The organism is Clostridia bacterium (genome assembly GCA_026414765.1).
GTDB lineage: Bacteria > Bacillota > Clostridia > Acetivibrionales > DSM-27016 > SKW86.
The window spans coordinates 1-43,917 of record JAOAIJ010000020.1 but is presented as its reverse complement, the minus strand read 5'-3'; the positions used below and the strand labels follow the sequence as shown (position 1 = coordinate 43,917).

39 protein-coding genes, 1 tRNA gene and 1 pseudogene are annotated in these 43,917 nt (G+C 37.0%); 11 read left to right on the top strand and 30 right to left on the bottom strand.

The window, feature by feature from the left end; translation table 11 throughout:
- The 8 genes from N3I35_07695 to N3I35_07660 all read right to left on the bottom strand — a co-directional run.
- Positions 1–413: GatB/YqeY domain-containing protein (locus N3I35_07695; protein ID MCX8129963.1), on the bottom strand; the 413-nt coding region annotated here is incomplete at its 3' end.
- 14 nt (positions 414–427) lie between these two features.
- Complete coding sequence (gene rpsU, locus N3I35_07690; protein ID MCX8129962.1) at positions 428–604, bottom strand: 30S ribosomal protein S21; 177 nt, start codon at positions 602–604, stop codon at positions 428–430.
- A gap of 448 nt (positions 605–1,052) precedes the next feature.
- On the bottom strand, positions 1,053–2,504 hold the full coding sequence (locus N3I35_07685; GenBank protein MCX8129961.1) for an alpha-amylase family glycosyl hydrolase: 1,452 nt from the start codon (positions 2,502–2,504) through the stop codon (positions 1,053–1,055).
- A gap of 1,014 nt (positions 2,505–3,518) precedes the next feature.
- Positions 3,519–4,001, bottom strand: coding sequence for a dihydrofolate reductase (locus tag N3I35_07680; protein ID MCX8129960.1), 483 nt, complete (start codon positions 3,999–4,001; stop codon positions 3,519–3,521).
- Positions 3,998–4,792 carry a thymidylate synthase gene (locus N3I35_07675; GenBank protein ID MCX8129959.1) on the bottom strand — a complete coding sequence of 265 codons (795 nt, stop codon included), beginning with the start codon at positions 4,790–4,792 and terminating at the stop codon, positions 3,998–4,000. The genes N3I35_07680 and N3I35_07675 overlap by 4 nt, the downstream gene beginning before the upstream one ends.
- A 207-nt stretch (positions 4,793–4,999) precedes the next feature.
- A complete protein-coding gene (locus N3I35_07670) occupies positions 5,000–6,133 on the bottom strand; it encodes an NAD(P)/FAD-dependent oxidoreductase (protein ID MCX8129958.1) in 1,134 nt (377 codons plus the stop codon).
- 288 nt (positions 6,134–6,421) lie between these two features.
- Entirely contained in the window at positions 6,422–6,616 is a 195-nt protein-coding gene (locus N3I35_07665; protein MCX8129957.1) for a hypothetical protein, read from the bottom strand.
- Positions 6,617–6,748: 132 nt separating this feature from the next.
- A complete protein-coding gene (locus N3I35_07660) occupies positions 6,749–7,573 on the bottom strand; it encodes an aminotransferase class IV (GenBank protein ID MCX8129956.1) in 825 nt (274 codons plus the stop codon).
- Positions 7,574–7,897: 324 nt separating this feature from the next.
- Between N3I35_07660 and N3I35_07655 the strand changes: the two genes are divergently transcribed.
- Positions 7,898–8,254, top strand: a complete 357-nt coding sequence (locus N3I35_07655; protein MCX8129955.1) for a hypothetical protein — start codon at positions 7,898–7,900, stop codon at positions 8,252–8,254.
- A 148-nt stretch (positions 8,255–8,402) separates the two neighbouring features.
- The gene (locus N3I35_07650; GenBank protein MCX8129954.1) at positions 8,403–8,549 is read left to right on the top strand and encodes a hypothetical protein; all 147 of its coding nucleotides are present in this window, start codon (positions 8,403–8,405) and stop codon (positions 8,547–8,549) included.
- Between the two features lie 27 nt (positions 8,550–8,576).
- On the opposite strand, the gene N3I35_07645 is transcribed toward N3I35_07650, so the two are convergent.
- Complete coding sequence (locus N3I35_07645) at positions 8,577–9,494, bottom strand: MBL fold metallo-hydrolase (GenBank protein MCX8129953.1); 918 nt, start codon at positions 9,492–9,494, stop codon at positions 8,577–8,579.
- A gap of 458 nt (positions 9,495–9,952) precedes the next feature.
- Between N3I35_07645 and N3I35_07640 the strand changes: the two genes are divergently transcribed.
- From N3I35_07640 to N3I35_07630, 3 genes are all read left to right on the top strand, one after another.
- A complete protein-coding gene (locus N3I35_07640) occupies positions 9,953–10,141 on the top strand; it encodes a hypothetical protein (GenBank protein MCX8129952.1) in 189 nt (62 codons plus the stop codon).
- Positions 10,142–10,721: 580 nt separating this feature from the next.
- Positions 10,722–12,371, top strand: a complete 1,650-nt coding sequence (locus tag N3I35_07635; GenBank protein MCX8129951.1) for a methyl-accepting chemotaxis protein — start codon at positions 10,722–10,724, stop codon at positions 12,369–12,371.
- A 269-nt stretch (positions 12,372–12,640) separates the two neighbouring features.
- Positions 12,641–13,687, top strand: coding sequence for an IS481 family transposase (locus N3I35_07630; protein ID MCX8129950.1), 1,047 nt, complete (start codon positions 12,641–12,643; stop codon positions 13,685–13,687).
- Between the two features lie 180 nt (positions 13,688–13,867).
- Here N3I35_07630 and N3I35_07625 read toward each other — a convergent pair.
- The 12 genes and pseudogenes from N3I35_07625 to N3I35_07570 form a co-directional block, all read right to left on the bottom strand.
- Positions 13,868–13,999 (bottom strand): annotated as a pseudogene (locus tag N3I35_07625) (transposase).
- A 159-nt stretch (positions 14,000–14,158) separates the two neighbouring features.
- A complete protein-coding gene (locus N3I35_07620) occupies positions 14,159–14,302 on the bottom strand; it encodes a hypothetical protein (GenBank protein ID MCX8129949.1) in 144 nt (47 codons plus the stop codon).
- 89 nt (positions 14,303–14,391) lie between these two features.
- A tRNA-Thr gene (locus tag N3I35_07615) sits at positions 14,392–14,466 on the bottom strand.
- 89 nt (positions 14,467–14,555) lie between these two features.
- Positions 14,556–15,620, bottom strand: coding sequence for an HD-GYP domain-containing protein (locus N3I35_07610; GenBank protein MCX8129948.1), 1,065 nt, complete (start codon positions 15,618–15,620; stop codon positions 14,556–14,558).
- A 174-nt stretch (positions 15,621–15,794) separates the two neighbouring features.
- Complete coding sequence (locus tag N3I35_07605) at positions 15,795–17,102, bottom strand: amidohydrolase (protein MCX8129947.1); 1,308 nt, start codon at positions 17,100–17,102, stop codon at positions 15,795–15,797.
- Between the two features lie 109 nt (positions 17,103–17,211).
- Complete coding sequence (locus N3I35_07600; GenBank protein ID MCX8129946.1) at positions 17,212–18,030, bottom strand: methyltransferase domain-containing protein; 819 nt, start codon at positions 18,028–18,030, stop codon at positions 17,212–17,214.
- Positions 18,031–18,032: 2 nt separating this feature from the next.
- Positions 18,033–19,280: an adenosylhomocysteinase gene (locus N3I35_07595; GenBank protein MCX8129945.1), complete on the bottom strand. Its 1,248-nt coding sequence runs from the start codon at positions 19,278–19,280 to the stop codon at positions 18,033–18,035.
- A gap of 311 nt (positions 19,281–19,591) precedes the next feature.
- On the bottom strand, positions 19,592–19,870 hold the full coding sequence (locus N3I35_07590) for a hypothetical protein (protein ID MCX8129944.1): 279 nt from the start codon (positions 19,868–19,870) through the stop codon (positions 19,592–19,594).
- A 112-nt stretch (positions 19,871–19,982) separates the two neighbouring features.
- Positions 19,983–20,822 carry a purine-nucleoside phosphorylase gene (locus tag N3I35_07585; GenBank protein ID MCX8129943.1) on the bottom strand — a complete coding sequence of 280 codons (840 nt, stop codon included), beginning with the start codon at positions 20,820–20,822 and terminating at the stop codon, positions 19,983–19,985.
- A 192-nt stretch (positions 20,823–21,014) separates the two neighbouring features.
- Positions 21,015–22,403: a SpoVR family protein gene (locus tag N3I35_07580; protein ID MCX8129942.1), complete on the bottom strand. Its 1,389-nt coding sequence runs from the start codon at positions 22,401–22,403 to the stop codon at positions 21,015–21,017.
- An 89-nt stretch (positions 22,404–22,492) separates the two neighbouring features.
- On the bottom strand, positions 22,493–23,746 hold the full coding sequence (gene yhbH / locus N3I35_07575) for a sporulation protein YhbH (GenBank protein ID MCX8129941.1): 1,254 nt from the start codon (positions 23,744–23,746) through the stop codon (positions 22,493–22,495).
- A 68-nt stretch (positions 23,747–23,814) separates the two neighbouring features.
- The gene (locus N3I35_07570) at positions 23,815–25,743 is read right to left on the bottom strand and encodes a PrkA family serine protein kinase (GenBank protein MCX8129940.1); all 1,929 of its coding nucleotides are present in this window, start codon (positions 25,741–25,743) and stop codon (positions 23,815–23,817) included.
- Between the two features lie 338 nt (positions 25,744–26,081).
- Between N3I35_07570 and N3I35_07565 the strand changes: the two genes are divergently transcribed.
- Together N3I35_07565 and N3I35_07560 are read left to right on the top strand one after the other, a co-directional pair.
- A complete protein-coding gene (locus tag N3I35_07565) occupies positions 26,082–27,824 on the top strand; it encodes a hypothetical protein (protein ID MCX8129939.1) in 1,743 nt (580 codons plus the stop codon).
- A gap of 396 nt (positions 27,825–28,220) precedes the next feature.
- On the top strand, positions 28,221–28,748 hold the full coding sequence (locus tag N3I35_07560; protein MCX8129938.1) for a hypothetical protein: 528 nt from the start codon (positions 28,221–28,223) through the stop codon (positions 28,746–28,748).
- A gap of 247 nt (positions 28,749–28,995) precedes the next feature.
- Here the strand turns inward: N3I35_07560 and N3I35_07555 are convergent, their stop codons facing one another.
- A complete protein-coding gene (locus tag N3I35_07555) occupies positions 28,996–29,928 on the bottom strand; it encodes a transposase (protein ID MCX8129937.1) in 933 nt (310 codons plus the stop codon).
- Positions 29,929–30,144: 216 nt separating this feature from the next.
- Between N3I35_07555 and N3I35_07550 the strand changes: the two genes are divergently transcribed.
- Complete coding sequence (locus tag N3I35_07550; GenBank protein ID MCX8129936.1) at positions 30,145–30,612, top strand: flavodoxin domain-containing protein; 468 nt, start codon at positions 30,145–30,147, stop codon at positions 30,610–30,612.
- Positions 30,613–30,684: 72 nt separating this feature from the next.
- Here N3I35_07550 and N3I35_07545 read toward each other — a convergent pair whose 3' ends face one another.
- From N3I35_07545 to N3I35_07530, 4 genes are all read right to left on the bottom strand, one after another.
- Positions 30,685–32,052: a TrpB-like pyridoxal phosphate-dependent enzyme gene (locus tag N3I35_07545; protein ID MCX8129935.1), complete on the bottom strand. Its 1,368-nt coding sequence runs from the start codon at positions 32,050–32,052 to the stop codon at positions 30,685–30,687.
- A gap of 85 nt (positions 32,053–32,137) precedes the next feature.
- Complete coding sequence (gene polX / locus N3I35_07540) at positions 32,138–33,853, bottom strand: DNA polymerase/3'-5' exonuclease PolX (GenBank protein ID MCX8129934.1); 1,716 nt, start codon at positions 33,851–33,853, stop codon at positions 32,138–32,140.
- A gap of 30 nt (positions 33,854–33,883) precedes the next feature.
- The gene (locus tag N3I35_07535) at positions 33,884–35,656 is read right to left on the bottom strand and encodes a B12-binding domain-containing radical SAM protein (GenBank protein MCX8129933.1); all 1,773 of its coding nucleotides are present in this window, start codon (positions 35,654–35,656) and stop codon (positions 33,884–33,886) included.
- A gap of 76 nt (positions 35,657–35,732) precedes the next feature.
- Positions 35,733–36,929, bottom strand: coding sequence for a D-alanyl-D-alanine carboxypeptidase (locus N3I35_07530; protein ID MCX8129932.1), 1,197 nt, complete (start codon positions 36,927–36,929; stop codon positions 35,733–35,735).
- A 204-nt stretch (positions 36,930–37,133) separates the two neighbouring features.
- On the opposite strand from N3I35_07530, the gene N3I35_07525 reads away from it, so the two are divergent.
- A complete protein-coding gene (locus N3I35_07525; protein MCX8129931.1) occupies positions 37,134–38,723 on the top strand; it encodes a FapA family protein in 1,590 nt (529 codons plus the stop codon).
- Positions 38,724–39,065: 342 nt separating this feature from the next.
- A complete protein-coding gene (locus N3I35_07520; protein MCX8129930.1) occupies positions 39,066–40,286 on the top strand; it encodes a glycosyltransferase in 1,221 nt (406 codons plus the stop codon).
- 31 nt (positions 40,287–40,317) lie between these two features.
- Here N3I35_07520 and N3I35_07515 read toward each other — a convergent pair whose 3' ends face one another.
- A complete protein-coding gene (locus N3I35_07515) occupies positions 40,318–41,076 on the bottom strand; it encodes a 4Fe-4S binding protein (protein MCX8129929.1) in 759 nt (252 codons plus the stop codon).
- 330 nt (positions 41,077–41,406) lie between these two features.
- Positions 41,407–42,711 (bottom strand): uracil permease, encoded by a 1,305-nt coding sequence (gene uraA, locus N3I35_07510; GenBank protein MCX8129928.1) that lies wholly within the window; start codon positions 42,709–42,711, stop codon positions 41,407–41,409.
- Between the two features lie 352 nt (positions 42,712–43,063).
- On the opposite strand from uraA, the gene N3I35_07505 reads away from it, so the two are divergent.
- Complete coding sequence (locus N3I35_07505) at positions 43,064–43,246, top strand: alpha/beta-type small acid-soluble spore protein (GenBank protein ID MCX8129927.1); 183 nt, start codon at positions 43,064–43,066, stop codon at positions 43,244–43,246.
- Between the two features lie 44 nt (positions 43,247–43,290).
- Here N3I35_07505 and N3I35_07500 read toward each other — a convergent pair whose 3' ends face one another.
- Complete coding sequence (locus N3I35_07500) at positions 43,291–43,452, bottom strand: hypothetical protein (protein ID MCX8129926.1); 162 nt, start codon at positions 43,450–43,452, stop codon at positions 43,291–43,293.
- A 15-nt stretch (positions 43,453–43,467) separates the two neighbouring features.
- On the bottom strand, positions 43,468–43,740 hold the full coding sequence (locus N3I35_07495) for a spore coat protein (GenBank protein ID MCX8129925.1): 273 nt from the start codon (positions 43,738–43,740) through the stop codon (positions 43,468–43,470).
- Positions 43,741–43,917 lie beyond the last annotated feature (177 nt).

The following is a 43,917-nucleotide window of genomic DNA, read 5'->3' as shown; positions in this document are numbered from 1 at the left end:
ATAACCTTGCCGTCAGCTCTGCCTTTAGTCTGAGGCATTACCGCCTGCATTATCTTTCCTATATCCCTGGCCGAACTTGCTCCGGTATCCGTTATAGCTTGTTTGACTATTGCTTCGATTTCATCTTCGTTTAACTGCTGAGGTAAGTACTTCATCAAAACGTCTATTTCGACTTTTAAGCTCTCGATAAGATCCGCTCTTCCGCTGTTTTCATAGTCAGGCAGCGAATCCCTACGCTTCTTAACTTCTTTAGCTATTACTTCAACTATACCATCATCGTCGAGGGTAATCCTATTATCTTTTTCTACCTGAAGCACGGCCGACCTTGCCATCTGGATAGTATTCTTTTTTATAGCATCCTTATCCTTCATGGCGGCTTTCATATCTTCCAGCAGTCGTTCCTTAAGGGACATCTAATAAGCCTCCCTTATTTATACTTTCTTTTTCTTGCTGCTTCAGACTTCTTCTTCCTTCTTACACTTGGTTTTTCGTAATGCTCTCTCTTACGAACTTCAGCGAGAACGCCGGATTTAGCGCACTGCCTCTTAAATCTCTTGAGAGCACTATCAAGTGATTCATTCTCTTTTACTCTAACTTCAGACACGTGTTTCCCTCCCTCCGATGGTAACAATTGTGCCAAGAATAAACTTCATTTCTTGCTTTGTAAATTAGTGGGAATTAAGCTAATTACAGCACACACTATATTATATATTAATTTTTAAAAATGTGTCAACATTTAATTATTCTATCCCGTCAAATTAACGAACCACTTCCTGCCAAAACCCCTTTTGAGAGCTTGTTAAATTTCGTCTATTTATTATTATATCATAAAAAATGATTTTAAGAAATGTATTATGGTATTGCTGTGAAACAGTACTGAAAACACCTCGGATTGCACATTTTGATAAAAGTGAATTGGCACAGTTTATGCTTTAAGTTCAGCAGCAGCCTTATCAGTTTCCTCTTAATGCATAAAAGAAAAAAGGAAGAAAATGCACCTTCCTTTTCTTCCTTTTAGAACATACCTAACTCACAGACAACAATTTATTCCATCAAGCTGCTGTATTCTTATAGAATACGGTAAATGCATGTCCTCCACTGTAGTATCTTGTAAACGTCTTTGTAAGTCCAAGGCTTGAGCTTGGAGTCCAGCCTTCGTAGTTGCTCGATCCCTGATTACCAATCTTTATAGCAACCTGTTCACCGTTAGCTGTTCCTATATAAGCTGCATATAGTCCATTTTCTGCGCGGACAACCCTGACATTAGACATACGTGTTACATTATTGCTTCTACGGATCTTAATCAAAGTTTCTATAACTGTAGTAAGGTCACTGCCGCGGTCGCGCCAGTCAGCCCAATAAACATTTGGAATACCAGGATGAGTCAGTATAAATGCGTAAGCACATTTAACGGAAATCAAATCACCGTTGCATGGGTTCGGAAGAGGCCAGTGATTTTGTGCCAAGCCTGGTGACCAGCCTGTATCATGGTTGTCAACAAAAGTAACAGCTGCATTTGACCACCATCCGACCAATCCATTTATTGTATTTGTTCCTGTAGTTGCCAGAGCCCCGCCATTGAAAGTCCATCCACCGAATGCACTGTTCAGTGATCTCTTCAGATCGAAGTCAAATACCATAGTCTTATTTCCTGATTGACTTACTACATCAGCCAATGCCTGGCGAGCTGAGGACGGAAGCCCTTCATTCTCAAATTTCCAGAACTCACCTACAGAAATATAGGGAGATGAACTGGTGTTATATTCGCCGAGGTACTGTGGAGCAAACCCTCTGATAAAATCATAACGCCAACCGTCAAAACCGGCGTTTGTAGCATTCTTAAGCCATGTCTGCCATGCTTTTATCTTATCCCTTGTATCTGTAGCCCAATGTGTTAAGTCAGGAGCTGCATTATAATCGTCACAGGAATATGTTCTTCCGCCATATGCCCATGAACCCTCTGTATGGTTGTTGTTAGCACAAGTAGAACATGTGGTTTCAGTACCGTTGTTGACTCTATCATAATCACCATCAATAAGGTTTACACTAGGAGTCATCGTAGGACTGCTGAAATTTATCCATCTGCCATGAGGGCATTGGGACATACCGTTTCTGTGGTTTACTACTATGTCTGCCAGAACCTTCACATTTTTGCTATGGAGGGAAGTTATAGCAGTTTTCAGGTTAGCTTGTGTGCCATAATAATTACTCATATTATACCAGTTTTCAGGCAAATACCCTTGCTTTGCGAAGCTTGGGGCCGTATTCGGTGGTGGCATCCAAACCGCTGTAAAGTAAGACCCTATATTCGTTGCATTGCTGTTAACCGTATTGTACCAAGTCCCCCCCAGATTTGCACTGTTCCAGTGGAATCCCTGCAGCATGACATCTTTTCCAGTGTCATTACCATTATAACTTATATCTGTACCTGATGCAGAAGGTATTACCGCTAAACTCAGCAGTAAAACAATGATGACAAAAAATGTACAAATTCTTTTTTTCATAACAATACTCCTTCTTTCTTTTATTTTTTATTAGCGTCTACTTCACGAGCAATACTACTTCAGCCCACGACAAAAACACCTCCTTTTGCTGCAGATTCTTTATAAGCAAGCTAAAATAGCAGCATTGAGTAATTTGCTCTTCATACACGCTAGTGAAAGTAAATTAATTTGATATAGGTTTTTATATGTAATTCGGGCAAAGCTTAATAAACCATAGCCTATATACGCTGCCTGGTATCAAAAAGGAAAAAATCAGGGAATCAATACTGAGGTTGTGAAAAATAATACAGAAAACACATGCAATCATGCAGTCAGAAACAAATATGTCAAAGCCTGAATATGTTGCATTCAAATCATTCGATATTTCTGTCATACCTATTTCTGCATTCATACGCTTAGCAAAAACTTAATGACTAAACACCGGCTAATCAATAGATATTAGCTATATGCACACTAAAATAAACACCATATTGCTGTATGACCTCATACAAAACTGTAATAATATTCTTTTGGGAATGTTAACGTGTGAATTGAATTATATGTTTCAAAATATTGATAAGAATAGATATGCTTAAGTTGTAAAATCTTTTCGACAACAACTAACAGATATGCTTCTTTGATAATTGTAAAACCAAACATTTGCTAACCCATGTACATTTCGAGTCCGTTTTTCATATTCACTTTTTTTATCATAATACTTAATATACTGTACTAAACCACTCTATAAAGGTAAACAATAAATCATATTTGTTTACCAAAAACTCAGTCGTTTATTGATATTTTCAGTATATAGCAACTTACATTTTCTGTCAATACAATTTATGGAAAATTCCCCACATTTATTTGTTTTTTTAGAAATTATTCGTACTATTGTATCCTATTTTGTCCAGATCAACTGCATTTGGTTTTTTGTTCGAGGCAATCACGCTGTCAAAGCCTGTTGTAAAAGGTCTTTAGCTACCGTACATAACAATTTGTATATTTATGTGCAATATACAAATTGTTATCTTTCACCTATCTGAGCCTATCATATAGCATAAAACAATAGTCGTACGGATTTTTTTCGTCCTTTATACCCTTCTCTTTTGATATCAGTTTCCATCCGGCAGAGTCAATTTCCGGGAAAAATGCGTCCCCTATAAAAGTTTCCTCAATCAGTGTAATATATAGTCTCTGTGCGTAGTTAATGAACTCATTGTATATATTGGCCCCACCTATGACAAAAACATCTTCATCCCCCACACTGTCAACAACTTCTTCAACTGAATTGTATACTGTACAACCTTCAGCAGTGTAAGAATTATTTCTGGAAATAATAATATTTCTTCGACCCGGAAGAGGTTTTCCGATTGATTCAAAAGTTTTGCGCCCCATAATTACGGCATGTCCCATAGTAACTTTTTTAAAATATGCAAGATCAGCCGGTAAGCGCCAGGGAAGTTTGTTTTCCAACCCAATGGTACGGTTTTTATCCATTGCCAGAATCAAAGAAATCATACTGCTACTGCTCCTTTAATATGTGGATGGGGATCATAATCCAAAAGTTTAAAATCTTCAAATTTAAAATCAAATATGGATTTTACATCTGTATTTATCTGCATTTTAGGTAGCAGCCTAGGTTCACGCGATAATTGCAGGTTTACTTGTTCTAAATGATTTGAGTAAATATGTGCATCCCCGAGAGTATGAACAAAATCTCCGAGCTCATATCCACAAACCTGTGCTATCATCATTGTCATCAGCGCATACGAAGCAATATTAAAAGGTACGCCTATAAAAACATCTGCACTCCTTTGATATAGCATGCATGACAACTTGTTATCAGCTACATAGAACTGGTAAAAGCAATGACATGGCGGCAATGCCATCTTATCGAGTTCTCCTACATTCCAGGCACTTACAATATGCCTTCTTGAATCCGGGTTCGTTTTCAGATTTCCAATCAGATCTGCCAGCTGGTCTATAGTTCTTCCGTCACTGGCCGGCCATGATCTCCACTGATGCCCATAGACAGGGCCTAATTCACCATTTTCGTCAGCCCACTCATCCCATATTGATACACCGTTATCCTTCAAATACTTTATGTTTGTATCACCTTTTATAAACCAAAGCAGTTCATGGATAATTGATCTTAAATGCAGCTTTTTAGTAGTAACAAGAGGAAACCCTTCATTCAGGTCGAATCTCATCTGATATCCGAATACACTGATTGTTCCTGTTCCTGTACGGTCATGTTTCTTTGTGCCTTTTTCAAGGATATACCTACATAGATCAAGATACTGCTTCATCTGCATAACCCCCGTTTATCTAAAGTAAAAGTAAAAATCAGATTCTAAATTATAATAACATAAAAACTCAGTTTGTGTAAATCAGACCACCGTACCAGGAAGCGTACTTTTCTTACCATCCGGATAATAAAATATGCATATTGGAATGACCATAAAACTTATTGATCCGGTTAAGCGCAGAAAATCCTCAATCTGAGCAAATAGACTCTAAAATTTATTTTCTATCAGTTTTACTACATATTTTGCGATACTCAAGCTTGATGTCAAACCGGGTGACTCAATTCCTAAAAGGTTAATGACTCCCGGCAAGCCCTTATCGCCTTCATAGTTGATTATGAAATCTTTTACAGGGTCATCAGGGCCTTGCAGCTTTGGTCTCACACCAGCCATATCAGGACCTATGTCCAATTCCTCCAAAAATGGCAGATACTCCTTAGCTGCCTTGTAGAACATTCCTGAATGACCAGAATCAACATCATAATCAATCTGATCCACGTAAAAAGCGTTCGGGCCCAATCTTATGTTGCCATCCATTGATTTAGTCACATGGATTCCCAAACCTTTCAGGTTTTTTAGTGGTGGCGGATACACCAAACGCGATACCATTCCTGACTTTGAAGCCTTTACACTGAAATATTCACCTTTGCATGGGAACAGGCGGTATCCTTCCTTGTCTATGTCTAGTCCCATCAGTCCGGCAATCTTATCAGAACCCAAACCTGCACTATTTATAATGTAACTGCATTTTATAATACCACTGTCTCCATTTAAGGATTTATATGCAACCATATATCCATCACATGTCTGTTCTATACCTGTGACTTCATGGCCGTAAGCTATCATTGCATTTTGCTTTTTTGCATTGGATTCAAAGCGTGCCATCAACTGGTGTGAATCGACAATTCCTGTTGATGGGGATAATATAGCTGCTACGGCCTTAATATTCGGTTCCAATCTGGAAACCTGTTTTTGATCCAGCATTTCCAGATCCATAACACCATTTTCCATACCCTTTTTTATAAAGGCCTCAAGGGCAGAAATCTCGTCTTCACATCTGGCTATTATAATCTTCCCAATTCTTTCATGGGGAATATTCCATGTACGACAAAACTCATACATCAAGCGGTTTCCTTCTATACAAAGCTGAGCTTTCAAAGAGCTTGTCGGATAATAAATACCCGAATGGATTACCTCGCTGTTTCTGCTTGATGTCTCCTGTCCGAATTTCTTGTGCTTTTCAACAAGCAAAATACTGCTTTCACCATACCTTTCCGATAGTTCGGCAGTTATAGCCAACCCCACAACACCGGCACCGATAACCAAAAAATCTACCTGCTCCATACACTTGCTCCTCCCGCAAAGACATGCGAACCTATATTACTTAAATATAAAATATCAGATAATACTCATACTGTAACTAAATACAGAAAAGATTTTCTGACTGAATAAAATCTGTAAAAGGAAAATTTCCCTTCAGTGGCTATGATTGCATAATATATATACAATGTCAATATCCGAATATCCTTTTAAGAAACCAAGGTGTCTAACACTGCTTTTATAGTATAAATATCCAGATGATAAAAAGCACCTCCTTTTGCTAAAGGGAGGTGCCCGAGATCCCGCTTGATACTAAAAATCTTCAGCAGTATCTTCATAACCCAGCAATTGATTATAGAGCTGTTCTATTTCGTCATATAAGCCCATACTGGCATTTCCAGCATCATTCAGAAAATCTTCCAAATCTGCAATATCCTTAATCTCCAAAGGATAATCAGCTTCTGCAAGCATACTGTTTACTCTGCTGAAAACTATTCTCTCATCCATGTAATCCCCTCCTAAAGCATATTGTAAATAATCCGGTTTTATCTATATGTTTTGTGTTTACAAACATTTATATACAAAAAACGGGCTTGTCTGAAGTACTCTTCAGACAAGCCCGTTAGCATATTTAGTGAATTATTCCCTGTTTCTTGAAACATAATCATCAATAAATTTATCAAACTGATCCCTTATATCTATTATCGTAGGATGGCTACCGGAGGAAAACACAAATGAGTCTACAGTAGATACGGGTAAAACCTTTATTGAGGTTCCCGATATGAACAGACCCTCCATCTCGCTCAATGATACAATATCTATAAGTGTCTCAACAACTTCCAGTTCAAGCCTTTTACAAACATCAATAATATATTGTCTGGTAATTCCCTTTAATACATACTCGCCTGGAGATGTAAATACTTTGGTACCCCTTACAAAAAATACATTTGACTTACTACCTTCAGTAACTTTTCCATCCTCATTTACTAAAAGAATTTCAAATGCTCCGGTTTCATTCATTTTTTTACTAACCGCTTCCTTATAAGAAGTATTGATTATTTTAACGTTGGGGTTGTTTCTCTCCAATTTTAGCAAACTGACCCCTATGCCCTTTTCAACTTCTTCCTTTGGAGGATAGTAGCTTTTACTTATATATAGCAGGCAATTCTGCTCACCTTCCGAGTCGTATATATTGATTTTTACATTGCAATCCGGAGAACCATACACTTCAATGAGCTTCTTTATTGATGATTTCAGCTCCTGCTTTGAACACTTCAGGTTCAAGTCCAGAATGTTCATAGAATTTTTCAACCGGTTGTAATGTTCCTCAAAAAATAAAGGAACACCGTCTATTATGCGTATAACCTCATAAAAGGTACTCTTTTCATAGTCAATTGTAAAATCTTCCTTCAGTGTATCTACCGAATTATTCAAAACGTAGTAATTCCCAACAATGTCCTGCATTTTCTCCATACCTCTTTTAATAAATAATATTTTCATAGTTGTCGTTAATAATAAATTGACTCGCTTCGCCATTTATTATTACTATCAGTTTTCTGGCAACCTGTTATAAGTACATGGAATCCTTCAACATATCCGATATAATGCGTCAATCATCAGCATAAACATATTTTACATAGACAAAAGGTACGCTGTCAAATATTGTTTTACGAGACAAGCTAACAAACTCCAATCAATTCGTATGTACTTTGTGCTGATTTAGCGGGAAATATATAAAAGAAATAAATTTCCGCTTTTCTGTCAATAATGTCTCCAGGAGGTGTCACAATGAAAAAGAGTATTATACTTGTTTCAGCTTTTATACTTGTGCTTATTATTTCCGCATGCGGAAGTGTGGTAAAATATACTAAAGAATTCTCATATTTGCCTTCATACCCGGGCATGGTACTTGAGAATTCTTCCCCTGCAAATGAATACGGTTTTTCAACTGCAAGTTATTCAATAGCCGATGCAAAAATTGAAGACATAATAACTGAATACGAAAAACTTCTGCATAAAAACGGATGGAAAACCACAGATGATAAAAAACCGAGCAGTATTACAGTTGAAAAAGAAAAACATCTGGCTGTGATCGTACCTTCACAAAACATGAAGGATACAACTGTCTTCATTATTTCAAAATAGAGGCTGTATATCAGCCTCTCACTCATTATTTACATATTTGATAAAAAGGAATATAATTTTAGCAGAATAAAAGTATTGTGTTAATCAGAAATTCATGTAGCATAACGCTATATAAGCCGAAATAAATTTAGTTTGGGAGAGAAAATATATGCCAATATTATTTCTTATCATTTTTGGAGTATTTGTTTTTTTCGTTGCTTTATACCTTATAGTAAAAGCAGCAATCAATAACTCTGAGCAACTGAAGGAAATAAAAATTATGCTCATGAAGGCTCAAAACGAGGAAAACAAGTAGAACAGGCTCTCCATCAAGCATAAAATCTTACGATGCTTTTTTAAAATACTTATCTGCAATTATTCTATTACCATCTGATATAAGAATAATGTCCCCTTCTATATCTGTTCTCAGCACTTTTGCTCCTATACTCTTTATCCTGTCTATAACTGCATTATTCGGATGTCCGTAAGGATTGAGTTTCCCCACAGATATCACTGCATATCTCGGCCTTACGGCATTTAAAAACTCTATACTTGATGATCCTTCGCTTCCATGATGTCCTACTTTAAGCACATCTGCTTTGAGATTATAGCCCTCAGAAAGCATTTGCTCTTCCGAGGAAAACTGTGCATCACCAGCTAATAAGAAGGAACTTTTCCCATAGACAATTTTAATAACCAGTGAATAGTTATTTATATAGTAATAATTTTTACTACAAGGTGCAAACACTTGGAAGCTGACATTATCCAGCTTAATACAATAACCGGGACTTACAGTGCTGCCAGTTATCTTTTTAGCCCTCAAAGCTTCAATAAAATCCCTGCTGTCATTGTTTTCAAATGGTGCCTCAGGTAGTATTGCCTCCTGTATACTGAATTTTTTTATTACTTCGGACATACCTCCTACATGATCGTCATGGGGATGAGTAGCAATCAATATATCTATTAATTTTATATCTAGTTTTTTCAAATAGGATACCACTTCGTTTTTCCGGTTTTCAGCAGCTGCATCTATAAGCACAACTTTTTTTGACGGTGTCATTACAAGTATGCTGTCTCCCTGTCCTACATCAATAAAATGCACTGATAATTTTCCTTGAGTGCCGAGAATCTCCTTTGACCGCATTGAAAAGGGTTCTTGTTTAGCAGTTCGTTTAAATTCTGAATTCATACGCGGCAGACTGCATGTGAGACTTCCGGCAAAAAAAAACAGCAAGAATAATGTTGAAAATACCTTTTTCATATTATGTCACCCGACTTTAGTATGTACGGGATAGGTTATTTTATGATTGGATTATTTTTTCTCACTAAGCTTTAGTACACATCCTCTCATTTTACAGCTCCTTTTAGTAAAGGCTGTGCATGCCTGCTCTAAAGAGTTACTTCGCCACAGCCGGATTCATCATGTGATGAATTCCTACTCCTGCAGCTGCTAAAATCACTATTAAAGCTACGATAATCAATACTGTCAGTGCCTTTTTACTCATTATGATCACTCCTTTATTATTTATATTATGCATAATAACAAAAATAATAATGGTGATTTATTGAAGGTCGTATTAGGCTATTCAGTGCAACAACTTTATTGCTATCACAATTTGTTCAGCCGCAAAAAGCTTCAAAATTACGTATACGAAGTTTTTATTACCTAAACTGCAATTATAGTGTATACTTTAATTAACTAAAAAAATGGAGGAAATTATGGATCGGAGATCATTAGCTCTAATCTCAAGTATAGCGTTGATAATCGCCGGAATTGTCTTAGGAGTATTCGGTATAGTTCAAATAAATAAAAATCTGATTCTTTCTTTAATAGTTTTGTTTTTTGCCGTATTCTCTACAGTTCTGGGCTTAAACCTTTTAGTATTGAAATACATTATGAAAAAATAGACCGTAATATTGCTAAAAATATTGATAGCCGTGTTTATTGAACAATGAAAGGTCTGTGCGATGTGCATAGGCCTTTCGCATTATCCTGAATATTATGTAAGTTAACTATAATTTATAAATTTTTTGTCGAATAAGAGAGGATATTTACATAAAGTGTCGAATAATGTATTTAGTATTTTAAACTGAATTACTAATTTCAGTAGTATACAGTTAATACACTATAGTAAAGAATAAAGTCTAAGATCATTTTTAAATCAAAGGTCTTTTAAAGTTTGTCCGACATTTGAAAATAATTCTTTTAGATTTTGCCATTAACTCAACGAAGATGTATAATCACTCTGTACTGTATATTCCTAATTAAAGTTATTAGTTATGAAAAGATGCTCTTGCTTGTCTTATCTGTAAAAGCTTCAGAAATACATATCTTGCTGTAATAGTGAGGACTTTCCGCAACAAGTATTAATTAATTCATCACACAAGTGAATCAAAAATATGTTATGTCAAATATCACAAAACAACAAACTGACTATGATACATAGTCTAAATACCTGTCAAAACAACTGTCAAATGGGGGATATCAATGAATTTTAAAACAACGATGAAAAAGGTTTTAAAACAGAAGTTGGTACTGCTTTTGGTTCTACCGGTCATTGCTTTAGGCGTTACACTATTCGGTATATACTACTTTCAGAAAATTGCACACCTCCAAGGCTTGGAAAGAAATCATGTCGAACTGCTCTGGAAAAATAAATATTACATCAACCAGTATGTAGAAACTGGAAACAAAGACAACCTTGATGTATTTTATAAAGGCCGTGATGTCATGCAAACATTGCCGGAAGAAGTCATTTCTATGGTAAACTGGCTTGATAAGGCCTTGCTTCCAAGTGATATGAAGCGTGCAATTGAATTATGTGAACTGGATATTGTTGAGTTGAAAAAAAGCCTCACTCTGACAAAAGATTTAGAGTCCGGTAAAATCGGCAAGGAACAATTTATCCAATCAGAAGCAGAGATCTCTGAAAAAATTAAGTTCTATACTGATGATTTTCATAATCTTTTTATTGGGGTACAGAAAAAAGTTAACTACATTGTTATTTGTCTGATATTAGTGGTAAATATCGTTCTTTTAACAATCAGCTATAGAATCGTCAAAACAATGAAAAGTGATATAAATTCATTAAGTGCCATATGTAAGCAGATTGCAGATTGCAACTTAAGAAATATTGATCAGAAATTCGGCGAGGATGAAATCGGACAATTAGCCAAGAATTTTAATATTATGGTTGATAAGCTTAAGAATACGATTGATAAAATCAGTACTCATTCAGAACAGGTTACTAATTTGGCCGAAGAGTTAAACATGAGTGCTGAGCAAAGTGCTAAAGCATCGGAAGATATTTCATCAACAATTCAAAATATAGCTCATGGCTCAGAGCTACAGTTAAGAAAAGTATCGGACGTTTCCAGTTTTATAAATGAGATGTACAATGGAATGCAAAATATTTCAAATAGCAGTATGGAGGTTGCTGACTCGTCACTTAATGCATCAGCCTTTGCGAATACTGGAAAAAGCAAGGTGCAAGAAAGCATCCTACAGATGAATAAAATTAGTGAAGTTGTTACGGGTTCTGCAGGATTAGTTACAGAGCTTGGAGAAAAAACAAAAGAAATAGGAAATATTCTAGAAATTATTAACAGTATATCAGCGCAAACAAATCTCCTTGCATTAAATGCTGCAATAGAAGCAGCAAGAGCAGGAGAAGCTGGAAAAGGATTCAGTGTTGTTGCGGAAGAGATAAGAAAACTCGCTGAACAATCAGCAAGCTCAACAAAGGAGATAAGTATCATAATAAATGAGATTCAGAATAACACCTCCGTAGTGGTTAGTTCAATAAATCAGGGTACCGAGTCTGTAAAAAATGGAATTAATATCGTAAATCAAGCAGGGGATGCTTTTGGTGATATTTTATCTGCTATTGAAAAGGTGACAAAAGAGATTCAGGCGGTAACAGGATCCATTCAGGGCATTACAAAAGAAAGTGAAAGAGTTGTTAGGGATATAGATGAAGTACTTCATATTGCAACGGATACTTCGGAAAATACGCAAGCCGCTGCTGCAGCAACAGAAGAACAAACTGCTTCAGTGGAGGAAATGTCAACACTATCCAACAACTTGTCAAAAATGGCTGAAGATTTAAAAATGCTTATAGCAAAGTTTAAAATATAACCTTTCATAAAATGCTTCTTTAAATTCAATAGGAACTGTAGCAAAACTTAATTCCCCCAATAATCATCCACCCTTAAAAGGGTGGTTTTTATTTGAACCCTTAGAAGGGTCTATTACTCGCTTTATGCCTAAACTGTACTAACATAGTAGCCTTTACACCAAAAATGTCTGTTCTGTAAGAAAATTAACTTGACTTGACAGTATCTGAATAATGTTTGGGCAATATCTCCTCTGGACAACATCTTGATTGTAAGGAGGAGATTTTAATTATGACAATACAAGAACGTATAGTTAAGAATAAAATGAGTTTAATAGAGTTGGCAGAATATCTTCGAAACGTAAGTGAAGCATGTAAAATTCATGGAGTTAGCCGGCAGCATTTTTACGACATAAGGAAAACTTATGCAGAACAAGGACTTGAAGGGTTAAAGGATAAAACCCGTAAAAAGCCTTGTATAAAGAACAGAGTAGCCCCTGAAATTGAAGAAGCTGTAGTAAGGATGGCTTATGAGAAACCTGCATATGGTCAGCTTAGAGCAAGTAATGAACTCAGAAAGCAAGGAGTGCTCGTATCCGCCGGTGGAATAAGATCCATATGGCTCAGAAATTCCATAGAGACATTTGAAAAGAGGCTAAAAAAGCTTGAAGAGAAAGCTGCAAAAGAAGGTATTCTCTACACGGAAGAACAACTTGTTGCTTTAGAAAAAGCAAAGCAGGAAAAGAATATATCTATAGATGAAATTGATACTCAACACCCTGGATACTTAATTGCACAAGATACATTCTATGTGGGATATATTAAAGGAGTCGGCAGAATATATCAGCAGACTGTCATTGATACGTACTCTGCTGTGGGATTTGCTAAATTGTACACTGCAAAAATTCCTGTTACGGCTGCAGATATATTAAATGAGAGAGTTCTACCATTCTTTGAAAGTCACATGATACCGGTAATGAGAGTATTAACTGATAGAGGAACAGAATATTATGGTGCTCCAGAAAAGCATTTGTATGAGCTGTTCTTACAGATGAATGATATTGAGCATACAATGACTAAGGCTAAAAGTCCTCAAACCAATGGTATTTGTGAGCGTTTTAATCAAACACTATTAAATGAATTTTATAAGGTAGCATTCAGAAAAACAGTATATAAAACGGTTGAACATCTGCAGGAAGATTTAGACTTTTATATGCTTCAGTATAACGAAGAACGTACACATCAGGGCAAAAGGTGTAAAGGCAAAACCCCTATGCAGACTTTCCTGGACAGTCTACATTTGGTACGGGAGAAGATCCATCCGGGTGCAGTAAGCTAGTATTTTGGGAGGTTCGCTTTTCTTTGTAACTTTCTTTTCCCGCGAAAAGAAAGTTAGTAAATGAAAGTATCAGGTCAGCGCGCAACCTGATAATATAAAAGCGCCACCATATTTGGTAGCGCTAGATAAATGAAACTTAATATTTCCCAGAGGAGTGTCAACTCAAGTATCGTTCAGGACACATAATTGTCTTAATATTTGCCCTATATCCGTTTTTAGCTTTCCATATATTTCTTTCCTTCTGAATTTTGGAGCAAATACTATATGGTATTTACATTCCCACTTCGTATGTGATAAACTACTTTCGTCCATTGCGACGACCTCCTTTGATTTTTTTGAGCGGTCAGCGAAACCTGCTCTATTCTATCATAAGGAGGTTTTTAAATCCACTTCTATAGCTAAAGCTCTTTAGAACCACGCGCATAGCGCGAGGTATTCATATACAATAAAAATAGCCGGTATGCAACCGGCTTACATTTTTTCTATCTTTTCAAGTATAGATTCAAGCTTGTTTATTCCTTCCATATCATTTAATTCTTTTAGTCTGGTTATCTCTCTTATTATCAATTCAACCAGAAGTGTCTTCTCAGATGAAACCAACTCATATGCTGTCATAGAAATCCCTCCTAACAGCTATATTAAGGTATATCTTAATTATATCATAATAATCAGGCTGATTGATATACCTTTTTACAGATAACTCTTGGAGCCGCTGGCGGGAATCGAACCCGCGGCCTATTCATTACGAGTGAATTGCTCTACCCCTGAGCCACAGCGGCATAACATACCAAAGAGTCAATCATCCTATATAAATAATATTATTCAAAGGAAATTTCATTGTCAAGTCTTAGTATACTCTCAATACATTCTATAATTCGCAGCTATCCATTACAAACACATTAAGTTTTTTGGTAAGGTCTATCTCTTCATATACATTAACCTTTTCCCCATTTGCACGGTAAACAATCCGAATAACAGGCCGTGTAGGAAAGTCTTTGTTGCAATCCACAACGATTCCTCTTTCTCCTGTATCCAGTATAACTCCTGTTCCCATTGAATACATAGCAATATTCTTAATAAAACACTGCAGTATCTCATTGTCAAATTGATGGGCACCCACTGTTGTAATTAACTCTATTGCTTCATGGTTCTTCATTTTTTTATGATATACCCTGTCAGAGGTTAACGCATCATATACATCTGCAATAGCTACTATCCGCGCAAACAAATGGATATTATCCCCTTTTAGTCCCATAGGATAGCCACTTCCGTCATACCTTTCATGGTGCCCGAAGGCAACAAATGCAGAAGATATACTTATGTCCAGATCGGCTTTTAATATATTATGTCCTAAAACAGTATGCTGCTTAACCGTCTCATATTCTTCGTCAGTGAGTTCTCCTGGCTTTTTAATTATTTCTGCCGGAACTAAGGTTTTGCCAATATCATGAAGCAGTGCACCTACTCCAAGATCTTTCAGCCTTAACTGGTTAAGTCCTAGTTTCATTCCGGTAATAAGCGAAAGTATGCATACATTTACCGAGTGTGCAAAAGTGTAATCATCAGTTGTTTTTATATCCGACAAATTTACAAGAATATCTCTTTGTGAAAGAAGCTCATCTATTATCCGATCTACCATTAACTTGGCCCTGTCCGAATCAATTCTAGAATTCTTCCTGCAATCTTCCATCACGGACTTAACCAGTGCTTTTGCCTCGATACGTGTTCTTTCATCAACCACATCGCTAATGAAAATATCACTGGATAATTCATCCTGAATATATATCTCGGATACATTGTATAGCTTTAGTCTTTCTATATATGATTGTTTAAGCTCTACACCCTCATTAAGCAAGATCCGGCTACCATCCGAAAATATGGTTTTTCCCAATATCATGCCTTCATGGCAGTTTTCTATAGAAATACGCCTCATCTATTTCCCCCAAAATACAAGTAAGGAGATAATTTCATCATATACTTGTGCCAATAATACTAAATTGCTCTATAAACAGCCACATCTAATTGTTATGGAAATAAATCCATTAAATATATTATAATAAATAATCAAAATTGTCTACTAAGAGTGTAGTATTCTTTACAATCATACTTAACTGCCCAGTATTCTACGGGTAATTTCATTCACTTTATATTTTACTTTTTCTTCATCTATGGTTATCAATTTTCTGTTCTCCATAACGATTTTCCCATCAATAATAACCGTATCTACATCTGAAGCTTGAGCAGAATATACAACAGCAGACATTAAGTTATTCCTTGGATTCAAATGAGGTTTATCCATATCTATCAGAATAACATCAGCTTTCATTCCTTGCTTCAAAACTCCTGTTTCATCACCAAAACCAATAGCCTTTGCTCCGTTTACTGTAGCCATTTTCAGCACTTGTTCAGCATTTACCAAAGTCGGATCTTTGCTAACCCCTTTATGGATCAAAGCTGCAATATGCATTTCTTCAATCAGATTCAAATTATTATTACTCGCAGTTCCATCAGTCCCAAGGGATACATTTATTCCTTCCGCCAGCATTTCAGGCACTCTTGCTATTCCACTTCCTAATTTTAAGTTGCTGGTAGGGTTATGTGATACATTTACATTTCTTTCTTTTAGCATTTTAAGGTTCTTGTCCGATAGCTGAACACAGTGTGCAGCAAAAACAGGAACATCAAAAATTCCTAATCTCTCGCTTATCTCAATCGGATCTGCCCCATATTTGTTTATACTCGTCTCATTTTCGCCAAGTGTCTCCGCCAGGTGAATATGTATACCGGTATTAAGCTGCTTTGCTAATGCAGCTGCATCTCTTATAGATTCTTCATCAAAAAGGTATACCGAATGAATTTCGACATATACCTTGATTCGCCCATTCTCCTTGTTATTCCAATTATTAAAGAAACCTGTACAGCTATCAGCGTCTACTTCAAGGCCCGATTTAGTTCTCACACTTGACTGTATCGGCCCCCTGCTGATATTTGCACGGATTCCTGATTCCTGTACTGCTCTAACTACCTCATCCATATGCAGATACATGTCCGCAAAACACGTTGTACCTGACTTGATCATCTCAGTTATACCCAGCATTGCACCCCAATAAACATCCTCAGGGGTAAGTTTCGATTCTGCAGGAATTATCTTCTTAAAAAGCCATTCCTCTAGTGCAAGATCATCTGCGTAGTTACGGAATATGGTCATCGGACTGTGAGTATGGGAGTTGACCAGTCCCGGCAGCACCAGCTTGTTGCTGCCATCAATTACCCTGTCTGCATTAAAGCCAGTAACATCTGCTTCTGCTCCGACAAATTTTATGTATCCGTTTTCTATAGCCACATTGCCATTATTTATAAACATTCTCTCATCATCAATTGTAATTATGTCCGCATTCTTTATCAGAATTTTCATAATAAACCTCCAAATATTTGATTAACAATAATATAAAATAAATAAGGAGGCTGCTTACTTTAAGTAATGTAAAAATACCGATTACTATAGTAATACACCCTCCTCCAGCTCACTTTTCTGCAGTTAATATGAATACCGACGGTTTTTCACCTATATTGTTGTATTCTGAAGAGTAGTTGTTTTCATGCTCCAAAATTTCAATATTTATATTGCTGAATCCTGCATTTATAAACCATTTTTTTACTTCTGATGTAGAAAAACCGCTCCAGACGTCATGCATTCTTTTTTTCATTTCCGCATTTTTATGCTTTTGAAAATCTGCAATTACCGCTATACCCTCAGGTCTTACAATGCGGTACATTTCCTGAATGATCTCTTCAGGTTCTTCTATATGGTGCAGGAACATACTGGCGAAAACAACATCAGCTATAGAATCCTTCAACGGCACTTCCTGAGCTTCTGTTTCTATGGTTTCAATATTCTTTATTCCGGCCTCAGCCGCCTTTTTATTGAGTAGCTCCAGCATTTTGCTGGAAATATCTATTGCAATAACCTTATCAACCATTCCCGATACAGCTCTGGAAATATACCCGTCTCCACACCCGAGATCAACCACAGTCATATTTTTCATCAGTATTCCCATATCTACTATCCTGTTTTTGATAGACTGATCATAATACTCACGGCTGATTTCTTCCCACTCTGGCGCAACCTGATTAAAGAATTCCTTTAGTTCACCTTCACTTGCCGAATAAGTTTGAGAATCACCTGCCGACAGCCAGCTTATAAGTGCATTCCGGCTAAAACGCCACTCGCGTCCGATTTTTCTTGCAGGGACCTTATCCTCTTTCAGCAACTTTATAAAGGTTTTTACACTTACTCCAAACAGCTGTGCAGCTTCATCCAATGTAAGTATTTCCTTCTCCATATTTATTCCGTCCAACTCTCAAGATATTTTTTCTGTTCTTCAGACAGCTTATCTATTTTTATACCCCATGAATCAAGTTTCATATTTGCAACCCTATGGTCTATCTCTGAAGGTACATCTATTACTTTTTTGCCAAGGCTCTTGTGATTTTCCAGTACATACTTTGCGCTAAGAGCCTGAAGTGCAAAACTCATATCCATAATTTCTGCAGGATGTCCGTCTCCCGCTGCAAGATTTACCAGTCTTCCTTCAGCAAGCAGATTTATCCACCTTCCGTCTGCCATCTTATAACCCATAATATTCCTTCTCTGTTCTTTCTTCTCTACAGCAAGCTTTTCAAGCTCAGGAATGCATATTTCAACATCAAAGTGCCCTGCGTTGCAAAGTATTGCTCCATTTTTCATTACCTTATAATGATCTTCATATATTACTCTGCTGCACCCGGTTACAGTTACGAATATGTCACCGTGTTTTGCTGCCTCATCCATCTTCATGACTTTAAAACCATCCATAACAGCCTCTGTTGCCTTAATAGGATCTATTTCACAGACTATTACATTTGCACCTAACCCTTTTGCCCTCATTGCTATACCTTTTCCACACCAGCCATAACCTATTACTACTACATCTTTAGCCGCAACTATCAGGTTAGTTGTTCTGTTAATCCCATCCCATACGGACTGTCCGGTTCCATAGCGATTGTCAAACAAATATTTGCAGTATGCATTATTTACTGCAACCATCGGAAATAAAAGAGCACCTTCCTTTTCCATGGCCTTCAGTCTCAAAACACCGGTGGTAGTCTCTTCGCATCCTCCTATAACACTTGGAAGAAGATGTTTTTCGGTTGTGTGCAAAAGATGAATAAGGTCGCCACCATCATCTATTATTATGTTGGGCTTATCTCCCAAAGCCATCTTCAAATGTTCAGCATACTCTTCCTTGGTTGAATTATACCACGCATATACATCAAGCCCGTCAGCTGCAAGACCTGCGGCAACGTCATCCTGTGTAGAAAGAGGATTGCTTCCCGTAACGGATACATGTGCTCCCCCTGCGGCTATTACCTTAGCCAGATATGCAGTCTTCGCTTCCAGGTGAACCGATACGGTCACATTTATGCCTTTAAAGGGTTGTTCTTTTGAAAATTCCTCTTCTAAGCTCCGAAGAAGCGGCATGTTTTTTCTAACCCATTCAATTTTCTTTCTTCCTGAATCCGCCATATTGATGTCACGTATAACACTTTTCATTTAAATACCTCCATTGATCGTTTTTAGTACAAACAAGTACTAATTATATATGCTTATAAGTTATTTTGAATAATTTTATATACATCCATATACCATTGTATACAAATTATATTAATTTATCAACACTTATTTTTATCTATATTCACTTAAATTCATTCAAACCTACACTGTTTGCTGTCATAAAACTTAATCAATACAAAGTTTTTGCATTTGTGTGTTTTTAATACATTTTGCAATTACAATGAAAAATAAAAAGGAATGCTTTACGCACTCCTTAATCCATTTATGCCATTAACATTTTTTATGATTGTCTACAGATACACTATTTCATAATTCTCCCAATCCGCAAGTAATATGTCCGACTGCATCAGAATCTTAACCGTATGTCTAAACTTTATGTCGCTGTAACTGTCTCCTTTTATTCTGAATTTCACAGATACATTTTTATCTTCAATACGTCCCACTGCTTCAAACTCAGTATCTTCAGCAACTTCGTCATATACCAGGTATTCAGCTTCAAAACTGACGTCCCGTAACTGTTTTACATTCTTTTTGTATATATGTTCCCCAGACGCAAATAAATGCTTCATTCCGCACCCCATTTCGAATAATCAAACCAATATGCCCATACCAGCTGCTGAAAAGCATATGGAGAATTACCGGTAAGTAAAAACTTGTTATGGTAAATTTAGCTTATCAATTTTATTGCCATTCTGCAACAATAGCTTTTACCAGATTTGTAAATTTCTCCTCTACTCTTTTTGCTGTCTGCATTACCTCTTCATGGTTTAGAGGTTGATCCAGTATACCGGCTGCCATGTTGGTAATACACGACATGCCGAGTACTCTCATTCCGGCATGTCGGGCTGCTATGACTTCAGGTACGGTAGACATGCCTACCGCATCAGCCCCCAGTATAGAAAGTGCACGTATTTCTGCAGGAGTTTCATACATGGGTCCCTGAGCAAATGCATATATACCTTCCTGTACATCAATTCCCAACTTACCTGCAGTGTCTTTGGCAATATTTATCAAACTTCTGCTGTACGCCTCACTCATGTCAGGGAATCTTACACCAAACTCATTTACATTTTTCCCCCTTAAGGGTGAGGGTGCAAAAAAGCTGATATGATCTTTGATAAGCATCAACGCTCCTGATTTGAATTCCTTATTTATTCCTCCTGCCGCATTGGTAACAAGAAGATCATTTATTCCGAGAAGCTTAAAAACTCTGATATGATAAATAACTTGGGAAATATCATATCCTTCATAATGATGAAATCTACCCTTCATAACCAATACAGTCTTTCCACCGATCTTTCCAGACACAAGCTTACCGGCATGTCCCTCTACAGTGGTGACCGGGAAATGAGGTATCTCAGTGTAGTCTATCTCTTCCGGGTTCTCAAGATGATTTACCAATGGTCCCAGACCAGATCCCAAAATTATTCCGATTACTGGTTTTTCTTTTATCCTTTCTTTTATGTACTTCGCAGTTTCAGAAACTTTTTCATAATAATCCTGATTATTTAAGTCCTGCATAATAACGCCTCCGAAAAATTTATGAATTATTCATGTATTATACCATTAAAAACAATTTTTTAAAACTTTCACCATGAACAAATGCTATCATACTTTACTCTGGACACCTCCTACTAACCGGCAAGTCTGAATTCCTCTGCGCAGGAAATATGAAGCACAATTTCCTGTATATCAAAAAAACGCCTTTCGGCGTTAAGTATTTGTCATCGTTATCCTCTTTTGTTCATCACAGATTACTATCTTGCGCTTATTATCCAGAAATGTTATAAGCATAACTTTTCCGTCCCATAAGTCTGCTATATGCTTCAAAGTCTCATAAGCATAGTTTAATTCCAGCTCCCTTCCGTCGTACTTGTGCTCAAGTATCAGTGTATTGTCTTTCTGAACCCATTCATCCACAACAATGTTAGGTATCCCACCCATACCCGTTGAAAATACAAGTGTATCCCTTATTGTCTTCCATCCTTCCTCATCCGGCACTTCAGAAATAACATAATCACGGTCTACCTTTATGTATTCAAAAAGATTCATCTCATTGCACAATTCATAAGTCAGATATCTCCTCAGGAAGGACTGATCTCTTTCAATCTCACGAACTTCAAAAATCTTATTTGGGTTGTCAGGGTATTTTCTGACTAAATCCTCAAAAATCTTAAAGCCTATATAATATGGATTAATACGTCCCTCATGCGGCCTTATTACCTGATTATGTCTCTTAAGAAATTCAAAATGCAACCCTTGTGTCAGTTCAAGTTTATTTAGTATAGTGTAATGCCAGAAGCTTGCCCATCCTTCATTCATTATTTTAGTTTCAATTTGGGGAACAAAGTACGTAGTTTCTTCTCTGACAATATCCAGCATGTCTTTTTCCCACTCACTTAACCTCCCATACTTTGATAAAAAATAAAGTATGTTTTCTTCAGGCTCTATTGGAATCTTATTAAGCTCTACGCCTGTATCCGTTTTTTGGTTTTTGGGATTTAAAAGAGGGAAATCATAGTCTTCTTTACTATAACGTTCAAGAACTGCCTTCCTTTTTTCATTTTCCGGAATCCTCTTTTCTCCAACTAATCTGGATGTTTGGTATTTAAGAGCATGTGCTGCATTCAGTATCCTCTCGACTTTTTTATATCCGATACCCGGATCGGCAATATAGGCTCTGATTCTGTTTGCATGATTCTTAAACATCTCTAGCGTATAGTCCGCTCTGGTGCCAATCTTAAACATTCTGTTGTTCTTAAAAAAATCATTATGTCCATAAACATGTGCAATGGTCAGTATCTGAAGAAGCAATGTATTATCCTTCATCAGGTATGCTATGCACGGATTTGCATTTATCACCATCTCATAAGCTAACCCTGATAAGTTATATCTGTTGAGGGTCTTGATTCTTTCATAAGCTTTTCCATAACTCCAATGCGGATAATGCGAAGGCATACCGATATATGTTTCATATCCCATCATATCTTCATAACTTATTATTTCAAATTCCTGATCATAATAATCAAGTCCTGCCTCTTTCGCAATTTCTTCTATCTTTTCATTCCATTTCTCCAGTTCTCTTATACTGTAATCCGCCACAATAACACCCCCTACCGAAATTACCAGTCACCGATTTTATTGTAAACTCATATTATCTCATTATTGTTTACCAAATTCCAACTGGCTTCCTAATCTTCATTTTCTTTGTCAAGAAGCTTTTTCAGGGCGCTATAAACATCTTCCTTCTTGGTCATGGTAACAATAGCAAAGTTTTTATGCCTTATATTCTTCTGAAAATCTGATTTAATTGTACTGCTGGAAGAGTAATAACCTGGAACAATTTCGCCATATCCGAACAAATTGCAAACATCACACAGCTTCTGGGCATATTCAATTGCTCTTTTATTATCTTCTGTCCAATTATCTCCGTCACTACAGTGAAAAGCATATATATTCCAACTTGTCGGGTTGTATCTCTGTTCAATTATTTCTAAAGCCTTTTCATACCCACTGCTTATGTAGGTCCCCCCAGATTCCCCTTTGTGAAAAAACTCATCTTCATTTACCTCTTTTGCAGTAGTTGTGTGAGCTACAAAAGCAACTTCAACATTAGAATACTTAAGTCTGATAAATTGGTATAGCAGGAAATAAAAACTCCTGGCCATGTATTTTTTGGTCTGATCCATAGAGCCTGAAACATCCATTATGCATATAACTACAGCATTATAATCCTTTTTATGATCCTCCCTGACTCTATGATATCTTAAGTCATCTTCCATAAAAGGAAACCTTTTTGTTACTGTAGCTTCGCTACGAGCCTCCATATTCTGATCATCTGCAGCTCCATCATAATCGCTATATAAATCATCAATATTTCCCTCGTTTTGTGCTTCAAACTCTTCCTGCGACCTGTTATACGCCTGCCTTCTTTTTATTTTCTCTACGACAGACCGCCTCTTTGCCAGTCGTGGTGGAATACCTTTACGCTGGTATCCTATTTTTTTTATACTTTTTATTGATTCAATCTCTGCGATTTTTTTCTTATCTATATCCGGAAGGTTCAAATCATCAAATAAATAATTTACAAGCTCTTCAATTGTAACCTCAGTCTCATATACATCTTCACCTTCCTGATTACCTGCCTGCCCGTTACCATTACTACCTTGCCCGGATTTATCCTCACCGATTTTATCCCCTCTTTTCTCAGTACCATCGCCTGAACCTACTCCAGGCCCGTTTTTTCCGTATATAAACTGATACTCTTTTATACCCTTTATGGGGATTTTTATTTTCTTATCCCTGCTCTGCCCGATAATGCTTTCTTCTGCAATAATGTTACCCAGGTTTTTCTTGATAGATTCCTCAACCAATTCTTTATGTCTCCGCCTGTCTTCTGAAGACCGGTCCCTCCCGCTGCTGCTAAACTCTCTAAAAATCGCCATTATGCTTCGCCTCCGGCATAAATGATAAAGAACCGACAACTATAAGATAAATATTATCAATTGCTTTATCAGTCTTTCCACAAATTATTTGCTGCGTACTTGAGTATAACATTGCAGCAGCAGTCACAGTATCCGTTTTTCTTCATTTCATCAACCATAGCATTATACTTTTCGTTCTGATCCTTATCTCTGACTTTTGCTTGGGTAATAATACGGCTCAGTTCTTTTACAGAAACCGTTAATTTTTTCTCTATAGCTTCCTTCAAAGGCTCATAGCTGTCAAAATCAAGTTTTCCTCCGTTGCGCAAGACAAAAAACATATATGCAGTAACATCAGACCTGAAGCCCTTTGCTGCAGAATCTGTGATCCCGATTTGCTCTTCTATCGATCTTAAAAACTTTTCGTCAGGTTCCAGTTCTTCTCCTGTGTTTGAATCCTTAATCTTTGTCTTGTTCACAAAAGCTTCTGCATGGTCCAGATAGTTGTTGAACAAACTCTCAGCCTGCTCCCTGTATCCGTGAATAAATGCTTTTGTCACTTCTTTCTCAAGCAACTTGTTGTATTCTTTCTTTATACTATCCTGAATAAAGCGTAAATACCGTTCTTTTTCCTCCTCACCTATTCCCAGCTCCTTTACAGCCCTAATCAAAGTCTCCATAACTGAAATAGGGTTTATACAATTATGTTCCGATTCAGATAATGCAGTATCCAGTGCTTTCATTATGAATCTTGTGGATATTCCCGTCATTCCTTCTCTCTGAGCTTCCTCATGCAGTTCAAATATGTCGATCTTTCTTGTCATACCCTTTTCTACAATTTCTTCACCGTTATATATTTTCAGCTTCGTCATCGGATCTATCTTGCTTGAGGGAGTCAAACGTGTGAGTATGGCAAACATTGAAGCAACTTCAATTGTGTGTGGAGCAATATGAGCTTTGAATTTGCTTTTCCTGAGTATCTTTTCATATATCTTTATTTCTTCATCAAGTTCAAGGCAGTAGGGAATTTCTACTTTTACTATTCTGTCAAGTATAGCTTCATTTGTATGATCGGACTTAAATTTGTTCCATTCCGCTTCATTTGAGTGAGCCAGAATTATTCCATCAAAGTATATCATGGAACCCTTTCCGGGCGACGGAATAGATTTCTCCTGAGTCGCTGTAATCATTGTATGGAGGTATTCAGTCTCATTTTTAAACACTTCTATGAACTCTACCAAACCCCTATTACCTACATTAAAAGCACCATTTAGTGATAGAACCCTTGGATCGTCCTCTGGATATAGGTCAATTTTAGAAATATCTACACTTCCTATGAGCACACTGGTATCCTGATTATTTGGGTCTACAGGAGGTACAACTCCTATTCCCTTTCTTGATCTTATTGAAAATCCTACTGTCTCAACAGGAAATTTTTCATACTCACCCTTCAACTCATTTTTCAGCCTATATCTGCAGACCGGACAAAGATCTCCTTCGATTTTCAAGTTGAGAATCTCTTCAAACTGCATTCTTAAATGCTTAGGAATCAAATGTAAAGGTTCTTCTCTCATTGGACAGCCTTTTAGTGCATAGACTGGAGAACTCATTTCCAAGGCCTTCTTTAGAGCTTCCATTAATGATGATTTACCTGAACCAACCGGTCCAACGAGATAAAGCACCTGCCTTGCTTCTTCACCTGCCATCGCTGCTGAATGAAAATACCTCACAATTTTCATAATCGTTTTATCTATCCCAAAAAAATCCTCTTCAAAGAATTTATATTTTTTTATGATATCATTGCCATAAATCCTTCTCAATCTTGGATTTTCATCAGTCTTTATCACATCTACGCCCTGGGAGGTTATCAGATTGTACATTCTCTGATGTGCCAGCATTGATACGTCAGGATTTTCTTTTACCATATCAAGATATTGCAGGAATGAACCTTCAAAACTTCTGTTTTTGCGTTCTTCCCTATCCTTAAGTATAATACTTGAAATATCTTGCTTAATCATATAATTTACCCCCTAAAAATTGATTAACCAGGTATGCTGCTCAGTTCATAAGGCCATACATATAGTAAAACAGAAGCCATATAAGAGTATATCTGCATAAAACCTGCTTTAAGCTACGACTGCAAACCTGCCAAATAGGTCTCTAATATTAAAATGTATTCATGAAACATAAATCTCAATACAGTTTTTATAGTCCTTTTTAAAATTGAATTTTGAAGTACCTTAATGCAAAATTCCAGTTTTTACACTAATGCTATCCTGAATATATGCTATAATAGGATTAGTGCGTTATTAAAAAACTTAGAACTGCTGTCAATTTGTTTTAGGGGGATTATAGTTTGAAATCCTATAAAAAAGTAATAAAACTTATAATATTTACAGCTTCCGCCATTTTATCAGGTATAAGCCTCTTTATAATATTCACAACAGCAAATATTAACAATACTGTATTAGAAGCATCTTACCATAGTCAGTTGTTTAGTAAACATGATATCTATAAAAAAGCACACTCTGTTATCAGTAGTTCTATGAACCAATATATTGATAGTTTGAAGAAAGCGTCTCCAGAGGATTTTGTGCAGCATAAGCAAGTGTTTGACCTGCTCCGAAAATCTGTTACACCTGATCTGGTAAAGTTTAACGTAGATTCTATAAGAGAAGGACTTTTTCAATATTTCCGCGGTGAAAGGAAATTCCTTCCTGACATCTATCTGAGTACATCAAAATCAGATTTAAAGGAGTCTACCGGAAATATTGAAAAAACGGGTACGGTTACAAGCCCGAATTCCCCTTATCAGGCACTGACAAAGATAGAAAAAATCAATCTTAGTGCTATTCTGCTCTATATAAATAGAAGTGATATATATGACACCTTCTTTAAAATAAAGTTTCTGTATTATGCTTTTGATCAGATACCCGGCTTCTTCATCCTGGTACTCTTTTTACTTGCATTTATAGGGATTTATACATGCAGCAAATTCACTTCCGCCACCAGATGGATTGCTGCTTTCACGCTTACAGGCGGAGTACTATCAATATTTTCAGGTATTGGATTGTTTTTTTATACCTACTCACTTATGCCGAAAAACATCTATCCATTGGTTATGTCCCTTCCTCTACAAAAAGATGTGGTTATCTCATATTTAGATGATTGTATAAAACCTATAGCCGTCTCTGCTTCTGTATTTGGAGTTTTTCTAATATTTTTGTCAGCAGCATTTTTCTATTTACCGGCGATAATACCATTACTTTTTTCTAGTAAAAAAACAAACAATAAAGAAAAGTTTGTTTTCAGTAATTCTTACAGGATTCTTAAAAATACTTTATTCGCTTTCTTCTGTCTCTTGCTATTGTCAGTCATTTTTTATAAGTTGAACGTAATTGCATCAGATTTTGAAGCTAACGGTTTCGGAATGGCCATTACAAAAATGAAAAATGCAAATACCGTTACGCAGATAATATCTGCCAAGGATGAGGCAGTTTATACTCTTCATGTAAAATTGGTAGACAGTAAAACTAATGCTCCTATCACAAACACAAAGATATTTGTTGATGGCAAATCAACTATTACGGATAAATACTTGAGCAAATCCATTCTGACGGATGAAGCTGGTACAGCCAAGTTTACACTTGATAAGGGAGCATTCAGGATCAGTTTTGACTCCGATAATTTCCCTACACAATATCAAATTCCTGCTGCATTATTCTGCGAATTGAAATCTGCTGGAACTACAATCATAACAGTAAATCTGGAAGAGCCTAAGACTGAAGTTCAGCCTTGGGGAATAGTTGAACTTGAGGTTCTTGACAAGGAGAATAAACCTGTAGCCGAACTTGAGCTAACCATTGATGGAATAGTTTCCGCTCCCGGCTTTCCAAACACTCTTTTTTCTGTAACAAATTCTGAAGGTATTGCTGTATTTAAGATTAATCCAGGGAAATACAAAATCGCTTTTGTCCCTGAAAAATTTCCTGGACAATACACGATTCCTGTACCCGTTGACGTGCTCGTATCAGCTGATTCTGTAACACGCTATACATTCCGTATTGTTGATGCTCCCAAGACTAAAGAGAAGAACTAATGTCCAACAAGGTAACATAAAAAAGTTTTTTGAATATTATGTACTACATATAATATTTGTAAAAAATGTTTAGGAGGCTAAACTATGTTACCGTATTACAGTTTCCCTTTTTTTCCCATAGATAGAAATGCTACCGGAATGCAACAGCAGCCCCAGCAATTTGTTTCACCTGCAATGCAGCAACCTACACCAATGGAACAAATACCACAATATGTAACTCCTGAAGATTTACCTATGGTTCAGACACCAGATATTTTCCCTCCAGCATTTAATATTCCAAATTCTCAATTGCCTGCTGCTCAGATTCCGCAAGTACAGCCTGCAGCAGCTCAGGTACAGCCCGTAATGCCCCAGGAGCAGATAAATGTTCCTACACAACCATTTCAGTGTCCATTTATGTCATCAAATAACGCAGGGACGTATGGCAATACCTATTCACCTTTAATTTCAAGGCCTGATGATCCACCGCCGATTCTAAGTAACAATCCTCCATCTACTGTAATAGCACTCTTCAAGGAGCTCACCGCTTATCCGAATTATGGTAACCCAAGCGGTAACGCAGATATTTTATACACAGGTAATAGGGGCGTTTGGACCTTCGAAATCCCTGCATTTTTATTTGTACCAGGCAATCTTGGTGGTAGCCAAATAGTTATACGTGGTGTCCTAGACGATATGGGTGATTTGCCTGCAAACAGGTATTCAGCCAGAATTACTATTAACGGCAATGTAGTTCATACGGGAAGAGTACCATTCGTACATGGAAGGCCTGCAGGCGGAAGATTTAACAATTGGAGAGACCTCACCCTTAATATACCTAACCTTAGGAGAAACAACAGAATAGTAATAGAGAATACCTCTAATGCAGGGGCAAACAACTGGATCGCATTCGACTGGATGGAGTTAAGAATCAGACCTAGGTAGAATTGTAGAATTGGGGACATTTCTCAACTTTAAAAACTTCACTCACTATATTAGTCACACAAGTAAATATGGAGGATATACTGTACCATAGAATTTTTCATTCTAGCACAACAGATCAAATTAACAACAAATAAAAGCTTAACACTCTATAAATCCTATAGGGATGGTTAAGCTTTTATGCATTAGTTATTCAATTAATATTCAGTCGCCGGTATGGCTTATACTGAATTGAAAACTCCTTACAGATTCAACTATTCCCTATGCAGATTAATTCATTAAGTAAATCTTTATACACTGAATCCCCATGCTTTAGAATTCCGAAACCGCGACTGCAAAGGCTTGAACACCCTGAAATTGTTAAGTTATACAAACAATTACATATTTCCTTATAGCTAAGCCCACACAAAACTCTTAGCGCATAGACTGTAAAAGCCCTGAACTCAAGCACTTTACCCCTACATCTTGATTCCTTAAGTTTACTATCCTCCAGCATCAGCTTGTCCGAGATATATGACATGACTTTGACAGGCAGTAAATCCCTCAAAATAATTCTTCTACCGCTAACATACTGATATTCTGTAGTAATCAATAATTTCTTATTAATCTCCTTGAAACTACCAACGTCTCTTTGGTGGCTTACAAATGCAAAATACCTATCTACAAATCTATTCTCATCTTCCACATTAAAGAGTCCTTTTATAAAACTCTTATCAACCAATCCATATATATCTTTTCTTTTACCAAGATAAATACCATAGGAGGAATACTTGTAATCTTGTTCTTTACCACTGAAACCATCCAAGTCTTGAGGATTGTTATGAATATAAGCTGAAACCGCAAGATTATACTCATCTGTATCCAACACCCTACTTTCAAATCTATCCTGGAAAACATGACCATGCCTTTTATACTTTATATTGTAATATCTTACATATGCGGTATTGGTACAGTGCATAAACTTTGACACATCAAACCCCTTTGGATCAAGCTGAATGTGTAAATGGTTATTCATCAGACAATATGCATATATGCTGCACTTATATTTTTCAGTGTATCTTTTTAGCAATTCAAGATATTTATTTTTATCATCATCATCTCTGAATAAAAAAAATTCGGATATACTGCGGCACATTATATGAAAAATCGCCTGTGGATTTTTCTGTCGGGCTTTTCTTGGCATATACTCACCACCAAAACCTTTTTCTATATCTTATCACAGAACACTTGTTCGGTAAAGTTATTTTGTAAATTATCTCTTTTTTGAGAAGTGTCCCCAACATAGAAGTGTCCCCAACAAATATCTTTCAAAACTGCTAAAAGTTTTATATAATACATAAATATAAATAGTTATTTAACAGACTAAGTCTTTTCACTAAATAAAAACATGGAGGTTACCATGAAAATCGGTATAATAATCCATTCTTTTACCGGCAATACCTTTTCTATTGCCCAAAAACTCCATGACAGCCTTACAAAAGCAGGGCATGTAGTCAACCTTGAGCAAATTAAGCTGACTGGCGGCGAACAACCTAATATGAAGGATTTTAAAATCGAGATTTACCCTGATATAAGTCCATATGATGCCTTGATATTTGGCGCACCAGTAAGAGGTTTTTCTCTATCTCCGGTAATGAGAGTCTATTTGGAGCAATTGGTATCGCTGCAAGATAAAAAATTAATTTGTTTTGTCACACAATTCTTCCCCTACCAATGGATGGGAGGAAACCGGGCAATTACACAGTTCAGAAAAGCTTGCGGACAAAAAAGAGGAACCGTCTGCAGTACGGGAATCGCTAATTGGAAGAATAAAAGTCGTGAAAAGAAGATTACAGAAATGGTTGAAGAATTCTGCAAATTATTTTAAGTTTAAGAAAAGCTGATTATGAATAAATAATGGCCCACAATTTGTGCAGGCCATTATTTTCTATCTAATTTTTTATTCTTCTATTTTCGGTAGATTAGCCATACTTGCTTTAACTGAGTCCTCTGAATACTCAATATCATCTAGCTTTCCACTGAAATAATTGTCATATGCTGCAAAATCAAAATAACCGTGTCCACTGAGGTTAAAGAGTATAACCTGTTCCTTACCGGCTTCCTTAGCTCTTAAAGCTTCATCTATAGCAGCTCTTATAGCATGTGAAGATTCGGGAGCAGGCACTATCCCTTCAGAACGTGCAAACATAACCGCTGCATCAAATACGGCTTTCTGTCCAAACGCCTGCGCTTCTATCAGTCCGTCATGGTACAGTTGGCTGACTATAGGTGAATCCCCATGGTATCTTAATCCGCCCGCATGTATACCTGCGGGTACAAAATCATGACCGAGAGTATACATTTTTGTTATTGGTGCCACCTTTGCAGTATCACCGTAATCAAATGCAAATATACCTTTTGTCAATGTAGGACATGCTGTAGGTTCAACTGCCACAGCTCTTACCTTTTGTCCCTTGAACTTATCCATGAGGAAAGGAAATGTTATGCCGGCGAAATTACTTCCGCCTCCGCAGCATGCAAAAATAACATCCGGATATTCATCTACCATCTCAAGCTGCTTTTTAGCTTCCAGTCCGATTATCGTCTGATGCATACATACATGGTTCAGAACGCTTCCAAGTGCATAATTTGTATCTGCATGAGTTGCTGCATCTTCTACAGCTTCACTTATAGCTATACCAAGGCTGCCTGTACAATCCGGATCACTTTCAAGAATACCTCTTCCACAGTTTGTGAGACTGCTTGGACTGGCTATCACTTCCGCCCCGAAGGTTTGCATGAATGAGCGTCTGTACGGCTTTTGCTGATAACTTACTTTTACCATATATACTGTACATTCAAGACCGAAATGGCTGGAGGCGAGGCTCAATGCACTCCCCCACTGACCTGCACCGGTTTCTGTTGCAAGACGCTTTATTCCTGCTTCTTTATTGTAATACGCCTGAGGCAGGGATGTATTCAATTTATGACTGCCTGTAGCATTTGTTCCCTCATATTTATAATATATCCTTGCCGGAGTATCCAGAAGTTTTTCTAGACCCCTTGCTCTATATAGAGGAGATGGCCTCCACTGCTTGTACATTTCCCTTACTTCAACTGGGATATCAACCCACCTATCTGTGGCCATTTCCTGTAAAATCAATTCCTTGGGAAATATTACGCTCATCTCTTCAAGAGTGGCAATTTTTCCTGTAGCAGGACTATAAAAAGGAGCCGGTTTATTTGGCATATCAGCAATAACATTGTACCACTGTTTAGGTATTTCACTCTCATCAAGCAGGATTTTTGTTACCTCATTTTTACTCAACTTACTCACCTAACTCATCTCCTCACAAAATATTGGTAGCTGATTGTTATTTTAATAAAAAATCAGTATTATAGCAATATAAAATTTAGGAAGGTTTCTTCAGTATGTTTAGTAAAGTATCAATATCCGTACAATTAACTATATCTTCCCTGGTAAGCCATCCTTTTCTCGCAACATTTATCCCGTAATATATATCATTTATGCCGTCCAGCCTATGAGCATCTGGACAAACAGCAAATTTACATCCCGCCTCTTTTGCAGTTTTACAATAACGCCAATCCAGATCAAGTCTGTGTGGATTTGCATTAATTTCAAGTACTACTCCGCATTTACCTGCAATTTTGATTATTTCATCAAGATTTATCCTGAATGGCTCCCGTGCAAGCAAAATTCTCCCTGTGGGGTGCCCAAGAATTTTAATGTGTTCATTTTTCATTGCCTTTATTACACGGTCTGTCATCTTATCCTCTTCCATATTAAAGGACGAGTGAACAGAAGCTATAGTAAAATCAAACCAGGACAATACTTCATCGTTGTAATCAACGCTTCCGTCAGGCAGTATGTCCAATTCTATCCCTTTAAGAATCTTAAAGCCCTTATACTTATAATTAAGTCTGTCAATTTCCTCATGCTGCCTCTTTATATTATCAAGCCTCAATCCTCCGGCATAATATGCCGTCTCACTATGGTCAGTGATTCCCATATAGACATACCCTTTTTCCATACAATATTCTGCCAACTCTGAAATGGAATTTGCCCCATCACTGTATTCTGAGTGCACATGTAGTATTCCCTTTATATCTTCAGTTCTCACAAGTTCCGGAAGCAATCCTTTTCCGGCAGCCTCAATTTCTCCGTTGTTTTCCCGTAATTCAGGCGGTATGAAGGACATGCCGAATACCTTGAATATATCCTCTTCAGATGAACAATTTACTTGTGTATCACCCTTGAAGAGGCCATATTCATTAACCTTTATCCCTTTTTGCTTTGCAATGTGTCTGAGAGCAGTATTATGCTCTTTACTCCCTGTAAAATGATGAAGCGCATATGGGTACACTTCATCTGAAACAACTCTTATATCAGCATTTATCCCTGTAGAAAGTATTACACTTGATTTTGTCCCACCCTTTGACGTTACCCTCTCTACTAAAGGATGAGATGTGAATAAATCCATTACTTTATCACTGTCATTGCTGCTTACAAGTATGTCAATATCTTTGACAATCTCTTTTTTTCTTCTGAGACTCCCTCCCTCACTGCATCTGATAACCGATTCATTTTTTCTTAAGTCAGCCAGGATTTCATCTGCAAGTCTCTTTGCATGAGGAAAGTGATATTGTCCTGTATACTTGTCCAGATTCTCTATACCCTCAAGTACCTTCAATTGTGTTTTTTGTCCGAAACCCGGAAGTTTGGCTAGCCTGTTTTCTTCACAAGCATATTTGAGTTCACCTATGGTAGTGATCTTCAATTCTTCATATATTGTCCAGATTTTTTTCGGTCCAAGACCTGATATTTTCAGCATATCCATGAGACCACCAGGTATTGATTCCTTAAGTTTATCATAATAATCCAGCTTTCCTGTCGTTACGAGTTCTGTGATCTTACTACATAAAGCCTCACCAATACCTTTAATCCCTTTCAGTCTGTTTTCATTAATCAATATTTCCAGGTTTTCTTCCAGTAGCTCCACTGTCCTTGCCGCATCATAGTAAGCTTTTGATTTAAAAAAGCTTTCTCCCTTTATTTCCAAAAGTGTCCCTATATTATTAAGTATCGTACTCACTTCATGTTTATCCATAAAAGCCTCCGGTAAAAGCTATAAATTCCTTTATAAGTAACTCTCCATAATAGGTTTGAACTCATACAGGCCAGTTACTCTGCTCCGTCTACTGTAGTTAAATAATACTACGTATTTTCCCCGGTTAAGATCACTGATACCAAGTTCGCTTAAAACATCCTTACTAAAAATCTCAAAATGCACTGATTTATATATTTGTTTTGGCGGTACTCCCTTAAAATCAGGCAAGTACAGACTTATATTCTGCTCACTCTTTAAAAAATCAAAGCACCATTCTTTGAATCCCTGCATAACTTCTCTTTCTATACCTTCAGGAAGATTATTAGAATTATCAGAAGACAAAAAATCCAGTTTTAAGATCTCATTTATAAATCCTTTCCTGTCCGGAGCTATATCCTTTAGAAAATCATAAAGGATGCTATAAAGAGTCCTGCTTGATGGAGGTTTGTTCATAAACCCTTTTGTTCTGTAATATGCTGACAAATGCTCATAAAATTCAAAGGCTGACATAAACAATCTATTCATAATATATTCCAAAATGTGAATAAATCTCCCTGAATTGTAGTATCTCTCTACCATTTCCTCCAGTTCCTTCAAAGAAAGAATTTCATTGAATCCAATATACTTATTGGAGAGAATTTCGTAAGGGGCATACTCCTTAAAAATATAGTCATACTCACCGGCTCTTTCCCTGATACTTGAACCCTTCAGCAATTTCAGGAATCCCAGTTGCAATTGATGTGGTTTTATACTATAAGCCTCATTAAAGGAATTTTTAAAGGAGTTCATCCCTTCGCCAGGCAGTCCTGCAATCAAATCCATATGAATGTGAATATTTCCCAACATTTTCAACCTATTTGTATTCTCAAACAACTTAACAAGGTTTGTTTTTCTGTTTATTACTTCAAAAGTCTCCTCATTTGTTGTCTGTACACCGATTTCAAACTGAATAAGTCCTTCCGGTGCATTTTTCAGAATCTCAATCATTTCATCATCAAATAAATCTGCTGCCACTTCAAAATGAAAGTTCGTCTTAATCCCGGATCTACTTTTCTGAATTATGAATTTAAATATCTGTTTTGCTCTGTTCCTGTTACAGTTAAATGTCCTGTCAACAAACTTAATCTGGGCAACTCCAGCCTCAATTAACCGGTTTAAATCTTCTTCCACCCTGTCCATCGAAAAATACCTAACCCCGTCAAAGGTAGATGAAAGACAGTAGGTACATGAAAAAGGACATCCTCTTGAAGACTCATAGTAGACTATTCTCTTATTCAGGGAAAAAATCATTTCTGAAGTATATGGGGAAGGAATGGAGTCCAGATCGTTTATCATTTGATATTCCGTATTCGAATAAACCTTTCCGTTTATTCTTGCTGTCAAGCCTTTAATCCCATACAGCCCATCTCTTTTATCAAATTTTTCCGCAATCAATAAGTGTTTGAATACACTTTCTCCTTCTCCAATAATCACATAATCAATAAATGTATACCTCTCCAGTATTTGAACTGAATCAAAAGATACTTCAGGCCCTCCCAAAGCTACTTTTATACCGGGACAAATCTTTTTGAGATTTTCTGCAATCTTCAAAACAATATCAATATTCCAGATATAACACGAAAAAGCTACCAGATCAGCTTTTCCCCGGTAAATATCAGACAATATGGAATCAATACTGTCATTGATGGTAAATTCCTTTATGGTGATTTCACCCGGTTCCTCCCCACAACTGGCTTTCAAATACCACGGTGCAAGTGAAGAATGTATATATTTTGAATTCAATGCTACTATAAGTGTTTTCATATTTTCCTCTCATCTTACCAGCCTCGAGGACATTATATAAAACACATATAAAATAATCAAGGCAATCATATATTTATCATTCCATAAGTTTCAGCCATTCTGTAAAAATCCCGCACAGATAATCCAGTATTCCCTTGCGTTCTACGTCCGAACCAATTTCCAGAGGTGATTCAGCAATAACCTTGTCGTTTAAGACGTATCTGATATTACCAATCCTTGTACCAGCTTTTACCGGAGCCTTCAGCTTCTCCTGTCCGATGTTTACTTCTTTTACCAAAGCATCCATTTCGTCCTGCCTTAAAGGAAGTTTAATACTTCTGCTTGCATTTACAGGGATACTTTCCTGCAAACCTTTTATTACAGGTAAAACTGCAACACTTTCTGCCTTTGAAATAAGCTTGTGCAATTTATAGTTTTCAAATGCATAATCCAATATGCTTTTACTACTTTGCGCCCTTGCATTTCTTGTTGGAGACCCCAGTGTAACAGAGATAATCCGCCAGTTGTTTCTCGTGGCAGAAGTCACAAGGCACCTCCCTGCCTTGCCAGTATATCCTGTCTTAACCCCGTCAGCGCCCTGGTAAGCATATAACATTTCGTTTGTATTGTGCAGGTTTCGCCCGGGTATACTCGCAATTTGAGTTCTTACAATATTTGAGAATGTTTTGTTCTTTAGTGCATACCGCGCTATTACAGCCAGATCATATGCAGTAGAATAATGTCCGTCCATATCGAGCCCATGGGGTGACTTGAAGGAACTGTTCTTTGCCCCCAGATCATGTGCTTTTTTAGTCATCATTTCACAAAAATTCTCTACGGTCCCGCCTATATGTTCTGCAATAGCAATAGCAGCATCATTTCCAGAATTCAGCATGAGTCCGTATAATAACTCCCGAAGCTTAAGCTTCTGACCCTCTTTCAGTTTGATAGTAGAGCCCCATACACTTGCTGCCCTCTTGCTTACTGTAACTTCATCGTCTAAATTTCCATTTTCTAATGCAAGTATAGCTGTAACTATCTTTGTTGTACTTGCTATTGCTCTTTTAGAATATGCATTTTTTTCATATATCACTCTTCCGCTTTCAGTATCTATTACTATTGCAGCCATTGCATTAATATTTGGCACTTTTGAACCAACATCGTTGACATTGCTTGAAAATGTTGGCATACTTGGCTTTCCTTCATAAATATCATCAGCATAGATGCTTGATGATAAAAGCAAACTGACTATCAATAAACAGCATAAGTTAAGTAAAATCTTCTTTTTTGACATAGCTACGCCTTCCTTTATTCAAAATACATATAGAAATATATGAGCTTATCTATGAGTTTATAAGTAGATTTATTGATTTTGACCACCAAGATCAATCTAGTATACAAACATATTAAATCCGGTGTGGAAAATGCCGATATATATAGTGAATGTCAATTGAGTTCCTTACTATAGAATAGTGTGTTAAGGAAAGGAGGGTGTCATATGGGTGACAACATAATCTTTATCGATGAGTTCATAAAAATAAGCTCAATGAACAACGATATATACATGGAATCATTAAAGAAAGGTTGCTCTTTTGACCACCTCAATTCCATACTGATATCACACCCTCAAATCAGTATCTCAAATTATAATGCAGTTAAATCCATCCTAAATTCAGCACCTCATCCTGCAGAGAAAATCGGGATGCTAAAAGAGAGGATTGTCATAGATTTCTCAAGTGATTGCCTTGAAGCGTACATTACATATAATATGACCAAGGAAGAACTCGATATTAAGAACAGGGAAAACCTAATAAGGGAAACAGACGCAAAAATCGCCCAAGCTGGAATAATTACAGGGGTTACAAAAGATTTTTTCATGAATGAAATTCATAGCGCCAAACGTTATTTGATAGCCAAAGGGATACCTCCTATAAAAGGAAACGATTCTGTTATCAAAATGTACAAGCTCGAAGACTCCAAACCCGAAATCAACAAGGACGGTACGGTTGATTTTTATGAACTTCGGCTTATTAACAGGGTCAAAGCAGGAGACTGGCTGGGTGAAAGACTGGAAGCAACCAAAGGTGTTCCTGGAACAAACATAAAAGGCGAACCCATCAAATCTTTAGATGGTAAAAATATAAACTTGAACTATGATAAAAATTCGGTTATGGAAATATCGGAAAACAATATAACTACTCTGTATTCAAAGATCAATGGCGCTGTAAGCTACTGCGGCGATAAGATCATGGTCTCAAATCATTTGGAAATAGATGGTGATGTTGATTTTAAAACAGGAAACATAAAGTTTGACGGCTATGTGACTATAAAAGGAACAGTAACTGACGGTTTTTACGTAGAGGCTACTAAGGATATAGAAATTAACGGACAGTTGGGTCTTGGAAACGTTAAAGGAATTACCAGTACCCATGGCAGTATTTTCATTAAAGGCGGTATTGCTTCAAAAGGCCACGTAGAAATAAAAGCGGCAAAAAACGTCTTCACAAAATTTGTTGACGATACTACTATTAACTGCGGAGGTACTATTCATATAGGATTTTACTGTATAAACAGCACTTTAAAGGCGAAGGAAGTAATAATAGATTCTTCAGGCGGACATATAATCGGCGGTAATATCTCGGCTGAAATACGTGTAGTCGTACCTATAGCCGGTTCTGAAATGGAGAAAAAGACAGTAATAGAAGTAACCGGTTTTAACCGGGATGCTCTAAATGAAGAATTGCAGGAAATATTTAGTAAAATAAATGCATTGAAAGCTGAACAGCAAAAGATCAAGCAGCTTCTGGCTCACTTTGACGGACATGGCCAGTTAAACCCTTTTCAGAGGAAAGAATACAATGAGAATTATGAAAGAATGACCTACATCAAAGACAAAATCAAAGAACTGGAAGAAAACAAGAAAGATATCGCAGGGTATTTGAAAGCACGTGGAGAAGGCGAAATAAACATAACAAAAAAAGCCTACCCCAACTGTACACTACACATCAGGAAAAGTATCTTTGAAATCACGACTGTCACACTTCCAACAATATACTATTATCAGGATGGAGAACTGAAGCACACATAATTCAGTTGTTAGCTTTTCTAAAATTACTACAATTTGTATAATTTTCAAATATTCTACCCTGGTTTTGAATTTTTGCCTGTTTAATCAACAGGTTTTTTTATGTTTTATGCTATAAATAATCTATGATTCTTTATGATTTTATTTAGATACCAGACTTTATTTATTTTCCATACTCAAAATTACTATTCCCGTTATTAGATGTTAACCATAATAAAAAGAAAAGCTGAAGGACATAATTATTATAGTATAAACTTTATAAGCGCTATATTTACTGAAAAGAGCAGATAAAGAAATTCAGAACACGGAATTTATTATAAATATAAACCATAGTCAGGAGGTTTTATGAAAAAAAGTATACTTATAATCTCTTCAGACTATACAGGGCACGGGCATAAAAGCATTACCGACTCTTTGAAAGAACAATTCAGAAAACATGCCGGTGTGGAAGTTCATGTAGTTGATGGTTTTGCTCTTGGTGGAAATGTAGGTTTAAAAATAGGAAAACTTTATGGATCAGTTACCAGAAATGCAAAGGAATTATGGAAAATTTTCTGGGATATAGCTATAAGAACACCCGTGCTGATGAATGAGTTTATGGAAATCTCAGTCCGTGACAGCTTCCTGAAGCTTATACAAGAAGTAAAGCCTGACTTGATTATCTGTGTCCATGCAAATTTTAACGGATCATTACTAAATATAATGAAGAAAAACAAACTCAATATACCTTTTGTTGTATTAATTGCTGACCTGGTTACAATAACTCCCTTATGGGCTGATCCCAGAGCTGATTATACTATTTGTCCCACAATTGAATCAAAATATAAGTGTCTTGAGTTCGGTGTACCAGAATCTAAGCTAAGGGTCATAGGCTTTCCCAGCAGAGAAAAATTCTGTGATCACTTGCTTAAAAAACAGGATAAACCCATTAAGCATGATTTATTTGAAAAGGATTTTACAGAAATCCCGATTAATTGCTTGATTATGAGTGGTGGAGAAGGCGTGGGCAACATGAGAAGAGTTGCAGAAATCCTACTGAAAAATTTTAACTGCAGAGTAAAAATCATTGCCGGCCGTAATAAAATGCTAAAAACCAGGCTGGAGTTGACACTCAAGGAAAAATACAACGATAGAGTCGAAATATTCGGCTTTGTAGAAAATGTACAAGACTTCATGCTTGAGTCAGACATCACCTTTGTTAGAGGTAGCCCTAATGTTATGATGGAAGCAGTTCTATGCAATACTCCAATGGTAATAACAGGTGCTCTCCCTGGCCAAGAAGAGGGAAACCCCGGATACGCGGAAAAATATAACCTCGGTGTAGTCTGTAAAGAACTTAAGAATCTTAAGAAAGTAGTAAGCGGCCTTCTTACAGATAATGCAAAAATGTTGAAGCAAATCAGGGAATCACAGAGAAATTTCAGAAACCCCGATATCGCCGGGGAAATTGTCAATTTTCTTTTAAACATAGAAAAGGGAGAGACAGTAGTTTCCCATCTCCCACGGAAAAAGTTCAGGAGAATTGACAGCATCCGGAGCTTTGTACAAAAAGCAGGTAAACATTAAACAAAACCCGGCAATTCTGCCGGGTTTTAATTTATCTGTATTCCGCTCCCCCATCGATGGTGATTCTAACCTTGGTAACAGGTATTGATTTTCCCGAACGCTCCGTAGCCATATCTACAGCCCTTACAATGCCCGAACAGCAAGGAACTTCCATGTGGGCAACTGTTATGCTTTTAATACTGTTGCCGTCAATTATTTCTGTGAGTTTTTCTGTATAGTACTGTATATCATCAAGCTTTGGACAGCCGATAACAACAACTTTACCCTTCAATAAATCCAAATGGTAGTTTGCGTAGGCAAAAGGAACACAGTCTGCTGTTACTAGCAGGTCAGCATTTTCAAAGTATGGTGCATTCACCGGCACAAGGCTTAGTTGTACTGGCCACTGCCTGAGCTGAGGCTTGATTTTGATTTCAATATCGCTATTCTCCACAGTTGAAGCCTTCTGTGTGCTTACACTATCTTTTCCGAACATTCTCATTCTGCTTCCCGGACAACCTCCCACTCCATGATGATGAACAGTTGTATCACGCGTTGATTCTCCCTTAGTTTTTTTCACAAACTCCAATGCCTCTTCCTCATTAAAATCTTCCGCTTCCCTTTCAATTATGTGTAATGCATCCATAGGACAATGTCCAAGACATGCTCCAAGACCATCACAGTATGAATCCTTTACAAGCTTCGCTTTTCCATTAATTATCTGAATCGCACCTTCTGCACAGTTCGGCACACACAATCCGCATCCATTACATTTTTCTTGATCTATTTTAATAATCTTTCTCACTGCCATAATATTTTTCCTCCTCAAAATTTTTCTGTTTTGTTTGTCTTCAGATTTAACATTTCAATGAGCCTGTTGTATGTATTTTATATTTTAGAAACATCAAACCTATACCCAGATTATACTTCATTTTTGAATTGAATTCTGTGATATAAATCATACCTTAATATGTTTTTTAGCACAACAAAAAGGAATCCGGAAAGCAACCGGACTCCTTTTCTTTTACAAACAACTATAGTTTGCTTTAAAAGCATATCATAAAAGTTTTTTTATATTTAGCATTTTAGCATCTAAATAACAGAAGCAACTTTTATACTGTTGAACTGTCATCTTCCATATTTATGCCGCACTGTCGTTTGTCAACTTCAGCTTATCCAGAATGTAGAAAATCAAGCTTAATGCCATTCCTACAACTGTTGCGAGAGCCATGCCCTTTAAAGGAACATCACCTAGTTTGACTGATATTCCACTTAAACCAACGATAAATACAACAGCTGTGAGTATAAGGTTTCTTGATTTGCTGTAATCCACCTTTGCTTCTACTATCATCCTTATACCTGAAGCAGCTATAACACCAAACAGTAGTATTGTAATGCCGCCCATAACAGGACCCGGTATACTGGAAATTACACCTGAAAGCTTTCCAATAAAAGCAAGTATTATGGAAATAACGGCAGCGCCACCTATAACCCATACGCTGTATACTCTTGTTATAGCCATAACACCCATGTTCTCTCCATAGGTAGTAGTTGGAACAGAACCGGAGAAACCGGACAAGATGGTTGATAATCCATCTCCGAGTAAGGACCTGTGCAAGCCAGGGTCTTTAGCAAGGTCTCGCCCTACTATATTGCTTGTTACAAACAAATGGCCTATATGTTCTGATATTACAACCAGCGCAGCAGGTGCAATTATCAGCATTACATTGAAATCAAAAGTAGGTAAAACAAATTGAGGGATAACAAACCAATCTTTTCCTGTTATTGCTTCTGTTTTTACATATCCCATAGCTGCTGACAGCGCATATCCGGCAACAACAGCAAATAGTACGGGAATTACGCCAAGGAAGCCTCTGAATAAAAGGGAGCCAAGTATTACCACAGCAAGTGTGACTATTGATATAATAACTGCTTTTGAGTCATAAAGCCCTGTTTTCGGGTCAGGGAGTAATCCCGCATTCCCTGCTGCAATACCTGCAAGTTCAAGTCCAATCAGAGCAACTATAGGACCCATTGTTGCAGGAGGTAATACTACACCAAGCCATTTAGTCCCTACAGCACCTATGATCAGTGCAGTAATTGAGAATATTATGCCAGCCAGTATAAAACCTCCTAACGCTTTTGAAAAGTTTAGTTCTTTATCTCCTGAGATTGATAAAACCGCACTTACAGGAGCCAAAAATGCAAAACTGGAACCTAGAAATGCTGGCGCCTTCCCTTTACACAAAAACAAATAAATCAAGGTTCCTATACCGTTCATGAGTAAAACAAGAGCAGGGTCTATTACCTGTTTGCCCGCCCATGAATTAAACAAAAACGGAACTAAAACTGATGCACCGAACATTGCAAACAAATGCTGAAAACTAAGAGGTAAACCTTGGAGTAGTGGCACTTTTTCTTCAACCTGTATTACTTTTCTTTGCATAATTTACCTTCCCCCTATTTATTATTTACTTAATATACTGACAAGTCTCAATAAAAAATATTCCGAGAATTGTCCATATATGAAATACAATAAAAATCCCATAAAAAAAGCTCCATACCTACGACCGGTAAGAAGCTTGTCTCCCAAAAATAACAAAGAATAAACTTTACCAGCCTCACAGGGCTAATTTAAAAGTTTCACTGTATTCAAATTTTATTTTCTCTTACACTATACCACAAAGAGGAAAAATAGTCCACATAAATTTCGACAAAAAATTCACATCTTTAAGCCAAATCTTTCTACTTATATTAGAAGATATTTTAGAAACAATAATTATTAAGGAGGTGATATCATGGCAAACAACAGCAAAACATCATTCGAAAACATGAAGTATGAAATAGCTAAAGAAGTAGGCGTTAATTTAAAGCAGGGTTACAACGGTGACCTCGCTGCTAGAGACGCTGGTAGAATAGGTGGAAATATCGTTAAGAAGGTATTCGAATCCTACACTGGCAAAAACTACAACAATCAGTAATAGTAATTAATATAAAAATAGCAGGAGAAATTCTCCTGCTATTTTTATTTTTTGGCGAAACCGCCGCAGCCGCACTTGTCGCCTGCCAAACACTCATTATTGTTTACATCGCATTTGCCCTTTATTGATTTGATTTCGGGTGAAAGTTCCCTTCCGGCTTCAAAATTCTTATCGGGCTTAAAGCTTTTGCAGTCTTTACATACCATAATGCAAACCTCCTATTACATACTCGTCGATGATTGAATATTGCTTACGTCCTGCTGAGCTCTGCTGACATCCTGCTGGCTTGCGTTCTGGACCTGGTACCAGCCCTTTTGGGTCATCAGATCATATATTTGCTTCTGGTGCTGGAATACTTTAGTAAGTATGTTTGTAGCGTCATTTCTCAGGAACTGATTGTTGCTTTCGAGTATCATATTGGTCATTGATGAAGCGCTGTGTTTATGTTGATCCAATAAAACATTGAGAATATCCTTATCTGACAAGTTTTTCATTTTTCTCCTCCTTACTGTATATTAGCGGTATTAATATGTTTTATGAGCGTCTGCAAATCGTTCTGATGGTCTGCTGCCATCTGCTGGCAAAGATTACGCACCTGGGGGTCTGTACTCATTTCGGCACAGCTCTTAATGAAGTTAATACTGTTCCTGTCTCTTATACACATCTGACGC

Coding starts and splice junctions, on each gene's coding strand:
- N3I35_07645 (MCX8129953.1), bottom strand. CDS start 9,494: ATGAAAAAGGTATTTTCAACATTATTCTTGCTGTTTTTTTTTGCCGGA.
- N3I35_07660 (MCX8129956.1), bottom strand. CDS start 7,573: ATGCAGGACATTGTTGGGAATTACTACGTTTTGAATAATTCGGTAGAT.
- yhbH (MCX8129941.1), bottom strand. CDS start 23,746: ATGGCGATTTTTAGAGAGTTTAGCAGCAGCGGGAGGGACCGGTCTTCA.
- N3I35_07560 (MCX8129938.1), top strand. CDS start 28,221: ATGTCATCAAATAACGCAGGGACGTATGGCAATACCTATTCACCTTTA.
- N3I35_07675 (MCX8129959.1), bottom strand. CDS start 4,792: ATGAAGCAGTATCTTGATCTATGTAGGTATATCCTTGAAAAAGGCACA.
- N3I35_07530 (MCX8129932.1), bottom strand. CDS start 36,929: ATGTCAAAAAAGAAGATTTTACTTAACTTATGCTGTTTATTGATAGTC.
- N3I35_07495 (MCX8129925.1), bottom strand. CDS start 43,740: ATGAAAAACTTGTCAGATAAGGATATTCTCAATGTTTTATTGGATCAA.
- N3I35_07685 (MCX8129961.1), bottom strand. CDS start 2,504: ATGAAAAAAAGAATTTGTACATTTTTTGTCATCATTGTTTTACTGCTG.
- N3I35_07590 (MCX8129944.1), bottom strand. CDS start 19,870: ATGAAGCATTTATTTGCGTCTGGGGAACATATATACAAAAAGAATGTA.
- N3I35_07535 (MCX8129933.1), bottom strand. CDS start 35,656: ATGAAAACACTTATAGTAGCATTGAATTCAAAATATATACATTCTTCA.
- N3I35_07635 (MCX8129951.1), top strand. CDS start 10,722: ATGAATTTTAAAACAACGATGAAAAAGGTTTTAAAACAGAAGTTGGTA.
- N3I35_07630 (MCX8129950.1), top strand. CDS start 12,641: ATGACAATACAAGAACGTATAGTTAAGAATAAAATGAGTTTAATAGAG.
- N3I35_07525 (MCX8129931.1), top strand. CDS start 37,134: ATGGGTGACAACATAATCTTTATCGATGAGTTCATAAAAATAAGCTCA.
- N3I35_07550 (MCX8129936.1), top strand. CDS start 30,145: ATGAAAATCGGTATAATAATCCATTCTTTTACCGGCAATACCTTTTCT.
- N3I35_07570 (MCX8129940.1), bottom strand. CDS start 25,743: ATGATTAAGCAAGATATTTCAAGTATTATACTTAAGGATAGGGAAGAA.
- N3I35_07595 (MCX8129945.1), bottom strand. CDS start 19,280: ATGAAAAGTGTTATACGTGACATCAATATGGCGGATTCAGGAAGAAAG.
- N3I35_07585 (MCX8129943.1), bottom strand. CDS start 20,822: ATGCAGGACTTAAATAATCAGGATTATTATGAAAAAGTTTCTGAAACT.
- N3I35_07505 (MCX8129927.1), top strand. CDS start 43,064: ATGGCAAACAACAGCAAAACATCATTCGAAAACATGAAGTATGAAATA.
- N3I35_07515 (MCX8129929.1), bottom strand. CDS start 41,076: ATGGCAGTGAGAAAGATTATTAAAATAGATCAAGAAAAATGTAATGGA.
- N3I35_07640 (MCX8129952.1), top strand. CDS start 9,953: ATGGATCGGAGATCATTAGCTCTAATCTCAAGTATAGCGTTGATAATC.
- N3I35_07500 (MCX8129926.1), bottom strand. CDS start 43,452: ATGGTATGTAAAGACTGCAAAAGCTTTAAGCCCGATAAGAATTTTGAA.
- N3I35_07610 (MCX8129948.1), bottom strand. CDS start 15,620: ATGAGGCGTATTTCTATAGAAAACTGCCATGAAGGCATGATATTGGGA.
- N3I35_07665 (MCX8129957.1), bottom strand. CDS start 6,616: ATGGATGAGAGAATAGTTTTCAGCAGAGTAAACAGTATGCTTGCAGAA.
- N3I35_07605 (MCX8129947.1), bottom strand. CDS start 17,102: ATGAAAATTCTGATAAAGAATGCGGACATAATTACAATTGATGATGAG.
- N3I35_07620 (MCX8129949.1), bottom strand. CDS start 14,302: ATGACAGCATATGAGTTGGTTTCATCTGAGAAGACACTTCTGGTTGAA.
- N3I35_07600 (MCX8129946.1), bottom strand. CDS start 18,030: ATGGAGAAGGAAATACTTACATTGGATGAAGCTGCACAGCTGTTTGGA.
- N3I35_07655 (MCX8129955.1), top strand. CDS start 7,898: ATGAAAAAGAGTATTATACTTGTTTCAGCTTTTATACTTGTGCTTATT.
- uraA (MCX8129928.1), bottom strand. CDS start 42,711: ATGCAAAGAAAAGTAATACAGGTTGAAGAAAAAGTGCCACTACTCCAA.
- N3I35_07670 (MCX8129958.1), bottom strand. CDS start 6,133: ATGGAGCAGGTAGATTTTTTGGTTATCGGTGCCGGTGTTGTGGGGTTG.
- N3I35_07650 (MCX8129954.1), top strand. CDS start 8,403: ATGCCAATATTATTTCTTATCATTTTTGGAGTATTTGTTTTTTTCGTT.
- N3I35_07680 (MCX8129960.1), bottom strand. CDS start 4,001: ATGATTTCTTTGATTCTGGCAATGGATAAAAACCGTACCATTGGGTTG.
- N3I35_07520 (MCX8129930.1), top strand. CDS start 39,066: ATGAAAAAAAGTATACTTATAATCTCTTCAGACTATACAGGGCACGGG.
- polX (MCX8129934.1), bottom strand. CDS start 33,853: ATGGATAAACATGAAGTGAGTACGATACTTAATAATATAGGGACACTT.
- N3I35_07555 (MCX8129937.1), bottom strand. CDS start 29,928: ATGCCAAGAAAAGCCCGACAGAAAAATCCACAGGCGATTTTTCATATA.